The organism is Sphingomonas benefaciens (assembly GCF_052907485.1).
In genome coordinates this window covers 56,484-112,022 of the sequence record NZ_JBREIC010000007.1, presented here as the reverse complement: position 1 = coordinate 112,022, position 55,539 = coordinate 56,484, and the positions used below count along the sequence as shown (strand labels likewise).

Annotated in this window: 55 protein-coding genes and 1 pseudogene (2 of these 56 running past the window's edge); 34 read left to right on the top strand and 22 right to left on the bottom strand. The window is 63.6% G+C overall.

Going from position 1 to position 55,539, the window contains the following annotated elements; translation table 11 throughout:
- The 7 genes from ACU5AX_RS18660 to ACU5AX_RS18630 all read right to left on the bottom strand — a co-directional run.
- A protein-coding gene (locus ACU5AX_RS18660) for a hypothetical protein (RefSeq protein WP_446692055.1) crosses the window boundary here: on the bottom strand, window positions 1-471 show its 5' portion. The gene continues 174 nt to the left of window position 1, outside the view; 471 of the gene's 645 nt are visible here — the first part of the coding sequence; its start codon is at window positions 469-471; its stop codon lies beyond the left edge, outside the window.
- Between the two features lie 219 nt (window positions 472-690).
- The gene (locus ACU5AX_RS18655) at window positions 691-1,296 is read right to left on the bottom strand and encodes a DUF7007 domain-containing protein (protein WP_446692054.1); all 606 of its coding nucleotides are present in this window, start codon (window positions 1,294-1,296) and stop codon (window positions 691-693) included.
- A gap of 126 nt (window positions 1,297-1,422) precedes the next feature.
- Window positions 1,423-1,941, bottom strand: a complete 519-nt coding sequence (locus tag ACU5AX_RS18650) for a thermonuclease family protein (RefSeq protein WP_446692053.1) — start codon at window positions 1,939-1,941, stop codon at window positions 1,423-1,425.
- Window positions 1,932-2,117: a hypothetical protein gene (locus ACU5AX_RS18645; RefSeq protein ID WP_446692052.1), complete on the bottom strand. Its 186-nt coding sequence runs from the start codon at window positions 2,115-2,117 to the stop codon at window positions 1,932-1,934. Before ACU5AX_RS18645 ends, ACU5AX_RS18650 begins: the two co-directional genes overlap by 10 nt.
- An 11-nt stretch (window positions 2,118-2,128) precedes the next feature.
- Window positions 2,129-2,752, bottom strand: coding sequence for a DUF6927 domain-containing protein (locus ACU5AX_RS18640; RefSeq protein WP_446692051.1), 624 nt, complete (start codon window positions 2,750-2,752; stop codon window positions 2,129-2,131).
- 39 nt (window positions 2,753-2,791) lie between these two features.
- Window positions 2,792-3,700: an ArdC family protein gene (locus tag ACU5AX_RS18635; protein ID WP_446692050.1), complete on the bottom strand. Its 909-nt coding sequence runs from the start codon at window positions 3,698-3,700 to the stop codon at window positions 2,792-2,794.
- Between the two features lie 88 nt (window positions 3,701-3,788).
- Window positions 3,789-6,056, bottom strand: coding sequence for a ParB/RepB/Spo0J family partition protein (locus tag ACU5AX_RS18630; RefSeq protein WP_446692049.1), 2,268 nt, complete (start codon window positions 6,054-6,056; stop codon window positions 3,789-3,791).
- A 190-nt stretch (window positions 6,057-6,246) separates the two neighbouring features.
- On the opposite strand from ACU5AX_RS18630, the gene ACU5AX_RS18625 reads away from it, so the two are divergent.
- On the top strand, window positions 6,247-6,744 hold the full coding sequence (locus ACU5AX_RS18625) for a Ros/MucR family transcriptional regulator (RefSeq protein ID WP_446692048.1): 498 nt from the start codon (window positions 6,247-6,249) through the stop codon (window positions 6,742-6,744).
- A gap of 43 nt (window positions 6,745-6,787) precedes the next feature.
- Here ACU5AX_RS18625 and ACU5AX_RS18620 read toward each other — a convergent pair whose 3' ends face one another.
- From ACU5AX_RS18620 to ACU5AX_RS18610, 3 genes are read right to left on the bottom strand one after another with little or no spacing between them, the layout of a single operon-like run.
- Window positions 6,788-11,005 (bottom strand): strawberry notch-like NTP hydrolase domain-containing protein, encoded by a 4,218-nt coding sequence (locus tag ACU5AX_RS18620; protein WP_446692047.1) that lies wholly within the window; start codon window positions 11,003-11,005, stop codon window positions 6,788-6,790.
- A 36-nt stretch (window positions 11,006-11,041) separates the two neighbouring features.
- A complete protein-coding gene (locus ACU5AX_RS18615; RefSeq protein ID WP_446692046.1) occupies window positions 11,042-11,902 on the bottom strand; it encodes a DUF7146 domain-containing protein in 861 nt (286 codons plus the stop codon).
- Window positions 11,899-12,141 carry a hypothetical protein gene (locus ACU5AX_RS18610; protein WP_446692045.1) on the bottom strand — a complete coding sequence of 81 codons (243 nt, stop codon included), beginning with the start codon at window positions 12,139-12,141 and terminating at the stop codon, window positions 11,899-11,901. Before ACU5AX_RS18610 ends, ACU5AX_RS18615 begins: the two co-directional genes overlap by 4 nt.
- Before the next feature lie 241 nt (window positions 12,142-12,382).
- Here ACU5AX_RS18610 and ACU5AX_RS18605 point away from each other — a divergent pair, with 241 nt between their 5' ends.
- Window positions 12,383-12,652 carry a hypothetical protein gene (locus ACU5AX_RS18605; protein ID WP_066773327.1) on the top strand — a complete coding sequence of 90 codons (270 nt, stop codon included), beginning with the start codon at window positions 12,383-12,385 and terminating at the stop codon, window positions 12,650-12,652.
- Between the two features lie 40 nt (window positions 12,653-12,692).
- On the opposite strand, the gene ACU5AX_RS18600 is transcribed toward ACU5AX_RS18605, so the two are convergent.
- Window positions 12,693-13,985 (bottom strand): DUF8535 domain-containing protein, encoded by a 1,293-nt coding sequence (locus ACU5AX_RS18600; protein ID WP_446692044.1) that lies wholly within the window; start codon window positions 13,983-13,985, stop codon window positions 12,693-12,695.
- Between the two features lie 113 nt (window positions 13,986-14,098).
- On the opposite strand from ACU5AX_RS18600, the gene ACU5AX_RS18595 reads away from it, so the two are divergent.
- On the top strand, window positions 14,099-14,986 hold the full coding sequence (locus ACU5AX_RS18595; protein ID WP_446692043.1) for a lytic transglycosylase domain-containing protein: 888 nt from the start codon (window positions 14,099-14,101) through the stop codon (window positions 14,984-14,986).
- A gap of 145 nt (window positions 14,987-15,131) precedes the next feature.
- Here the strand turns inward: ACU5AX_RS18595 and ACU5AX_RS18590 are convergent, their stop codons facing one another.
- From ACU5AX_RS18590 to ACU5AX_RS18575, 4 genes are all read right to left on the bottom strand, one after another.
- Window positions 15,132-16,103 carry a helix-turn-helix domain-containing protein gene (locus ACU5AX_RS18590; protein ID WP_446692042.1) on the bottom strand — a complete coding sequence of 324 codons (972 nt, stop codon included), beginning with the start codon at window positions 16,101-16,103 and terminating at the stop codon, window positions 15,132-15,134.
- Window positions 16,104-16,396: 293 nt separating this feature from the next.
- Window positions 16,397-17,254, bottom strand: coding sequence for a replication initiator protein A (locus ACU5AX_RS18585; RefSeq protein WP_446692041.1), 858 nt, complete (start codon window positions 17,252-17,254; stop codon window positions 16,397-16,399).
- Window positions 17,255-17,832: 578 nt separating this feature from the next.
- Window positions 17,833-18,273 carry a hypothetical protein gene (locus ACU5AX_RS18580; RefSeq protein WP_446692040.1) on the bottom strand — a complete coding sequence of 147 codons (441 nt, stop codon included), beginning with the start codon at window positions 18,271-18,273 and terminating at the stop codon, window positions 17,833-17,835.
- A 179-nt stretch (window positions 18,274-18,452) separates the two neighbouring features.
- A complete protein-coding gene (locus ACU5AX_RS18575; RefSeq protein WP_446692039.1) occupies window positions 18,453-18,914 on the bottom strand; it encodes a hypothetical protein in 462 nt (153 codons plus the stop codon).
- A 419-nt stretch (window positions 18,915-19,333) separates the two neighbouring features.
- Here ACU5AX_RS18575 and ACU5AX_RS18570 point away from each other — a divergent pair, with 419 nt between their 5' ends.
- The 20 genes from ACU5AX_RS18570 to ACU5AX_RS18475 all read left to right on the top strand — a co-directional run bounded on the left by ACU5AX_RS18570 (window position 19,334) and on the right by ACU5AX_RS18475 (window position 38,890).
- Complete coding sequence (locus ACU5AX_RS18570; protein WP_066708110.1) at window positions 19,334-19,654, top strand: TrbC/VirB2 family protein; 321 nt, start codon at window positions 19,334-19,336, stop codon at window positions 19,652-19,654.
- A gap of 59 nt (window positions 19,655-19,713) precedes the next feature.
- The gene (gene traL, locus ACU5AX_RS18565) at window positions 19,714-20,004 is read left to right on the top strand and encodes a type IV conjugative transfer system protein TraL (RefSeq protein WP_066773306.1); all 291 of its coding nucleotides are present in this window, start codon (window positions 19,714-19,716) and stop codon (window positions 20,002-20,004) included.
- 1 nt (window position 20,005) lies between these two features.
- A complete protein-coding gene (locus ACU5AX_RS18560) occupies window positions 20,006-20,578 on the top strand; it encodes a type IV conjugative transfer system protein TraE (RefSeq protein WP_446692038.1) in 573 nt (190 codons plus the stop codon).
- A gap of 41 nt (window positions 20,579-20,619) precedes the next feature.
- A complete protein-coding gene (locus ACU5AX_RS18555; RefSeq protein ID WP_066708184.1) occupies window positions 20,620-21,393 on the top strand; it encodes a type-F conjugative transfer system secretin TraK in 774 nt (257 codons plus the stop codon).
- 3 nt (window positions 21,394-21,396) lie between these two features.
- Window positions 21,397-22,740 (top strand): TraB/VirB10 family protein, encoded by a 1,344-nt coding sequence (locus tag ACU5AX_RS18550; protein ID WP_446692037.1) that lies wholly within the window; start codon window positions 21,397-21,399, stop codon window positions 22,738-22,740.
- On the top strand, window positions 22,727-23,599 hold the full coding sequence (locus ACU5AX_RS18545; RefSeq protein ID WP_446692036.1) for a DsbC family protein: 873 nt from the start codon (window positions 22,727-22,729) through the stop codon (window positions 23,597-23,599). The genes ACU5AX_RS18550 and ACU5AX_RS18545 overlap by 14 nt, the downstream gene beginning before the upstream one ends.
- A gap of 65 nt (window positions 23,600-23,664) precedes the next feature.
- Window positions 23,665-24,609, top strand: coding sequence for a TraV family lipoprotein (locus tag ACU5AX_RS18540; RefSeq protein WP_446692035.1), 945 nt, complete (start codon window positions 23,665-23,667; stop codon window positions 24,607-24,609).
- Window positions 24,606-27,185: a type IV secretion system protein TraC gene (gene traC, locus ACU5AX_RS18535; protein ID WP_066773547.1), complete on the top strand. Its 2,580-nt coding sequence runs from the start codon at window positions 24,606-24,608 to the stop codon at window positions 27,183-27,185. The genes ACU5AX_RS18540 and traC overlap by 4 nt, the downstream gene beginning before the upstream one ends.
- Window positions 27,186-27,190: 5 nt before the next feature.
- Window positions 27,191-27,550: a hypothetical protein gene (locus ACU5AX_RS18530; RefSeq protein WP_446692034.1), complete on the top strand. Its 360-nt coding sequence runs from the start codon at window positions 27,191-27,193 to the stop codon at window positions 27,548-27,550.
- Complete coding sequence (locus ACU5AX_RS18525) at window positions 27,547-28,248, top strand: TrbI F-type domain-containing protein (RefSeq protein WP_446692033.1); 702 nt, start codon at window positions 27,547-27,549, stop codon at window positions 28,246-28,248. The genes ACU5AX_RS18530 and ACU5AX_RS18525 overlap by 4 nt, the downstream gene beginning before the upstream one ends.
- Window positions 28,196-28,780 carry a S26 family signal peptidase gene (locus ACU5AX_RS18520; RefSeq protein WP_446692032.1) on the top strand — a complete coding sequence of 195 codons (585 nt, stop codon included), beginning with the start codon at window positions 28,196-28,198 and terminating at the stop codon, window positions 28,778-28,780. Before ACU5AX_RS18525 ends, ACU5AX_RS18520 begins: the two co-directional genes overlap by 53 nt.
- The gene (gene traW / locus ACU5AX_RS18515) at window positions 28,777-29,415 is read left to right on the top strand and encodes a type-F conjugative transfer system protein TraW (RefSeq protein ID WP_446692031.1); all 639 of its coding nucleotides are present in this window, start codon (window positions 28,777-28,779) and stop codon (window positions 29,413-29,415) included. Before ACU5AX_RS18520 ends, traW begins: the two co-directional genes overlap by 4 nt.
- 32 nt (window positions 29,416-29,447) lie before the next feature.
- The gene (locus ACU5AX_RS18510; RefSeq protein ID WP_446692030.1) at window positions 29,448-29,693 is read left to right on the top strand and encodes a hypothetical protein; all 246 of its coding nucleotides are present in this window, start codon (window positions 29,448-29,450) and stop codon (window positions 29,691-29,693) included.
- A complete protein-coding gene (traU, locus tag ACU5AX_RS18505; RefSeq protein WP_310103679.1) occupies window positions 29,690-30,706 on the top strand; it encodes a conjugal transfer pilus assembly protein TraU in 1,017 nt (338 codons plus the stop codon). The genes ACU5AX_RS18510 and traU overlap by 4 nt, the downstream gene beginning before the upstream one ends.
- 12 nt (window positions 30,707-30,718) lie before the next feature.
- Window positions 30,719-31,462, top strand: coding sequence for a type-F conjugative transfer system pilin assembly protein TrbC (gene trbC, locus ACU5AX_RS18500; protein WP_066773518.1), 744 nt, complete (start codon window positions 30,719-30,721; stop codon window positions 31,460-31,462).
- On the top strand, window positions 31,463-33,256 hold the full coding sequence (locus ACU5AX_RS18495; RefSeq protein WP_446692029.1) for a conjugal transfer protein TraN: 1,794 nt from the start codon (window positions 31,463-31,465) through the stop codon (window positions 33,254-33,256). It begins immediately after the preceding gene.
- Between the two features lie 40 nt (window positions 33,257-33,296).
- Window positions 33,297-33,641, top strand: coding sequence for a hypothetical protein (locus ACU5AX_RS18490; RefSeq protein ID WP_156442304.1), 345 nt, complete (start codon window positions 33,297-33,299; stop codon window positions 33,639-33,641).
- Window positions 33,622-34,536, top strand: coding sequence for a conjugal transfer protein TraF (locus ACU5AX_RS18485; protein ID WP_446692028.1), 915 nt, complete (start codon window positions 33,622-33,624; stop codon window positions 34,534-34,536). Before ACU5AX_RS18490 ends, ACU5AX_RS18485 begins: the two co-directional genes overlap by 20 nt.
- Before the next feature lie 92 nt (window positions 34,537-34,628).
- A complete protein-coding gene (locus ACU5AX_RS18480) occupies window positions 34,629-36,011 on the top strand; it encodes a conjugal transfer protein TraH (protein ID WP_066773556.1) in 1,383 nt (460 codons plus the stop codon).
- 11 nt (window positions 36,012-36,022) lie between these two features.
- Complete coding sequence (locus tag ACU5AX_RS18475; RefSeq protein WP_446692027.1) at window positions 36,023-38,890, top strand: conjugal transfer protein TraG N-terminal domain-containing protein; 2,868 nt, start codon at window positions 36,023-36,025, stop codon at window positions 38,888-38,890.
- Window positions 38,891-38,892: 2 nt separating this feature from the next.
- Here ACU5AX_RS18475 and ACU5AX_RS18470 read toward each other — a convergent pair whose 3' ends face one another.
- Entirely contained in the window at window positions 38,893-39,099 is a 207-nt protein-coding gene (locus ACU5AX_RS18470; protein WP_066708168.1) for a hypothetical protein, read from the bottom strand.
- Between the two features lie 41 nt (window positions 39,100-39,140).
- Here ACU5AX_RS18470 and ACU5AX_RS18465 point away from each other — a divergent pair, with 41 nt between their 5' ends.
- Together ACU5AX_RS18465 and ACU5AX_RS18460 are read left to right on the top strand one after the other, a co-directional pair.
- Window positions 39,141-39,458, top strand: a complete 318-nt coding sequence (locus ACU5AX_RS18465; protein WP_446692026.1) for a hypothetical protein — start codon at window positions 39,141-39,143, stop codon at window positions 39,456-39,458.
- Between the two features lie 491 nt (window positions 39,459-39,949).
- A complete protein-coding gene (locus ACU5AX_RS18460; protein ID WP_446692025.1) occupies window positions 39,950-40,147 on the top strand; it encodes a helix-turn-helix transcriptional regulator in 198 nt (65 codons plus the stop codon).
- On the opposite strand, the gene ACU5AX_RS18455 is transcribed toward ACU5AX_RS18460, so the two are convergent.
- Entirely contained in the window at window positions 40,144-40,407 is a 264-nt protein-coding gene (locus ACU5AX_RS18455) for a hypothetical protein (RefSeq protein WP_446692024.1), read from the bottom strand. The genes ACU5AX_RS18460 and ACU5AX_RS18455 overlap by 4 nt on opposite strands.
- Before the next feature lie 87 nt (window positions 40,408-40,494).
- On the opposite strand from ACU5AX_RS18455, the gene ACU5AX_RS18450 reads away from it, so the two are divergent.
- On the top strand, window positions 40,495-40,701 hold the full coding sequence (locus ACU5AX_RS18450) for a helix-hairpin-helix domain-containing protein (protein ID WP_066773553.1): 207 nt from the start codon (window positions 40,495-40,497) through the stop codon (window positions 40,699-40,701).
- A gap of 531 nt (window positions 40,702-41,232) precedes the next feature.
- Here the strand turns inward: ACU5AX_RS18450 and ACU5AX_RS18445 are convergent.
- From ACU5AX_RS18445 to ACU5AX_RS18435, 3 genes are read right to left on the bottom strand one after another with little or no spacing between them, the layout of a single operon-like run.
- On the bottom strand, window positions 41,233-44,496 hold the full coding sequence (locus ACU5AX_RS18445; protein WP_446692023.1) for an error-prone DNA polymerase: 3,264 nt from the start codon (window positions 44,494-44,496) through the stop codon (window positions 41,233-41,235).
- Window positions 44,493-46,286, bottom strand: a complete 1,794-nt coding sequence (locus ACU5AX_RS18440) for a Y-family DNA polymerase (RefSeq protein WP_446692022.1) — start codon at window positions 46,284-46,286, stop codon at window positions 44,493-44,495. Before ACU5AX_RS18440 ends, ACU5AX_RS18445 begins: the two co-directional genes overlap by 4 nt.
- Window positions 46,201-46,962, bottom strand: a complete 762-nt coding sequence (locus ACU5AX_RS18435; RefSeq protein WP_446692021.1) for an ImuA family protein — start codon at window positions 46,960-46,962, stop codon at window positions 46,201-46,203. The genes ACU5AX_RS18440 and ACU5AX_RS18435 overlap by 86 nt, the downstream gene beginning before the upstream one ends.
- 173 nt (window positions 46,963-47,135) lie before the next feature.
- Here ACU5AX_RS18435 and ACU5AX_RS18430 point away from each other — a divergent pair, with 173 nt between their 5' ends.
- Window positions 47,136-47,474, top strand: a complete 339-nt coding sequence (locus ACU5AX_RS18430; RefSeq protein WP_446692020.1) for a hypothetical protein — start codon at window positions 47,136-47,138, stop codon at window positions 47,472-47,474.
- A 40-nt stretch (window positions 47,475-47,514) separates the two neighbouring features.
- A complete protein-coding gene (locus ACU5AX_RS18425; protein WP_446692019.1) occupies window positions 47,515-47,718 on the top strand; it encodes a hypothetical protein in 204 nt (67 codons plus the stop codon).
- Window positions 47,719-47,977: 259 nt separating this feature from the next.
- Here the strand turns inward: ACU5AX_RS18425 and ACU5AX_RS18420 are convergent, their stop codons facing one another.
- Window positions 47,978-48,154 (bottom strand): hypothetical protein, encoded by a 177-nt coding sequence (locus tag ACU5AX_RS18420; RefSeq protein ID WP_446692018.1) that lies wholly within the window; start codon window positions 48,152-48,154, stop codon window positions 47,978-47,980.
- A gap of 41 nt (window positions 48,155-48,195) precedes the next feature.
- Here ACU5AX_RS18420 and ACU5AX_RS18415 point away from each other — a divergent pair, with 41 nt between their 5' ends.
- The 5 genes from ACU5AX_RS18415 (at window position 48,196) to ACU5AX_RS18395 (ending at window position 53,072) form a co-directional block, all read left to right on the top strand.
- Complete coding sequence (locus ACU5AX_RS18415; protein WP_446692017.1) at window positions 48,196-48,465, top strand: HU family DNA-binding protein; 270 nt, start codon at window positions 48,196-48,198, stop codon at window positions 48,463-48,465.
- A gap of 46 nt (window positions 48,466-48,511) precedes the next feature.
- Window positions 48,512-49,156 (top strand): SOS response-associated peptidase, encoded by a 645-nt coding sequence (locus ACU5AX_RS18410; protein WP_446692016.1) that lies wholly within the window; start codon window positions 48,512-48,514, stop codon window positions 49,154-49,156.
- An 8-nt stretch (window positions 49,157-49,164) separates the two neighbouring features.
- Entirely contained in the window at window positions 49,165-49,914 is a 750-nt protein-coding gene (locus ACU5AX_RS18405) for a hypothetical protein (protein WP_446692015.1), read from the top strand.
- Between the two features lie 39 nt (window positions 49,915-49,953).
- Window positions 49,954-50,961 carry a DUF6166 domain-containing protein gene (locus ACU5AX_RS18400; RefSeq protein ID WP_446692014.1) on the top strand — a complete coding sequence of 336 codons (1,008 nt, stop codon included), beginning with the start codon at window positions 49,954-49,956 and terminating at the stop codon, window positions 50,959-50,961.
- Window positions 50,962-51,746: 785 nt separating this feature from the next.
- Window positions 51,747-53,072 (top strand): MFS transporter, encoded by a 1,326-nt coding sequence (locus ACU5AX_RS18395; protein ID WP_446692013.1) that lies wholly within the window; start codon window positions 51,747-51,749, stop codon window positions 53,070-53,072.
- Between the two features lie 295 nt (window positions 53,073-53,367).
- On the opposite strand, the pseudogene ACU5AX_RS18390 reads toward ACU5AX_RS18395, so the two are convergent.
- Window positions 53,368-54,081, bottom strand: a pseudogene (locus ACU5AX_RS18390) (ROK family protein); the annotation flags it as partial.
- A 103-nt stretch (window positions 54,082-54,184) separates the two neighbouring features.
- Here ACU5AX_RS18390 and ACU5AX_RS18385 point away from each other — a divergent pair.
- Window positions 54,185-55,539, top strand: the start of a protein-coding gene (locus ACU5AX_RS18385; protein ID WP_446692012.1) for a TonB-dependent receptor. The gene runs 1,366 nt beyond the window's last position; the window shows 1,355 of its 2,721 coding nt (coding positions 1-1,355); the start codon lies at window positions 54,185-54,187; its stop codon lies off the right edge, out of view.

Here is a 55,539-nt window from a genome sequence, read left to right as displayed (position 1 = left end):
GAAGCGTCGCCCGACTCGCACCATGACGGCGACCTCGGCCGCGGCGAGCAGGACATAACCGGATTCCGAAATCTCGCCTTGGGTCGAGGCGATAGTGTAGCTCCCCTCAACGAGCGCGAGCGCCGATGCGAGATCCCGCATCGCGGCCGTCGCGTCCTCGTGAAAGCGTTCCTTGGCGGCCTGGTCGTATTCGACGCCCCGGATCGAAAGGGCCAGCAGCGCCGGGTAGCGCTTGAGCGATTGCAGCCGCTTATCGCACGCGTGACGGAGTACCGAGCGCGGCGCCCGATTGGTTGACACGGTCGCCATGTGGCGTGCGAGCAGCACCATCGCGGGATCCGTGTTGGGGTCGACGCCTGCGTTGCGGCAATCATCCAGCGCCTTGGTCATCGCCTGGAGCGTTATGGCGATCGTGGTAAGCGCAGCGGGATCCACCGCCTGTTGGTGGCGATAAGGCACATCGTAGAACATCGACGCCGTCTCCAGTTAAGGTCGAGCGCGAATTTCACGCCCAACCGCTCACTCCCCCCTCTTCTCCCGCGGCTTCGGCTGCTTCCGGATCGTCAGCCCCTCAGGGCTGGGCGCACTGGCAATCGTCAGGACATGCCCCGCTTTGAACCCTCAGCGAGGGTTTGGCCGCTGGAAAGAAGTTGCCGATTTTCGGAAACTTCTTTCCAGCGACAGCGACCACTAGGCGATCACCTCGACGCCAATGGACTTGAAGGTGCTCCCGGTATCGCGAGGCTCGTAGCGGCTCGCGTCGACAAGCCCCTTCACGCTCGGTCCATCGTATTTGGCAAAGCCGAGATGATCGCATCCCGTGATGCGCTGTCCGACAACCCCGACCTTCCCGGCGGGAACCCAGTCGGCCCAATCACCCCACGCGGCTTGGACGCCGATCTCGCCGATCGCGGCCTCAAAGAGCGCAATCTTGCGCAGGACGTGGCTGTCACTCGGTTCGAGCACCTGCCCGGTGAAGCCGGAATAGTGCTTGGGCCGCCAGTGCCGTGCGGTCTGGTGAGCGAGGTCGCGCTCAAGGTCGAATAGCGGATCGCGCAACGCGGCAAACTCGGCCTCGAAGGCAAGGACTACCAGCGACCAGTCCACATCCTCCTCATAGTAGATGCTGTCGAGGCGCAGCGCCTCGGGCATGGCCGCCTGGCGTTCGTCGGACAGAACGAAGCCACCATGCGAGGCGGTGCTGACCCACCAGATACCGGGCAGGCGCTGTTCGGTGGTCTGCGGTGCGTCCCACAGGGTATGAACAGGGGCCGGGGTCGAGGCGAAAGCGGGCATGATCGTCTCCTTGATCGATGCTTTTCCCCGCCCCCTCCTCTCTATGCTCCGGTGGCTCTGCGCTCTTGGCGCATCAGGCTTGTGAGGTCGCACCTGTGCACAGGTGCACAGACGCACATGTGTGGACTAGCGACCGCGCGCCTCGCAAGAGAGCCGCTCGCCGCGTCGCCATTTCGATGGGTCGATGAAATACCCGGCATGTGCCCCGAGCCGCTGGCGCTCAGCCTTGTCATAGGCGGCGACATAGCGCTGCGCCCGCCCCGGGTCGCCTTTGAGGTAACTTGTTGCTGGCACCGCAAGCCCGGCTGCGATCATCGCTTCGCCCAGATCCTGTCCGCTCACCTCGACCGTTCCGATGGGGCGGCCGTAGCTCTGCTTGCCGGTTAACCGGATGGTCGAAGCGCCGGTCTTCAGCAGCTTCGAGGCGTAATCCTGCGCCGCCTTGCCGCAGGGCCAGCACCCCGACGTCGACCTGCATAACTGACGCTTCTCGAAGGCGTCCGCGCCGAAGAGGCGGATGTCGATCGACACCGTGTCACCATCGATGGCGCGGCCGTCTGCCGAGAGGGTGGTGTTCTGGTCTGCGCGCGGCGCCGCGGCGCTGCAGGCTGTCGCGACCAGAGCAGCGGCGAGGATCAGGCGCATTCACGCACCACGATGCTGTTGTCGCGCTCCGTCACGCGCCACGGCTGCAGTGGATCGTGACTGGCGACCACGACCGCATCAATGCCGTGTTCCATCATGCGCCGCGCGACGCGGAGCGCGTTGCCTCGGCTGCATAGCGTGCGCCGCAGCGCGGAGAGAGCGGCTGTGTCGTTCATAATAGCCTCCATCATGCCGTCATCGCAGGTGCCGGCGGTTTCGCGAAGATCGTGGCATGGACCTTTGTCTGAGGAACGACGATCCACGGCAGGTCGCGGAAATTCCGGATGTGATAGTGGCCGAACCCGTTCTCACTCCGAAAGGTGATGCGGCTGCCCCGCTTAACGACGAGGAACTCGCTGCCGACGTGGTTGTCGCTGAAGGTCAGCGGCTGAGGCAGTCGAACCCGCATACCGTCTTCAACGCGGCGCGCTCGCCGGCGAAGTCGCGCCAAGCAGCGTCGTCGCCAGTCTAGCGCGCACTCGTTGTTCGTCGGCGGGAGCAGGCGCAGGATTTTTTCAGGACAATCGTCCGAGCAGGGACCGGCATTCTCACCCATGTCCTTATAGGCGAAGATGTAGCCGTCCTTTGCATTCGGCGTCCATCGGACCTCACAAATCAGCGCGGTGATGGAGGTGGCGACACCGTTTTCGAGGATTTCGACAGCGGCATACCAAACGCGGTTTCCGACGCATGCGCTGTCGATCACGCGCGCACCGCGCGTGCCGCCACCATCGGCGTCGTTGGTGTAGGTGAATTGCGCGTCCAGATAGGCTTTGGGCGTGCTGTGGCGACCCATACGGCCGCGCGTCATTGAGAGCCATCCCATGGCGGGGTCTCCTGTGATAAATGGTCATGCCGCCAGCTTCGCCGGCTGCGTGGCCTCGCTCGAGAAAGCCCGCAGGTATGCAAAGGCTTGCTCCGCCTTGGTGGCGGCGACGAAGATCACGCCTTTGTCCGCTCTCAGCATTCGTAGCCAATCGCCGATGTAATTCGCATGGCTGTCATGGATTTCAGACGGAAGGCCTAGCTCGCTGCAGACCATGGCTCCTGTAAGCTCAGCAACAAGCTCTTCGAGGCAGTATGCCTTGTCGCCAAACTTCTTTCCGAAGGTTCGATCCAAGCGGGACTGATGCCCGGTCCAGTGAGCGTGTTCGTGAGCGAGGATAGAGGCATGAGCGTCGGCGGACTTAAAGCTGCCGGCGGGAGGCATCTGAATGAAGTCGAAGGTTGGGCTGAAAAAGGCCCGATCGCCTCCTCGACGCACACGCGACGGTATAGCCGAGAAGAAGGCGTCGATCCGATCCTGTCTCGCCGACAACAAAGCAGGCGTCGGTGGGACGGGCCGGGCATAGAAGTAGCTCGGTAGGCCCTCAATTTCGTCGGCATTGAAGACGGTGTACGAGCGGAGGAATCGGATCATCTTGTCGGCCGAGAGGCCGAGCAGGTTCGGTTGCGCCTTCTTGCGGAAGGTGGAGCTGTAAACAGAGAACGACGGCTCGGCATCACGGCGGACCTGTCCGCCAAGCTCGTCGGCTTGGCGCGCGGTCATCCAGTAGCGGCTCTTGAAGCCTAGGAAGTCGGCCATCGCCCATAACCAGATCGAGTTGATGCCGAGGTATGGAGTCCCCTCGTGACGGAGCGGGCGCCCACCCTCTCCGGTTACCGACCACGGACGCTGCCAGGGAACGGTGCCGGCCTCGAGCTTGGCGATGATAGTGTCGGTAATTGCGGCCGCGATGTCGCGAGTGCCTGCGGGCATGGCACGGCTCCTCGAATGAACGTGAAAAGAAGCTGCCGACGCCGCGGTGAGGCAGTGCCGGCAGCGAGGTTGCCCAGCGGGTGCGCTGTTACTCAGCCGCGACCAGATGGTCGGTCGTGTCGTCGTTCTGATGATCCGGGTGCGGGACCTCACCCGTGCCACTGCCGTCGCCGGCGTCGGCGGTCTCGTCATCCCCGGTGGGCTGACCGTCACCGTCGTCGATCAGCGCGCCGAGGTCCTCGTCTTCGCCTTCGCCGTTGTCATCGCCGATCAGCCCGGCAAGCTCGTCCTGGCCATCGTCCGCAGCCAGCTCATCCGAAGGCCTATCATTGAACCGCATCGCCGAGGGCACCCAGGCGAGCGCCTTGTCCTTGATCTCGCTTTCGACGATCGCGTCACCGGCAAACAGCTTCTGGCACGACGCCGAGATGTCCGGCTTCTTGCTGCTCGCGTGGCGGCTCGTCAGCGCCGGACCGCCGACCTCGTCGAGAAGCGACAACAGCGCGCCCTTGGGAACACGGTCGAAGAAATTCTCCGACGTGGGGCGCCACCAGCTGGCGACGTCGATCTCGAGGATCGTGGCGAGGCGGTTCTGGAGCGGGATCTGCTGGGTTGCGCCGTAGCCTTCCTTGGCCTCGAACGACGTTGCGACGATCCATGCCATCCAGGCCGCCTTCGTCTCGTCGGCCAACACCCGGAACGCCTCGAAGCGAGCGACCTTGTCGGTCGCCTCGGTCCAGGTCGCATCCAGACTGTCGTGGACCTCGGCGAGATAGTCCCGCGCACGCGAGTTGGGCACATTATTCGCCAATACCGGATCCTGCGGCAGCGCCGCCCGGATGGTCGTGCCGTTGCCGGTGCCGCGGTGACTGCGCGCTTCGATCATGGCGAAGATCATGTAATCGAGCGCGAGACCGGGGTTCGCCTGCAATGCCGCGCCGAGCACGTCGCGACGTTGGATCGCGAGTTGATCGATCAGGACTTGGCTCATCTGCTTACCGCCGGGGGCCGCACGGTCCGGCTCGACGGTCGCGGTGGTGCCGCCCCGGAAGCTCGACCGTCCAGTACCCTCCTCGATCCGGAAGGTCGGCGTCGGGATACCGCGCAGCGTGACGTCGCCATCGTCGTCGCCGGTCTCGTCGCCGCGCTCGCCATCAGCCTCGCCAGCGACGTCGTCGATCGTATCGGGCTCGACCATCGTAACCGTCAGCGGCGTCTCGCTGTAGAAGGTGTCGTCGAGCACCATCTCGCCCGCGTGCGACAGCGTCAGGAACGTGCCGACGCGCGACGCGAGTTCGGGAGGCATCATCACCGGCCGATTTTCGAGGCCATGCAGTTCCGCAGCGAGCGCGTCGTACTGCTCCTCGATCGCCAGCGCCGCCTCGTCGGTCAGCGTGCCGCTTTCGAGCTGCTCCTGCAGCGGTTCCAGCAAGGCCTCGATCTCGACCGCACGAAGACCCTGCTCCTCGGTCATCGGCTCGGTCGGCAGGGTCACCGGATAGAGGCCGCGGGCGGCATCATAGGTGCTGTTCGATGCGACGGGTCGAATCCACGCCAGGCCGCGCTCGTCGCCGATGCGCTTCGCTTCGGCTTCCATCTTCTCGGCAGCGAGCTTCTGGACGATCTCGGGGTTCGACCAGCGGTCGTCACCCTCGCTGAACAGCTCGCGCTCGATGATACCGCCGGCCGCTTCATAGGCGTCCGCGCCGACAAGCAATGCGACCGGATCGCTGCTGCGCATGTCGTCGTTGGCGATCATGCGACGGATCATGTCGGCATTGTAGTAGCTGCTGTGGCCGTAGGTATTCCAGACCTTCAGCTGGCGGTCATGGCTGGCAGTCGAGCCGTATGCCTTGGCCATCTCGAGGCTGATCTTCTCGTCAGCGAGTGCATCGAAGATCGGCTCTGCGAGATCCGCAAGCCGCAGACGCCCCTCCACGAAGCGGCGGGTCACGCCGAACCGACGGGCGATACCATCGATGTCGCCGCCCTGAGACTGGATGATTTGGAAGCCGCGGCACTCGTCCGCCGGGTTCATCGCATCACGCTGGAAATTCTCGACCAGCGAAACTTCGGAGAGCTCGCTCTCGGGGCCCGTCATCAGCTTGACCGGCACGTCATAGTCGTCGGCGTTGATCTCGCCGCGTTCGACCAGGAGCATCATTCCGCGGTAGCGGCTTTCGCCGGCGACGATGCCGAAGTGACCGCGCGGCTTCTTCAGCGGCGTCACGATGAGGTTCTGGAGGATGCCGCGTGCGGAGATGCTCGCGGCGAAGCTCTCGGCCTTGTCGGCACGACGCTTACGGACATTGAAGTCGGAGGGGACGAGCTTCGACAGCTTGACGGACTGGATCATGGGAAATCACCCTTATTGCTGAGCATCCGACATTCTCGCCGGACACCAGCTCCCTCCCCCCTTCTCTCCTTGGCTCCGGCTGCTTCGGAACGTGACATGTTCCCGGCCCGTTCAGTGTTGCCGCGCGGGCGCTCCGGGCTATGAAGGTGACGTCGCGCCCGCGACCTTCCCCTGACTATCGGGATCCAAGATGAGCGAAGATACGAACCCCGTCGAACTGGCGACCGAGCTGACGATCGCGTGGCTATCGAACCCGAATACACGGACCTCGGCCGACGACGTTCCGGCTTTCCTGAAGGCGATGCATGAAGCGGTCGCGACGCTCGGCGCCGGCCCGAATGAGGCGATCGCCGAGCCTGCTGCCGCTGAATACACGCCGGCTGTATCGGTGCGGAAGTCGCTGGCGAGCAAGGACCATATCGTCAGCATGATTGATGGAAAGCCGTACAAGACGCTGCGCCGTCATCTTGCGGGTCACGGCCTGACCCCGGACGATTATCGTCAGCGCTACGGGCTGAAGGCCGATTATCCGATGGTCGCGGAAGCCTACAGCGAAGCGCGCCGGGATATGGCCAAGAAGATTGGCCTCGGACGCAAACCAGGCCAGAAGCCGGGTGCTGCAGCGGTCGAGGCACCGGTCAGCAAGCCGCGTCGGACCAAGAAGGCTGCGGAAGCCGCCGAAGCCTGATTGGCGGGCCGGTCCGTCCGATAGTGGCAGGACCGGCCAGCTTTCATGCCACCTTGAGGAGTTTCTCGAGGATCGTGCTGGCTTCTCCGACCGGCACAAACACGCGCGTGCGATAGGCGATGATCTCCGTGAAGCATCCCAGCGCCTTGAGGTAGGCGAGTTGCTGAGCGGGAGCGCGCTCGATCTCGATCCGCTGCGCGCCGTTTACGAAAGAGCGGCGGATCGTCATCTCGAACGGCCGAACCACATCGACGCTGCGGCCCGACAGGACCGAATGTGCGATTGCCTCGACAGGAAGATCCTCACTCTTCGCGATCCCCAGCTTGGTGTAGAGCTGGACGACGTGCTGGTCGAACACGAGGCGGCCCAGCCACGAGTTGCCTTGCCCATCGACGATCCGGTTTACCGCGAGATGATCGGACGGGAGCGCCGACCAGATCGGGAGGAGCAGGCCGGTCGCGAGACGGATCGTCTCGACCTCGGTCTGCCCTGCCAGCTCGGCGACCTCTTCGGTCCACTTGGTCTCGAACGTCGCGCGATCGATCACGTCCCAGGCGGACTCGAGCAAATCGGACTTGCCGATATATTCACGCCGGCATGGGCGCTGCAGTTCGAGCCGAGGGATCGGCTGCCCCTGTTCGTCCATCCACGGGCGAGCGTGTAGCTGCAACGCGACCTTGCCCGACCGCGCGTTCATGACGAAGGCCGCATCGTCAGCCCACTGCGCCGTCGTGAGGATCCGCTCCAACGAAATCGGTGTCTTCTTGCGCGCAATCTCGATGGTGAGGAGGTGGGACGTCGCGCCCGAAAGCGGGTCGGTGCGCAGCAGCGTGTCGTCGACCACGGTAGCGGTATCCGCGGTGATGGTCTCGACGCCAACGTCGAGCGTGCCCGCTTCCCGGGCTGCAGCGACACGCGTTTCGACGAGAGAGAGAAACTCGTCGAAGATCACGTTCTGCAATCCGATCGGCAGTGCCAGAAGGCGATTGAGCCAGCGCTGGATAGGCGGCAGCTCTTCCTTCAGGCACCCGTCGCTGTCGTAGAGCTCAAGCCCGGTGCGCGCGCAGAAATCGTCGAGGGTCGTGCTGGTCAGCTTACCCTTGTCGAGGAGGTGAAACCACGTAACGAGCGCGTCCTTGGCGTATTCGCTCTCGAGGTTGTCTGCCGGGTCGAACAGGTTCTGCCCGCCGGTCTGGCGCTGCCCACGTGTCAACGCGCCGAGGCTATCGAGCCGTCGTGCGATCGTCGAGGTGAAGCGGAGCTCGCCCTTGCAGTCCGTCGTGACCGGTCGAAATAGCGGTGTCGAGGCTTGATGGGTGCGGTGCGTGCGGCCGAGCCCCTGGATCGCTCGATCAGCGCGCCAGCCCGGTTCCAGCAGGAAGTGGACGCGCTGCTCCTGGTTCTTGGCGTCGAGGCTGGCGTGATAGGATCGTCCCGTCCCGCCAGCGTCGGAAAAGACCAGCACGCGCTTGGTGCCGGTCATGAAGGCCGCAGCCTCGACCTGGCTCGACCGAGCTGATCGGGTTTCTACCTTCTGGCGGCCATCGGAGGTGCAAACGAGCCGCTTGGAGCGCCCCGTCACCTCCGCGACGTGGTCGGTGCCGAAGTGCTCGATCAGAGCGTCGAGCGCGGACTTGATCGGCGGAAGCCCACAGATGTGTTCGAGCATGGCCTCACGGGCGGCGATGGCGTCCGGATTGTAGACCGGGTTGCCGGCCTCGTCGGCCATCGGTCGCGACCGTGCGGTGCCGGTATCGTCGGTATAGGTTTCCATCTGACGCGTCGGGAACGCGCGCTGCAGATAGTCGGCGATATACTCCGTCGGCGACAGGTCGATCGTCGGATCGGCCCGCTCCTCGGCCGACATCTGGTTGAGCCGACGATCAAGGATCGCTTCGGCGGTGGTCACCAGCTGAAGCACGACCGATTGCCCAGCCTTGAGGTGCTGTTCCACCGCGGCGATCACCGTCGGGAGCTTCATCGCGAGAAGGACCTGACCGAAGAACCGCTGCTTGCAGGATTCGAGGCGCGACCGGGCGGCCGCTTTTGCCCCGCTGTTCAGCGTCCCGCCTTCGAGGCCATCGACGACGTTGGTGAACTCGAGCGCCGCCTCCATGTTCTGGTGGATCACGCTCCAAGCCTGCGCATAGGTGTCGTAGATCTCGATTTGCAGCTGCGTCAGCTCGTGCTTCAGGACGTCGTACTCGACGCCCGCGAAGCTGAGTGCCCTGGCGGTGTAGAGTCCAAGCGCCTTCAGGTCGCGGGCGACCAGCTCCATGGCAGCGATGCCGCCTTTCCGGATCTCGGCGATGAACGTCTCGCGACCGGCGAATGCCGTCTCCGGCCCCCACAAGCCGAGCCGAACCGCATAGGCGAGGTTGTTCACATCGGACGCGCCCGTCGCGGACGCGTACAGAACGCGGGCGTCCGGGAGATGGTTCTGCAGAAGGACGCCGCAGATCCCCTGCTGTGATCCATCCTTCTTGCCGAGCGCACCCTCGCCGCCCGCTACGCCGCCCATCTCGTGCGCCTCGTCAAACGCGATGACGCCGTCGAAATCAGGCCCCGCCCAGTCTAGGATCTGCTGCAGGCGGCTGCTCTCGGTCCGCATCGAGCGCAGCGTGGGATAGGTGACGAACAGCACGCCCTCTTCGAGGCGGATCGCCTCGTCGATCTTCCAGTTGGAGACCGGCTGCACATCGCCCGCCATGCCGCCCAGCGCAGACCAGTCGCGCCGCGCATCCTCAAGGAGCGGCTCGTTCTTGGTCACCCAGATGTGGCGTCTGCGGCCCTGCAGCCAGCTATCGAGAATGCACGCGGCCACCTGACGGCCCTTACCCGCCCCCGTTCCATCGCCGAGGAAAAAGCCTTTCCGGTAGCTGCGGCCGTCCTCGTCCAGGGTGAGGCCAACGCCCTCCTTGTCGGGTTTGAAAGTGCCCGGAAGCATCTGCGACCATGCGTGTCCCGCATAGATCACCGTCTCGAGTTGCGACGAGGACAGCATTCGCTCCGAGACGGTTCGCTCGGGCAGGTGGGGGATATGGGCGGGAACCGGAGCGGGGATCGAGCCCATCGCGACCGATTCCACCAGCGCCGTTGGGTGCTCGCCGGCTGCGTCGAAGACGATGCGGCTCGGGCGATACGGAAGATACACTCCGACCTGGTCCGCCAGCGGTGCCGGAGCTGTCAGGGTCGTATAGCCTACCGGAAGAACGGCGTTGCGGACTGGCTTGTGATAGGTCCGTGCCACGACCGGTTTTGCGGTGCGTGCGGCTCCGAAGAGACTTACTGCGGCAGCGGGAGCCTTCGCGCTCCGTGCTTCCGGCACCAGCTCGGCTCGGGCAGGAACCTCAACCACGTCGAGGAAGTCGAGGACGGAGCGACGCTGGATGACTGTGTGCGACGTGCCGCCTGCCACCTTGTCGATGACGTAGAGCCGCACCGCGATGTCGGTGCCATGCTTGCGGTAGCAGCTTTCGAGCCGCAGCGACGTGCGGACGGTGCAGCCGGTGAGTACCGCTTCATAGGCCGCTTTCAGTTGCGCGCTCGGCGCAAACCAATCGGGCATAATCGCGACGATCCGGCCGCCCATCGAAACGCGGCGGATCGCCGCCTGCAAATGGCGTAGCGCCGCGAGATTGTCCGCCCCGCGGCCGACGCTGCGCGAGAATGGCGGGTTCATCAGAACGACGGTGGGCCGTTCCAACGACGCGTGAAGACTGACGAGCGATGCCCCATCGTGACCAGTGATGATGGCTTTCGGGAAGATGCTGGCGAGGCGGTCTCGACGACGCGGGTCGATCTCGTTGAGCTGCAGGCCGGCATGGTGCGGCACTTGGACCGCAAGCAGTCCATTGCCTGCGCTCGGCTCCAGCACGATGTCGTCCGGTCCGATCGCGGCCATGACCGCTGCGAGCGCGCCGATATCGATCGGCGTCGAAAACTGCTGGAGCTCGATCTGCTCCTCGCTGCGCACTGTCTGCGTCGGGAGCCGATCCATCAACGCTGCCGCGTGCGGCACCCCGGCCATCTCAGCCAGCGGATAGGGCTGCTTGGCGACGTGCAGCGCCAACGCGTGTTCCAGCATCTCGAAGCTGTCGCGCTGGGTCCAACAGCCCTCGGCGTCGGTGCCTCCGAATGCGGCCGTCATGGCGTTGTTGAGCGCGCGCCGCGTGATCGGCTCGCCAGAAGCCAGCGCCAAGGCGATCGTGAGTGCGGCCGGACGGTCGGTGACAGGCGGCAGGTCGAGGAGGTCGGACATGGAAGGCTCCCTTGGTCATGCTGCCATTCCGGCAGCTCACCGCCTCCCTCCCCCTCCTCTCTCCTTTGCCTCGAGGACCTCTGCCCAATCCTTGTAGGGCGCTGGCGGAAAGTCCGGCACGACGGTCACGGCGTCCGACGCATATTGCTCGATGCTGCGTGCCACGGCGCGTCGCCCGGCGAGATCGCGATCCGCAGCCAGGATCAGCCGGGTGACCGACGATGGAATGGCCAGAAGGTCGAGCCGTCGGGACCCGAACGAAGACCAACAGGGCAGGCCACGCAGGCGCGACCATGCTTGGGCACTCTCAAAACCCTCCGCGAGCCCAATCGTCGAGGCCAGACCACCGCCACGCCACGCACCATTTCCAAGTGTCCCGAGTGTCTGCTTCTCGGTGTAGGCGTTCGTTGTCGGGTCGATGAAAATTCTCTGGAAAGCGACCAGGCGGTCGGCTTCGCGAACCGCGACGAGCAGTGCTGGCTTGAACACGGTGAGCGGCTTCGGGCCGAGGGGGCAGCGCGGGTGGAAGCGAATGTCGGTCGGCAGCGGTAGCAGGAAGCGCGACGCGAGATAGCGCTCCGCGCAGGTTCCTGGCACGGCACGAGCCTCATTCCACAATCGCTCGATATTGCCGGTGCCGCCTGCCCGGGTCACCTTGGGCGGCTCGTAACGCTGATGAAGCGGTATGCGGTCGAGCTCGCGCAGGATGTCGGCAGGGTCGCAACCCGCGAAGCAGGTCACAAGGATGCCTCGATCGCCTTGTCGGAGTGAGAGGCTTGGCGTCTTGTCCGTATGCGCTGGGCAGCGGCACGTCGCGACGTTCCGGTGCCAGGTGCCCCCGAGCGCGCCTACGAGGTCGACCAGCTTCTGCGACGGACGATTGGCGATCAGGGTCATGCCGGATCCCCCTCGCGCCGCATCGTCTTCGTCAGGCGCGCGATCACATATTCAGCGTCCCGCTTGGCGAAATAGCTGTCGATCGCGTCGTCGTCGTGGAGGGGAACGACGTCGGCGTTCGGTTCGGACCGGCTTCGCACATAGGTCGCCAGGGCGGCCCGCGCCGACTGTTCGCTGGGATGTACGTCGGTTTGATCGCGACCGTCGTCGTCGCGGATGAAGAGCAGGAAGCGTTCCATGGCGAGCGGACCTCGTACTTGGCCGCCTGTACCGGCGAACCATTACCGAAAGGGAATGTCGGGCCATCCGAGCAGCCCATCCTTTCTCCCCCCCTCCGCTCTTCCTCTACCCCTGTTAAATCAGGGCTGATTTCGTATCCGTCCCGTTTACCCAGCGCTAAGCTCAGCCAAGTAGGATGCTCTAGGAACTAGAATCGATCTGTGCTTGTTTGTCGACGCACGGCCTTAAAAAGAGGTGTGGATGTCTCAGTTTTCGCCAGTCGAGATCGCGAACTGGGTCGCCATCTATCTGGCGGCAGGTATCTGCTGCGGAATCGCCATGGTCATGTCGGTTTCGGTGACGCTTCACGAAATGTGGCAGGCCAAGGTTTGGCAAGACGCCCGGACGATCCGCGGCGCAGCCTTGCTGCTTCCGAAGACATGGTGGAGATGGCAGAAGCTTTATCTACTCTCCACTCCTGTCACGCTCGGCATAGTCTGTTACTTCGCCGCCACGATGAACTGGGGTTGAGCTTCGAAATCTGCGATTATTTAACGGTCAGACAGGGCGTTTAGAGCTTCATCGCATTTGCGATCTGGATACCTGCGGAATCGTCGTCGATATCGCTTGGATGTAATGTCAGCAGATCGCCCAGGTGGCGCATGCGCGGGTGGGTCACCGCCTTTGCGGCGAGATAATCGTCGTTATCGAACCCCATCGCTTCCACCACGAGCGTGCGCAACTCGCCGGTCTCGCGCGATCTGCCCTCAAGGATGAAGTCCGGGCGACATGGGCCATCTGGTGTCATGGTATCGAAGAGCGGCTTCCCGATCGCCAGGTCGATCGATTGCGATCGGAGAAGCCGTTGTGCTTCCAAGATCCGCTTGAGGGTTTTCCGCTCGAAATCCGACTCCACCGGAACGAACAGCCGGCCATTGTAGATCGGCTGTGCGTACCCCCGCAGCGGGGCATATCCATGGGCCTCCGGGTATTCGCCGGCGACAACCAGCACGAGGAACGGGCCGCTGATCCTGTTGCCGCGCACCGATGGTGACTGAACCCGGTTGGCAATTTCCACGGGTGGACCGTCGGGCACGTAGATCTTGTGCCCTTGGATCGCCGTCGCATAGAGCAGGATGAAGCCCTGCGGCGCGTGTGCCTTTGGCCAGTTTTCCGCAAGGCGTCGCAGCGTCGCATACACGACCTTGGCCTCGAGCGGCCGGGCGTGCGTCCAGATGGCGCGGCCCAGCTCGATGCCGGGTGCGATCTCGATCTTACCCGCAGCGCCGAGGATGGCGGCGAAGGCTTCCCTGATCGACCATTCCGGGCCTGCGCCGATCGGCGGGACGCTGTTCGATCCGGCCGTGTCCATCAGCCGCCATAGGAGGCGAGCCAGCCGCGGCGTCGACGCGTTTCGGGTACGATCGTCGTTGCTGTCTTCTTCCGGCCGTTGTGAGAGCTTTTCCGGCGCGGGCCTGAGCACCTCGAAAAAGCCAGCGGGCGGGTCGGTAGGTGTGTTGTGGGATCGGACCTCGGTGATCCGGTTGGTCACCTGGTCGCGGAAGAACGGGCAGTCTGGGCGATGCTCGGGACGTTTCTCGCTGGTCAAGCGTCGCAAATAGTAGGTTTCCGCCTCGGACAGGAACGCGGGGGTGAGGATCGGTGGGGCCGCCTCCGCTCCAAGGCAATTGCAGGCGATCCAGCGGTGACCGATGCGCGCGTTCTGAACCAGCGTGATCCCGGCCTGCTCGTCATGGAACGTGCCCTGGCCCACGTACCAGCGTACCAACGCCTCGCGCAGCGGCTGCGGAAGCTTGATGCGATTTGGGCCTTTTCCGTCAGTATCTCGATGGATCAACCACATGCTCGAAGAGCCTTTGGGCGCCGTTTCTTGACCAGTTTCGCCCTCAGCCCTGGTCTTGACAAGGGCAAATCTCTTGATCTCCACTCTTCTAAACAGGGGGTCGAGGAGGTTTTGTGCGGAAATTTTACGCCGGTGTGGCGATCGCAAGCGTGGCGCTGGCCACATCTGCCACGGCCGCGCCCGGTAAGCGCGGCAGTGTCCGGCGGGTCGAGCTGATCTCGATGACGACGGCGTCTGCGCCTTCTATGGCGGAGGGGGAAGGCGGATCTGCTGAAGAACTGCCGGCCCCTGACCTACCGCCTGAGTTCAAGGTGCACGATCTGAGCCGCCGCTACGTTGAGTTTCGGATGAAGCAGGAGCTCGCATCGATTGTCCCCGAGGTCAGCGTCTCCGACAGCCTGCCCCAGGGTGTAGCGGCGACGTCGTCCATCAGCGTGCCAGATTGGATGAGACCGGGCGTCGGATCGTTTACGACGCCAGCCTTCGTTCCCGGCTGCGCCCCGCTCGCATATCGGCCGTCAGGATTTCTGTCGCGTGAGGCCGAAAATCGGCGGGCGCTCTACTATGGCATGATGAGCTCGATCGCCTGCGAACACGGCATTCCCACGGGGCTCTTTGACGCAATGATAATCCGCGAAAGCCGCTACAATCCGACAGCGCTATCGCCGAAAAACGCCTTCGGCTTCGCGCAGTTGATGCCCGGCACTGCGATGGGGCTCGGCGTGAACCGGTTCGATCCCTACCAGAACATGCGGGGCGGTGCCCGATACCTCCGCCAGCAGCTCGATAAGTTCGGCCGCGTGCAGCTCGCGCTCGCTGCCTATAACGCCGGTCCGGGTCGGGTGCGGGGAGGCTTTGTCCCCCGGATCACCGAAACGCAGGCCTATGTGACCGACATCATCGCAAATTGGTCAAGATTGACCGCACCGCCTGGTTCACAAACGCTCCGCTCGACCTTGCCACAACCTACGTATCGCTCGGTCGCACTCGCGCAATTCTAACCTCTCAGCGCTCGCGCCCTCCCGATAATCGACGCCAGAAAACGCATGCTCCTCTCGGGAGCAATGCGCCGGCGTAGCCGGCGCTCCAACAGTGCGTCTTTCGGGTGTGGTTGAGATGTGCGTGGTGCTTTCGCCAGCGGCGCCGTCAGGCGTGAACGCCTTGGCCGGCTAGGCCAAGTCTTTCTGAGCTAATGATATATGAATCTAGGAGCGGTTGCGGATCAGTTTGGCACTCGCTCTCTTTGGCATCGAGCGCGGCGCCGAGGCGCGCGAGAACCTTGCCTAGTGGGCCGTCGACCGTGGCCAACGCGTATTCCCGACGCGACAGAGAGCTAAGCATTGCAGCCGTTTGCTCGATCCGCTCGGCCTCCTGTTGGACGACGTCCGCAGGCAGAGGAGCCGGGCGCAGCCAGCGTGGAAGGTGAGCCTCGATCCAGGCAGGCATAAGCATGCGGTACGCGTTGCTGGTTTGCTTATAGCGTGGTCCAACGCCGTCGATCTCGACGCGTTTGAAGCGACGCTGGGCAAGAACGAAGCCGAGTTCGGTCAAAAGCGCGAGTGCTCGGATGACGGTGCGGCGTCCGATACCGACGGTCTCGGCCAGATAGTCGTGGGTGGGATACACACGGCCAGCTTGCACTCGCGCGATCCTGAGCAATGCCTCAAGGACCGCCAGCGTGTTACGGCTGAAGCGCAGGATAGCGGCTTCCCGCGGTGTCGGCTCTCGTTCTTCGTGCGCGATCTTTGCGCGCAGGTTGGCCCGTCCGGCGCTGAGCGCCGCAGCGCGCTTGAAGATCCGGTCGGTTTCACCCTTGCCGGGACGCGAAAAGAAGGCGTCTTCGAACGTACCAGCCTCGATGCTGTCGCGACGCACGGGCGCGCCAGTGCGGTGGGTTGCGCCAGATCGCGACGGCTTTCGCTTGAAGCGGGCACCGCCGAGCGCGGTCAGAGCCGCCTCTGCCATTGTTATTACAGCCAATTTCCTGCCCTCATATTGGGCCGGGACCGGGGCATAACTCGTCCGTGGCGCGAAGCGCGCAACCCTTGAACCGAAGCTCAGAAACCAGTATATCTTGAGCGTACAACGGCTCTTTCGATGCTTGCCGGCATCGGACATAGCGGTCTCAGGGTGCCCGGCCTCGTGCCGGGCATTCGTTTATGTGGTCACAGCCATTCCCAATTTTTCTAGGCCGCAGACTGCGACCCAGGCGGCCGCATAGTGGCGCACGACAGCCATTCGCGAAACACGTGTGATTCGTGCTTTCGACAACATTAGCCGACTAATGTTCGTGCTTTTGAAAACACGTGAGCGGCCGTGTCCCGCGCCACGGGACAACAATTCGTGCTTTTGGAAACACGAGAGGTCGGTAGCGCCGCGTTTGGATTCGGCTTTCGTCGAATCGGAAACGTCTATGACGAGAGGCGCTTCGCCGTGCTCTCTGGAATGATTTTGACGAGGTATTCGCGGACTGTGCGCCCCGCTGCCGTCACCGTTCCGAGACCTTGATCCTCTATTTCAAATCGAAAGCCAGGGATCGGGTCCTCTTTGATAGTTTTCGTAAGTGCGAATTTGAATTGGCGCGAGGATCCCTGATAGCCCATCTGCAGCCGTAGATCCTCAAGCGGAATGGTCGTCTGGCCGTCAACGCACAGCGATCGCGCGACCTCATAGAGTCGACGTTCGACCGGACCGAGCTGGAAGTAGGTAGATGCGTATTCGAGAACCTGGCGGTCGACCATGATAGCCCGATACAGCCAGTCACAGAGGCGAATCTTGACCGCCTTCAGGCGCTTCACGCCACCTTCGCCCTTGCTGTATTGCAGCTTGGCCTCTTGTAGCCACGAGAAAAAGCCCTCCTCGCCTTCCCCGCCTGCTTCGATGTTGGTCTTGATCTGTGTGCCTTGAAGTCGCTCAAGAGCCTCAGACAATCTTGTGTAGGACCTAGCCGACTTGTTGACGCCGGTGACACTGAAAAGGTCGTTCGCGCTGAAGCTGAACTCCTGTCCAATGGCCTTCCCTGCCTCTACCTTGGAGACCATTAGGCTGGCGATATAGAGCAGGATTTCCTTGTCGTAGATCGTGGCCACCCCTTTTGGTCCCGGCCCGATTTCGATCGAGATGTCGCCCTTTTTATAGGTAAGCGGTTGCATCCAGGCCTTCTTCGCCAACGCGAAGAACGGCCATGCCATGAGTGACCGCTCTCCGCGGACTGGGCCGTGGAGAGGACTGTCGAGCAGAAAAAGCTCGCCCTGTTCTTGCTCCGCCATTGTCAACTTACCTTCATGTGTCTCGGCATTCGCCGAGGAGAGCGGATCGGGTTCAGCAGCGATCCCGAGTGACCTCGACGCTCTCGTGTTTTTGATAATTCGCTTCCGGCGCTCTCGCGTTTTTGAAAGCACGAAAATCCGGCCGCTGGCGTTTCCGAAAGCACGAAATTTGACCCTAAAACCGGCTTTCGCGGCCCTGTTTCTGCCGATTTCGGACAGTCCCGGCCCACCCGGCCGTCCTTCTTCGTGCTTTTGAAAACGCGAGAGGCTGTGTCGGTGTAGCGGTCGGTAAGGGGGGTCTGGATTACGAAAGCGTAAGCCATGTCTCGCCGTAGCACCGTGTCGGCTTCGGCTCAAACGGCTTCATCGCCGCCTGCTGCTGCGCACGGTCCTCTAGCCCGCGTTCAACCTCCCCCCCTCCTTTCGATCCCCCGGGCCCTCAGAGGCTCTAGCAGCCCTCAGGGACGCGAGATCGCAGGCGCGGCGGGTAACTCTGCCCCGAGCGGCGTGGCGGTGCTCACGGCGAAAAAAAAGGCACCAGAAGCGGTGCCCTATCCATCATTCCAGTCGAGGTGCGGTTAGAGCCCGTCGGCCTCTCTCTTTCGCAGCCGGAGCCCCTTGCGCTCAGCCAGGTCCGCATACCCTCGCTCGAAAGTCTCACATACCAGCTGCTGGATCTGCTGGCCGTGCTCACCCTTCACGTCGCTTAGATCCAAGCCGCCGATGGCGGACACAGCGTTGGCCAATCTGGGCGCCAACCCGCCGAACATCGTCGCGAGAAATGACGTCAGCCCTGCGGCGTCCTCGCGATCGTCACCAGACATGCAGCCGAGCAGTTCGGTCCCGAAAAAGGCTTCCGACTGCGTGATGCCGAGCGCCGCGCAGATCGCCTGAGCCTCGTCCACCCGCATCGGCCGCCGCTTTGCCGTGTCAGAATGCAGGATCGAGTGAAGCCTCGTCCGTTTCATCTCCGGCGTAGCAGCCTCGAGCACGCGGAACGTGACTCGCAATTCCTTCATCCTCGCGAGGAGGAAGTCGGCAAGTTCTGGCTTGGCGCTGCTACTGCTTTCGCCAGAATTGTAAGGATTAGACGCTCCCACCTCAGGGCACTCCCCACCCGCTAGCTTCGTCTCAGGTACGCCCGAAAATGACGGAATGGCAACCCTGCCGTTAACGTTAATTTCATGTTCCCGAGGTGCTACCTGATTGGAATTACATTCGTTTCGGTTCTTTTAGCCGCAGCGCGAAAGGCCTGAGCGTCCTCGACGTCCAGCCCCAGCTTGTTAATCACCTCCGTCGTATTCTCCTCGACGATGAAGTCGAAAAGGACCAGTGAAACGGCGGACGCAAAACTCACCGAAGAGCCGACAACCTCTTGCAGGTCTGGGATCGAGCCGTCGATTGCCTCGGCGCTGCTTTCAAGGATCGTCAGGGACAGGCCGACATCACCATCGGTTGGGATGATCCGCAGATGCTCCTTTAGAGAGCTTGATCGGTAGGTATCCTTGATTTGAGCGGCCGATGAAGATCGATCGTTGACCACGTCGTTGATCGAAAGAAGCCTCTTCTTCTTGTTCGAGAAAAGCCGGATGCTTTCGGTTACGAGCCGAAAGAACGTTTCCGAGATCTTTAGATCGAAGGCGCGTTCACCCGCCGTCATCTTAGAAGAAGTCCTCACCTTGATAGCACACCCTGAAAAATACCGTCTCCGCGGCGTTTTAGCACCATCGAGTCCGCGTTGTGTAACACAATCAAAGAGCGGAGTCGCATCGTGGGATTACGGCCTTCGCGCCCCTGTCCTCGCACACGGACGCCTGTCCGCCAATACGGACAGCTGTCCGCCAATACGGACAGGCGGTCGTAAACGCGGACAGATGTTCGTGGGGGCGGACAAGTCGTCCCGGAGCACGGGACAAGAGCCTGATTGGTGAGCTGGTAAAGCTCATTCCGTCGCAATCGCAGAAAAAACTTACGGCAACCTTACCGGTTCCTAAATCCGCCGATTGCGCGAATTTTTTTCCCGGTCGAGCCTTTGGTTGGGCGCGCTGAAATGCGCTCAATCAAAGGAGATCTTTCGTCATGAAGACCATGCTCAAGATGGGCCGTCGCGTCGAGACGGCCGCACTGGCCACCCTCGGCGTCGCAGCCGCTGCGGCCGTGATGGCCTCGCCCGCCTTCGCCGGTGCCGACGGCACGTTCGATACCGCGCTGAATGCCTTCACCGGCTTCCTCGAGGGTTCGGGCGGCAAGATCATCACCGTCCTGTCGCTGGCCGGTGGTGTCGTCGGTCTGGCCTCGGGCCGCTTCTCGCTCGGCCAGGTCGCGATCCCGGTCGGCGTGGGCGTCGGCGCCGGCACCGGCGTTCCGATCGTCACCTCGACTGTCACCGCCACGATCTAACCGCCCGGCGCCGGCGGTAATAGCAGCACCGCCGGCGCCGCCACTTCTGAAGGTGGCGTATGTCAGCCGATAAGTACGTGATCCCATCGCACCTAGACGACCCTGAGCTTATCGGCTTTTGGACGTTGGACGAGTTCCTAGCGATGGTCATCCCCTTCACCTGGGGGATTCTGTCCCAACACATCGTCATCGGGATTGGGTTTGCCGTCCTGGGCTGGTGGGCTCTTCGCAAAGCCAAGGCGGGACGGGCGACTTCGTGGTTGATCCACTTGGCGTACTGGCATCTCCCTGGCGGCTTTCCGTCGCTCAGGGCCACGCCACCTTCCTATCTCCGACTGATGGTGGGCTGACATGGATTTCTCCTACCAGCACGCGCAGAGCCAGCGTGTCCTTCGCCAGCGCAATCTCCTCGGCATCGCCGCCATTGTGCTCGCAGGCGCCGTTGCACTCCTCCTTCTCATGTCCGCGACGCGCAGCCGCGAGATAGTCCTGCAGCCGGTCCTCGGATCGCCGGTGACGGTCTCCAGCTCCGGCGTATCGCGCGAGTATCTCGAGCTCGTTACCCGCGACACGGCGGTGCTGACGCTCAATCGGTCGCCCGGCAGCCTCGACTATTGGATGAAGTCGGTTCTCGCGATCGTCTCCCCGAAAGCGCAGGGCACGATCAAGGCGGACCTGCTCAAGATCGTCAACGAACAGCGCAATTCGAGCATGAGCCAGTTCTTCACGCTCGAGGGCATGGAGATCGACGCCAAGCATCTGCAGTCGACCGTGACCGGCAAGCTCAGCACGGTGGTCGGCCAGAAGATCGTCTCGAGCGAGCCCCGCACCTTCATCTACGACTGGGAATATTCGGGCATGAGCCTGAAGCTGGTCGGCTTCAGCATGGCGCAGCCGAAGGGCCGCCTGGGAGGGTCGCTGTGACCGCCACAATCTATGCTTTCGGCAGCGCTGCACTCGGCACGATGCTCGCCTCGCGCACAATGTGCTGGCTCAGCCGGATCGCCGGCGCGGCACTCATCGCGCTCGCCGTCTTCTTCTTCGCCGCTCCCGCGTTCGCGGCGAGCGATCAGACGTTGATGGTAGCGGACGGTGCGCAGGTGTCGTGCACCGCATCGGCCAAGGATCTGACGCGCATCAGCCTCGTCGGCGACGAGTTTGCCGGTGTCTCGAAGATCAACACGGGCAACCCCTCGGACGACTTCTCGGTCGTCAACGAGCCAGTGCGCGGTGACATCTACCTGTCGGTGCCCGAGGGCTTCAACCGCCAGACGCTGTCGTTCTTCGGCACGTCCAAGCGCGGCTACGTCTACAAGTTTGCCTGCCGCATTGCGGGCGACCAGGCGGTGCAGGTGTTCCTCTCGAACCCCGCGATCGCAAAAGCCGACGCGGCCGAGGCGGCGCCGACCAAGGTCGCTGCCGCGTCGACCCCTGAGGACGCGGCGGTGTCGCTGGTCCAGGCGATGTACGCGAACAAGTCGGTCGATGGCTACGAGCTGCGCCAGCGCTCCTTGAAGCCGGTCTACGTCGGCGACCTCAAGGTCCAGATGATCTCGGAATATCGCGGCGAGGCACTGACGGGTCGCGTTCTGCGGATCGAGAACAAGGGCACGCAGGAAAAGGTCCTGACCGAGGCACAGGTCGCACCCGCCAGCGCCCTCGCCGTGTCGATCGCCGAGCCCAAGCTCGCACCGGGTCGGGTCACGACCGCCTACCTCGTCTCGCGGAACGGAAACTAAGCCATGGCCATCAAGGACATCTTCTCGCGGTCGCGTAAGCCGCTCGACGGCCCGGAGGCCGCTCCAGAGACGGACGGCGTATCGCCGATCGCCTCCGAGCTCGACGGCAACAACGAGACCAAGAAGAAGCAGCGCATGCTTCTGGCGAGCGTCGGCGCGGTCGGCCTCGTTGCCTCGTCGTTCTGGATCTTCGGCGGGTCGGACAACGCCCGCAAGATCGATCCCGACAAGCCCGAGCAGGTGAAGGTGTCGGTCGGCGACATGGCGAACAGAACCCTCTCCGAGCAGGAGTGGATGGCGCTGTCAGAAAATCGCTTCCAGTCGGCCGAGAACCAGCTGAAGAGCGTTGACGGCACCAACGCCCGTGTGGCGCAGCTTTCGCAGCAGATCGACGCGTTGAAGGCGCAGAACCAGTCGATGTCCTCCGACGGCCAGCGTGTCGTCTCGGCCTATCAGGCGGAGAACGAGCAGCTGCGCAGGCAGGTGAACGAGCGCGCGGCCGCCCCGCCGCCTGTCCCGGCCGGTCCGCAGGCGATGTACGGCCCGGGCAGTGCTGCGGTGTACGGTCGCGGCGCCGGCGCGCCCCCTTCCGGCCCAGACCTCTCCGCACCGCGCCTGAGCGAGGTGAAGATGGTGTCGTTCAGTTCGACCGATCGCGGCACCGCTTCCAAGATCGCGAAGGGTAGCACGGTCTATACCGACAGCCCCAACTACCTGCCGGCCAACAGCTTCGCGACCGCCAAGGTCATCGTCGGCGTGGACGCCGCGGCGGGCGTGAATAGCCAGACTGATCCGCTGCCCGTCGTGTTGCGCATCACCGGGCCTGCGCGTTCGGTGCTGCAGAACGGCAAGCTCCTCACCACCAAGATCCAGGGCTGCCTTATCAACGGCGCCGCACGTGGCGAGCTGTCGAGCGAGAAGGTCTACATCAAGCTGCAGAAGATGACCTGCCCGCAGCCGGGCGGCCGCTATGCCGAGTCCGAGGTGAAGGGCTTCATCGCATTCGGCGGCAAGACCGGCGTGCGCGGTCGTGTCGTCAGCCGCGAGGGATCGCTGGTGAGCCAAGCCTTCATCGCCGGCCTCGTCGGCGGGATCGGCCGCGGGTTCGCGGCCAACACCAACATCGCGCTGCAGCCGGGCAACGTCGTGCTCGCCAACGGCAAGCGTCAGCAGCTCGGGCTCGGCGACATCGCGCAGGGCGGCGTCGGCAACGGCATCGGCGAGGCGGGCGACATGGTCTCCAAGTACCTGATCGAGCGCGCCGAGCAGTACCAGCCCGTCATCGAGATGCCGACCGGCGTCGACGTCGAGATCGTCTTCCTGGAGGGTGTGTATGTCCGCAATTGATTACATCGCCTTCTGGCGTCTTCGTCCCCGCTTCATCGCCACCATCGCGGGCTGCGCGGCCGTCGTCGGCATCGGTGCCGCAGGCGCTGCGGCCGACCTCGGCATCATGTCGCCGTCGAACCAGAAGGTCGCCGCGCTCCTCAAGGCGCGGCTACCGCGGACCGACGTGTCCAAGGTCGACTGTGGCGTCGTCGACGGCCTCTGTGAGGTGACAGCCGGCAGCAATCTCTTCTATGTCGATCGCTCAGGCCGCTACCTCATGATCGGCCGGGTCTACGACATGGAGACGCGGCAGGACCTGACCGCCACCCGGCTTCTCGAGATTAATCCCGACACGCTCATCGGCGGGGCGGCTAAGGCCAACAACGCCGCCAGTAGCGACGAAGCACCTCTAACGCGTGGTGCCGGTTCCCAGCCCGCCGCACCTGCAGCGCCGCAGCACCTCTCGCTTACGAGCCTGCCGTCGACCGGCGCGATCGTCTGGGGCAAGCCTTCGGGCAAGACGGTTACCGTGTTCAGCGATTTCCGCTGCGGCTATTGCCGCGCGCTCTCCAACACGCTCCGCACGATGAACGTCCGCGTGATCGAGCGCCCCATCTCGGTCCTGGGCAGCCGCGACCTCGCCAATCAAGTCTATTGCGCCAAGAACCGCGAGGAGGCCCTGCATCAGGCCTACGCCGGTGAGCCGCTGCGCAATGCGGGCACCTGCGACACGTCGGGCCTCGACGCCAACGAGAAGTTCGCGCGCGCGCATGGTCTCTCCGGCACGCCCGTCATCGTCCGCGCCGACGGTGCGATGATCGAGGGCTACCGGCCCAAGGAGGCGCTCGCCGCCTTCATCGCGGGAGGACGGTCGTGACCCCTACCAAAATCGGAGCGCTTGGTTTCATCCTCGCCGGCACTGGCCTTGCCAGCTGCACGACGATGGGTGGCAACATCAAGGGCAACTTTTCGTGCGTCGCCCCAGACGGCATCTGCGCCCCGAGCTCGACGATCGATGATCGCGCATTGGCGATGATCGCCGGTGAGGACGGCGATCGTATGATTACGCCCGCTGGTCCCTACAGCGTTCCGCCGAGCGAGGGCCGCGGCCCGCAGAGTATGGCAGCGCGCTCGGTCGCGGGCGGCTTCCAGACAGCATCAGTTGCACCGGCACGTAGCCAGGAGCGCGTGCTGCGCATCGTGTTTCCGGCGCAGATCGACGCGGCCGGGCGCCTGCGCGAACAGACGGCCATTCATGCCGTGGTCGAGCGCGGCGGGTGGCAGCAGGAAATGGCAGCGAACGCGATTGCGACCACGCCCTCCGAGGTGGCATCGGCGACGGGCGGCGACACCCTACTTGCGGCTGTCGATCGCGCCGATCCTCCTGTCACCGCATCAGCCGATCCCGCCTTCGATCTCGATATGCCGAGCGCAGCTGCGGTTGCCGCGGCACGCGTACAGGCTGACCCGGTCGGTGACATCAAGGACCAGGTCGCCCGCCAGCTCGCGCGCAATCCGCGACGCTTGCCCGTGGCCACCAGGCCGTCTTTCCGTCCCGCCCCGGTCGCGGTTGCTGCTCCCAAGGCTCCCGTATCCTCGCCTCAGGCGCGAACGGCGACAACGCAGACTGTCAGCCCCACCAAAACATCCACCCCGTCCCCATCCGCATCTGCCCGCCCCGTAGCGACGACGCCAACGGCGACGTCGGCGGTCACGGTGCCGCTTCATGCGACCCAAGCGGGTCGGACGGCGATCGCATCGGTCGCGGCAAACCCGGCAATCCGTGCGGGGCTTGGTCGCGTCGAGCCTGACGCGCGCGAAGCCGCCAAGGCCAACGGCGTCGTACCGGTGCTGCGCGCTCCCTCATTCCCCGGAGTGGATCAATGAGCTTCCTAAGCGGCCTGCTGGCGATGATCCTTGGCGATAATGCCAAGCCCGAGGGCGGACGGCCCGACACAGCGGTGCCGCGCTTCGTTCACTGGCTGCCGTATCGCAGCTTCGACCCGAAGACGAAGATCTTCTACAATAGCGCGACCCGCGGGTTCGTCCTCGAGTGCACGCCGATGCTCGGCGCGACCGAGCAGAGCCATGAAATGCTCGCGCAATTCCTCTCTGAGGGCATTCCGACGCCGGGCGCGCTGCAGGTCCATGGCTGGATGAGCCCGCGCATCAGCGAGTTGCTCTCCAAGTGGTATCTGCCGCGCTATTCGGCGGCCGGCGTCTATGAGCGCATGGCCAAGCACCGTACCGAGTATCTGCTCGGTGGCGTGTGGAACTCGCTGTCGTCCGCAGCGCCCTTCCACATGCGCAATCACCGGCTCGCCATCTCCTATTCGACGCCGGAATCGAGCCGCGTGTCCAACGAGGAAATCGTCTCCGTGATGGAGGGCCTCGCGTCCGCGCTGGAGTCGATCGGCGTCCATTCGCGCGCGATGGATCCCAAGGCGCTCATCACCTGGATCGATGACCTGACCTCACCGACGACGGCACCGGGTGACGACACGATCACCTACAATCCGTTCGATCCCATCGCCGATCAGGCGGTGCGTCACGACCTCGAGATGAAGATCGAACCCGATCGTATCCTGCTGCGGACCGAACGATTCCGCCCGACCGGCAAGACGGTCGATAATGCACCCGAGATCGGCGAGATCTATCCCGACACGTTCGACGTGCGCTCCTTCTCGGTGCGCAACCTGCCGCAGCGCTGGGCGCCGTGGGACATGGCCAAGCTCATCGGCGACATGTTCGCCGACAAGCTGCGCATGCCCTGCCCGGTCTCGACCAACCTGTGTCTCGACTTTCCGGATGCGGAGGCCGAGGGGCAGCGTGCCGGTCGCAAGTTCATGCGGACCACGAGCCTCGCGGACTCCAAGTCGGCGCGCATGCTGCCGCAGCTGAAGGATCAGTCGGCCGAGTGGAAGTTCGTCAAGGACGAGCTGCGCCAGGGCCGCAAGCTCGTGCAGGCCTTCTTCTCGGTTACCTCGTTCAGCCCGAAGGGCAAGGGTGACTCGAACGAGCGAACGCTGAAGTCGGTGTACCGCGCCGCAGGCTGGGACCTGCTCGACGATCGCTATCTGCAGATCCAGGGCCTGCTCGCTGCCATGCCGATGACTATGGCGAACGGGCTGTCGTTCGACCTCAAGAACATGAAGCGCATGCGGACGGTGCTGACCACCACCGCAGCGAGCCTCATGCCTCTGCAGGGCGAGTATCTGGGCGGCCTCCAACCGCACCTCATGCTGGTTGGCCGCCGTGGACAGCCGTTCTTCTGGTCGCCGTTCGAGAACACCGCCGGCAATCACAATGTCGCGGTGTGCGGCAAGTCGGGCTCGGGCAAGTCCGTCGCTCTGCAGGAGCTGTGCGCCTCGATGGTTGGTGCCGGCGCGAAGGTCGTCGTTATCGACGACGGTCGCTCGTTCGAGCACTCGGCCAAGCTGCAGGGCGGCGCCTTCGTCGAGTTCACCATGGCGTCCGGCTTCTGCATCAACCCGTTCGCGATGATCGACCCTGAGCTTGCCGGGCAGGACGAGGACTATCTCATGGACTGCTTTGCGATGCTGAAAAGCATCGTGAACCAGATGGCGCGGCACATCGACAAGCTCAACGACACCGAACGTGGCCTGATCGACGGTGCCATCAACAAGGTCTGGGCGGCGAAGGGACGTAGCGGTTGCATCGATGACGTGATCGCTGCCCTCGAGGAGACGGGTAATCCGGTTGCGACCGACCTCGGGATCGCCATGCGGCCGTTCTCGAGCGCGGGCACCTATGGCCGCTTTTTCACCGGTGACGTGTCGTTCCAGCTGAAGGCGAACCTGACCGTCTTCGAGCTGTCGGACCTGTCGTCGCGCGAGGAGCTGCGCTCGGTCGCGCTCACCGCGATCATGTTCATGGCGAGCCAGGCGATGCGCCGCGAGGATCGCTCCGTGCCCAAGGCGCTGCTCCTCGACGAGGCTTGGCAGATGCTGAAGGGCGGCTCCATGGCCGACTTCATCGAGGCCTATGCGCGTACCTGCCGCAAGTACGGTGCCTCGCTCGTCACCGCCACCCAGAGCATCAACGACTATTACAAGTCGGATGGCTCCAAGGCGGCGCTCGAGAACAGCGACTGGTTCGTCGTGCTGCAGCAGAAGGCTGAGACGATCGCTGATTTCAAGAAGCACGATCGCTTCGAGATGGACGATTACACGGATGCTCTGATGCGCTCGCTGAAGCGCAACGGCGTCGAATATTCCGACGTGCTCATCAAGGGGCCGGAGTCGATGGCGGTCGGTCGCCTCGTGCTCGACCCCTACTCCGCGACCGTCTTCTCGTCCTCACCGCGCACGTTCGCGGCGATCCACGATCTGCTCGATCACGGTCTGACGATGGAAGAGGCGATCGAGCGCGTCGCCTATCCCGAAAACCCTGAAAAGTGGAGCGACGCCGGCGACGACGCGCTTCCGATCGCCGCGGAGTGACCGTCATGGCAACGCACGCAAACCCCCTTCTGCCGCTCGCCGCGCCCAAGAGGACCGGACGGGTCGACTATGGCTTCCTGCTCTACTTCGGGCTGCACATGGCGGGCTTTCTCGCCACCACGTTGCTCATGACGTGGGGGCTCTTCGTGCTCTTCTTCCTCGTCCTGGGCGGCCTGTCGCTCGATGGGATGATGCACCACCTCCAGAACATGACCAGTCGCTATCTGGCGGCCGGTTCCGACCGCGTCGACCAGTTCAAGATAACGGTGGGTATCGCGCACCTGATCCTGTCGAGCGCCCTCATCTTCTTCCGCCGGCACGCCATCCTGCCGCGCGACCCTGCCGTCCGGGAGCGTCAAGCATGACCGAAGCATCGAGCACCGACCGCAACGGCGATGGCCTTGGGCTATCGCCCGATCTCGAGCCCCCACCGGTCCGTGAAACGGCGCGCGCGGCGACGCGCCGGGCCGTCTTCGCGGGCTACACGATGCCGCAGCTCCTTGTCGGCGCGGCGCTCCTGCTGGCCCTGATCTGGGCCATGTGGATCAGCAAGGCCGTGATGGCCGAGAAGCCGCAGCATATCGTCAAGGCGGACCTGTCGCGCATCGTCGGCGAATACGTGCAGGCGCAGGCCCGCAGTGCCACGCCACCCGAGCAGGTGCAGGCGCAGATGCGGACCTTCATGGCGGCGTTGGACACTGAGCTTCAGCGTCGTGGGGCCGCAGGGCAGGTCGTCCTCGTCGGCGAGGCGGTCCTGTCGAAGAGCGTCCCCGACATCACGGCCGACGTCGCCAAGGCTGTCTACTCGACCGGTGTTCGCGTGCCGCAGCCCGCCTCGCCTGCGCAGATGGGTGCCATGATGCGAGGGCAGGCCCCGGCTGCCCCGGTAGCTGCTCCGGCAGTTGCTGCCCCTGAGGTTCCGCAGATCCCGACCGCTGCCCCTGCGCCCTCGCCCTTTGGCGCGGTCGGAATGGACACGGCTCAAGCCGCCCCTGCACCGACCCCCGACCTTGGCGCTGCTGGCGCCAGTGTCTCGACCTTCGGTGGTCCCAGTGGCCAGTAAGGCCGCCAGCGCACCGGCGCCGACTGAGCGCTTCCGGCCGAGGAAACGGCTTTGGGCGGCGCTGGGCCTTTTCATCGCGGGTGGCGCGTCGCTGAACGCACTCGCGGAATGGCGCGATACGCACGCCCTGCTCATCAATTCGTCGGAGTCGCTGCCGAATTGGGCCTTCGTGATCCACAAGACTGCGACGCCGGCGCGCGGTGAATACGTCTTCTTCGTGCCTCCGGCCGCGCCGCTCGTCGTGCGCCACTTCGGTGCGAAGAAGCAGATGTTCGGCAAGATCGTCTATGGCATGCCTGGCGATCTGGTTGAGCACCATGGAGCCGACGTCATCGTCGCCGGCAAGCTTGTCGCGCACATGAAGCCGCTGACGAAGTTCGGTGAGCGGCTTGTGCCTGGACCAACCGGCATCATCCCGCGTGGCTGCTATTTCGTCGGTAGCCCGCACAAGGATGGCTTCGACAGCCGGTATGCGGCGATCGGCTTCGCGTGCGCGAACAAGATCGTCGGCGTCGGAACGCCGATCCTGTGAAGCGCGCGCTGGAGTCCGTCGCGATCGTCGCCCTACTCTCGGTTTCGCTGAGCTCAGCGACCCGCGCCAGCGACCATGGCGTCGTCGGGCAGACGTTCCCGATCGTAGAGCCGGATCTGCTCGCCACGATCGAGGCGAAGCTCCAGCGGCTGCAGGCGAACGGCGATATCGATCGCATGAATGCCGCCTTCGCTCGCAGGGCTGAGGCCCGCGTGCGGCGTCCGAAGCCCGTCGCCGGCATCACGCCCGCTACCGAGGCGCGGACCTGGGCCTATGATCCGACGATCACGATCGAGCGCGACGTTCAGGATCAGAAGGGCAACTACATCGCCCGGCGTGGTCAGACCGTGAACCCGCTCGATTTCACCGCCGTCACCCAGGCGCTGGTGTTCGTCGACGGTGACAACAAGGCCGAGATGGCGTGGGCAACCGCCCAATACAGCGACCTCAAGGCCAAGATCATCCTCGTCAGTGGCTCTCCCCTCGAGGAGATGACGGCGCGGCAACGCCGCTTCTATTTCGATCAGGAAGGTCGCCTGACGGGCAAGCTCGGCATCCGTCATACCCCCGCCGTCGCCGTGCAGGAAGGCCGCGTCATGAAGCTCTCCGAAATCAAGCTGAAGGGAAACAGCTGATGCCTCTGTGGCTAGACCTCCTGAAGACACCAATGGCAGCGCCGGAAACCGACGAGCTGCGCGGTATGCGCCGGACCTTCCAGATCCTGTGCGTGGCGTCGGCCGTTGGCGTCCTCGCCATCTCGCCTCTTGTGAAGCTCTTTGGTCGTCCCGCGTCGTTCGTGGTGGCCGCGGTCCTCGCGACGACGGCCCTTCACACGGCGCTCTACGTTTTCCGGAAGAACCGCGCGGACAACGCCTACCTCGACGCCGCCACTTCGTCGGAGGAGGCCGCGTGAAAGGCCTGCGCCTCCTCACCCTCGCGCTCTTCGCCTTCGCCCTGTCGGCGGTGTTGAGCCCGCGCGCGGAGGCGCAGTCGAAATGCACCGGCAAGTTCGTCAACCCGATCACCGATGTGTGCTGGTCGTGTCTGTTTCCGCTGTCTGTGGGTGGCCTGAAGATCTGGCCGAGCAATCGACCCGATACGGACAACCCCAGCTTGCCCGTCTGCGCCTGCGGATCGCCCGTCCCCCGTATCGGCATTTCGGCCGGCTTCTGGGAGCCGGTGCGTCTCGCCGACGTGTCGACCAAGCCGTGGTGTTTCGTGAACCTCGGCGGGACCAAGATCTCGCCCGGCTTCGACATCGGACAGGGCAATTTGTCAGGTCCGTCTCAGAAGGGTGGTAACGGGCAGAACACGTCGAAGTGGCACGTCCACTGGTACGTCTATCCGCTGCTCTACTGGATGGAGATCCTCGCGGACTTCGCCTGTTTCGAGCAATCGTCGTTCGATATCGCCTACATGACCGAAGTCGATCCGCTCTGGCAGGATGACTCGCTCACCGCGCTTATCAACCCCGAGGCAGTGCTCTTCTCCTCACCGATCGCACAGGCCGCGTGCGCGGGCGACTGCATCGCGGCGACCGCCAAGCTGCCGCTCGATGCGACCTTCTGGTGCGCGGGCTGTCAGGGGCCGATGTACCCCGTCAACGGCAACATCGCCGCCTCGATCGGCCACGTTCAGGCGTCGCGCCTGGCGCTTGCCCGCTTCGCCTTCAAGATCCACCGCGAAGGCCTCGCGTGGGGAACGATGGGCTCCAAGGGCCTCTGCAACAAGTACCCGATGCCGGTGCTGCGCAAGCAGCAATACCGCGTCCAGATGACCAACCCGATCCCGACCGTCAGCGGCAAGTATGCCTGCTCGCCGCTCGGTGCCTCGACCATGCCCCCGCAGGCTGGCCGGGCCTTCCCCGTGAAGGGCGAGGACATGGGCTACCTCGTCTGGCGCAAGCGCAACTGCTGTGTGCTGTGAGGAACCACTGACATGCGTCGCTTCACCATCGTCCTCGCTCTCGTCGCCACGATCGGCGGGATTCAGGCAATCGCTCAGACCGTCGACGGTCTGGATCTCGACGCCATCAAGCGTCGCTCGGCGGCCATGCAGGGCGATGCCGAGACGTTCGCCGACCACGTCCGCAATCGTGGCGACGCCTTCCGCGAAGAAGCCGTGGCGGTCCAGACCAAGGCCACCGGAAACCTCGTCGAGCTGGCGAAAGCCGACCTGCCCGTGAACGGCGACGGAGCTTTCGATTTCGATGAGATTATCAAGGGCGCCAGCCAGAACGTCTCGTCGACGGGGCGCGGCGACGCGCCCCAGTTCATCGCATTCGCCAGCTTGTCGATGCCGGTGCCGGCGCTTCGCCAGCTGATCGCCGACACAGCGAAGGCCGGAGGGGTGGTCGTCTTTCGCGGCTTTCCCGGCAATTCGATGAAGGCGTTCAGCGAGGCCTTGAGCAAGGTTGTGACCGAGAAGGACCAGCTCTCGAACGTCGGCATCGATCCCCGCCTCTTCCGCGCGTTCGACGTCCAGGCCGTGCCGACCTACGTGGCCGTGTCATCCGACTTCGACCTGTGCTCCGGCCTCAACTGTCGCACCGCGGTGCCCGCGCACGATCGCATCACCGGTAACGTCTCGGTCCGCTATGTGCTCGATACCTTCGTGTCGGCGCGCGGACCGGGTGCCGGTGTTGCCTCGGTCGCGCTGCGCAACATGGCGAAGGCCAGCTAAATGAAGCGGGTCGCCGCCTCCCTATTTCTCGCAATCCTCGTGGGTGGCGCCAGCGGCGTCATCGCGCAGACGACGATCGAAGAGGCGCGTCAGCAGGGCAATGCCATGGGCAAGGCGATGCGCGCCGATGATAGCCTCGGCCCGAATGAGCTGAAGCTGCAAGAGCTTCCCGGCTATGGCGGCACCGATCTGCCAGAGAAGGGCTATTTCGACGATCCCGACAAGCTGGCGATGGATGGGAAGGTCGCCGCGCCGACGAGCGACGCGTATGGCACCGTTACCGACAAGGGCGGCACGCGGCCGAGCTTCAGCAATGCCGAAATCATCGCTGCGACCTCGCGGGGCACCGCGATCGAGAAGGATCCCGAGACCTATCTCGGCGGGCAGGACATTGGCGGAAGCCAAGGCACCTGCACCGCGCTTCCCCCGTCGGTGGGCTCGAAGGGCTATTACGAAGCGACGTGCAACAAGGGCTCGAAGGTCACGCAGGCCAACGAGATCTGCCGCGGCAATATGGTCCCGCACGTCGTCAACACCGCCCGCTATTTCTACTATGGCGTTCTCGATAAGAACGAGGGCTACGGCTTTGCCCGCAATAGCGTCATGCAGGCTCGGACCGCGGCCGGCGTCTGCCGTACCGAACCGGTGTCGAAGCACATCTGCGACGCGCAGATCGACCTCGGCGCAGGCGGCACCAACGTCGAGGACTATCGCAAATTCTGTAAGGGCAAGCTGAGCGGCACAGCGCAGCTCTATTCCTGTTCGAGCGAGCTTCCCGCCAGTGACACGGGTAGCCACCAGAATTTTCGCACCGGCACGGTCTACCTGAAGAAGGAAGGCGAAGTCAGCGTGTCCGTCACCCGCAACGAGGGCACCTGCCCGTCGCTTGCCGCAGACACCAGCTGCACGCCGCAGGCGGCCGAGGTGTGCACCGAGGGCCCTGAAACACGCACGATTGAAGGCGTGCCAGTGACGCAGAGCTGCTGGGCCTGGTCGCGCACCTTCACCTGCCAGCGGCTCGAACCGGCGAGCGACTGCGGCTCGCTGGACGACAACAAGCAGTGCAAATTCCTGCGCGACGAATGTCTCGACGATCCCCAGTCGGGGGCCTGCAAGGTATCGCAGCGCGTCTATAGCTGCCCGCTGCCGGATGACCCGGCGTCGACCGACAAGCAGTATGTCTGCGGCAACGACGTCTACTGCCTCAACGGCAACTGCGAGCAGATCGAGCGCGAAGCCTCGACCGAGTTCAAGGACGCGCTCGTCGCGCTTCACTCGATCGGCGACGCCGGCAAGCAATTCGATCCGAACAACCTGACGGTCTTTTCCGGCGAGCGCGGGACCTGCAACAAGAAGATCTTTGGCGCGTCCAATTGCTGTTCGGGCAAGGGAGTGCCGTTGCTGACGCCCTGGCTGTGCAGCTCGGCCGAGAAGCAACTCGACGAGAAGGACGACAAGGGGCTGTGCCACAAGGTCGGGTCCTATTGTTCGGACAAGGTTCTCGGCATCTGCGTCACGTCGAAGGACGCCTATTGCTGCTTCGGCAGCAAGCTATCCCGCATCCTGCAGGAGCAGGGCCGCCAGCAGATCAATAAGCCGTGGGGCAAGCCCAAGGACGAGACCTGCAAGGGCTTCACCATCGAGGAGTTTCAGCGCCTCGACCTGTCGAAAATGGATTTTTCGGAGGTCTATGCCGAGTTCATGGACGCCGCAAAATTGCCCGACGAGGTCAGTGTCATGACCGACATCCAGCAGAAAATTCAGGGGTATTATGACCTTCACGGGGGCAAATGATGTGGAAGGTCCGGGGGGACCATGCGCCGTCGATATGTCGGTGCTCGACCTCGCCATCTTCCTGCGGATCCACCGCTCCGGGCGCGGCACGTCAGCCGGCGAGGTCGCACAGACGGTCGGGCACTGGTTCGACTGTCAAATCGACCCGCGAGAGATCGAGCGATCGTTTCCTCGCATGGTCGACGCCGGTTGGCTCGTGCGCCGCGACAGCGGGATGCGCGCCACGATCAAGGGCCGCAAGCACGGCCGCAGTCACCTCCGTGGGATCGTCCGCATGCTCGATCAGGGCACCAAGATGCTCGACGTCGCGCGGATGATGCACGTCCTTCAACTCGCAATGATTGAGCTCGACGGGGAGCACGACGATGATGACGATCAGGGATAACCGCCGCGGCCGCGTCGCCGCCACGCTTCTCATGCTCCTCGCAGCTGCCGCGCCGGTCGCGGCGCCGGCGGGGGCGCAGTCGCTCGATCTCCAATCAGCGGCGATGGCCGATGTCGGCGACGACGCGGAGAGCGAGGACCAGGTGCAGCCTGACGTCCTCGAGGCAAGCGTCGATACGCCTGTTCAGGGTGACGATTTCTACTGCGGCCAGCGCCGCCTCGGGCAGTGGTTCTATTGCGAGCGTCCGAAGACCCCCACCAAGTCGCCGCAAGCTGCCCAGCAGGCTCAAGCCTCGGCGACGGACCGGATGAAGGCGATCTCCAAGCAGCTCAACGAGCTGAAGAACCGCGCCATCCTCGAGCCGACCGAGGCCAACGTCATTGCCTATGTGCGCTATCAGCGCGAGCAGTTGGATCGGGCCTCCACCTTCTCCGACACCTGGCAGCGCGCGCTCTGGCAGAACCCCGACATCGACTACACGCTGCAGCGACCGGTCTCCACCGTCGGCAAGCGTGCCTGGACCGATAACCGCAGCGCTACGCGCGATCAGGCGCTGTCTCGTATCGGCCAGCGGTACGGCATGTTCTACTTCTTCGCGCAGAGCTGCGCCGCGTGCGAGGTCTTCTCTCCGATCCTCCGCTCGGTCGCCGACAGTCATCGTATGACCGTGATGGCCGTCTCCACCGATGGCGGTCCGAGCCGAACCTTCCCCAATTACGTGGTCGACAGCGGCCAGCGCGAGCGCATGGGCGTGCCGCTGGCCACGCCTGCGCTCGTTCTCTTCGACACCGTGACCCGCAAGACCGTGCCCATCGGCTTCGGCGTCATGTCGGCCGACGAGGTCATGGAGCGGATCTTCATGCTCACCAACACCAAGCCGGGTCAGGATTTCTGATGACCGCTACCACCTGCAAACCCCGCCCCTCCCCCTTCCGCGTCTTCCTGCGGCGGTCCGCCGCGGTCGTCGCGTGCCTCGGGGCCGCGAGCATGATCCCGGTCGACATCGCGCGTGCCGACGTCGCCGGGCAGATGAATAGCTTCTTCCAGGACGCGGGCGGCGCCGCCAATGTCACTGGCCCCAGCGCATATCAGGGCCAGAGCGCCGGATATTATTCGATGGGCAATGTCTGGACCCGCTTCCCGCAAAAGAGCGTGCAGCCGCTCAATCTCCAGATGCCGAGCGTGCGCGCCGGGTGTGGCGGCATCGACATCTTCACCGGCTCCTTCTCGTTCATCAACGGCGCCGAGATGGTGGCTATGCTGAAGGCGACCGCGAACAACGCGCTCGGCTTCGCGTTCCAGCTCGCGATCGACAGCGTCTCGCCCGAAATCGGCAAGGTCATGGACGGCATGGCCAACAAAGCGCAGCAGATGAACCAGATGAACATCTCGTCGTGCGAGGCAGCGCAGGGCTTGGTGGGGGGCCTATGGCCGAAGATGGCCGGAGCGCGGTCCAACGTCTGCGCGGCGATCGGCAACAGCCAAGGCATCTTCTCCGACTGGGCGCGGTCCCGTCAGGAGTGCGGACCGGGAAATAAGCAGGAGTCGACGATCGACGCCAACACCGATCCCAAGGTGGCGGAGAATGCGGCCGGCACGCCGCGCAACTACACCTGGGACGCAATCCAGAAGTCGAATAAGTTCGGCACCTTCGATCAGGCGTTCTCGGAATACCTGATGACCCTCGTCGGCACGATCATCGTCAACCCGAAGGGTGGCGATGACGGCGGCCCGGCTGTGGTCTTTCATGGGCCTGCCGAGGAGGCGGTCGTCACCGCCCTTCTCGATGGTACGGGCACGGGCGGGCAACCGGTCAAGTTTCTGAAGTGCGACGAGCAGCTGAAGTGCCTCAAGGTCACCGAACAGAATCTTCAGATCGCGACCGGACTTCGCACGAAGATCAAGGGTATGATCGACTCGATCAACTCGAAGATCCGCACCGACAGCGCGCTCGACGTTGGGGAGCAGCAGCTCCTCAACATGACGACGATCCCGCTCTACAAAATGCTCGCGGTCCAAGCGATGGCACACCAGAGCTTTAATCCCGGTGAGACGAACGCTCTCGCCGAGATCGTCGCTGTGAACATGCTCTCGGCGATGATCGACAACATGCTCGATCGGATCAGCCAGTCATCGGTCCAGGTCCAGTCGGGTGACGTCGACGTCAGCAAGGCATGGCGCGAGCAGCTGGCGTCGGCACGTGACCGCTACTCGCAGCGCGACTTCAAGCTGAACGACAAGCTCAATCAGACGATCTTCCTCATCAACAAATCCGTGATGCTGGAATCGACCCTGCAGAACAGCATGTCGCCGGCGATGGCCGCTTCGCTCAATTTCTCGCGCGGGCTGAGCGCGCAGGGCCTCAACTAAGGACGAACGGCATGGTCGAGGTCTTCACGATCGGCGGTGGCGAATACATCGTCAACACGTTCAACGCCGTCGCAGCGTGGACGGGAGGGGGCGGCTACCGTTCGCTCCTTCGCGTCGTCATGGTCCTCGGCCTGATCTATTCGCTTCTGTGCGTCGCCTTCACGATGAACGTCCGCGTCTGGATGAACTGGTTCATCGGTTCGACGCTCATCTACATGTGCTTGATGGTCCCTACCGTGTCGGTGAAGGTGACCGACCGCATCAACCCGTCGCTGGCCCCTGCCACCGTTGCCAACGTGCCCCTCGGGCTGGGCGTGATCGCGAGCTTCACCAGTCAGGTCGGTGACTGGCTCACCCGCACGGCCGAGACGGTCTTCACGATGCCAAGCCAGCTGAACTACTCAACCAACGGCATGGTCTATGGCGCGCGCCTTTTCGACGCGACGCGCAATTTTGAGATCCGCGACGCCGAGTTTGCGACCAACCTGTCGGCGCATTTCAAAAACTGCGTGTTCGGCGACATCATGCTCGGCCAGAAGTCGATGACCGACCTAGCCAACGCGAAGGATCTATGGACTGCGATGGGGCCGGGCTCTGTGGCTCGGTCGCAGCCTTGGGTCAGCCGCAACGGTGCGTCGGTGACAAGCGACATCATCACGTGCAACAACGCCTACAACCTGCTCTCAGAGCAATGGACGCCGATGATCGCGGCGCACACGCCGATCTGGTCGAAGCAGGCCTTCCCCAAACTCTCGACCGCCGTCGCCTCGGCTAAGCTTCGTGCTGATGTTCCGATCGTCAATCAGGCCTTCACCGCCTCGAGCGCCAACTACGAAGCCGTGATGCGGCAGAACACGGCGATCAACGCGTTCATGCAGGCTCGCGACGGGATGGCCGGTGGTCCGGGCGCGGCGTCGATCGATACCTTCGCCACGACGCGGGCGGACATTCAGGCGCGCAACACGTACAACTCGATCGCCCAACAGGCGATGAGCTGGGTTCCGATCCTCAACATCGTGCTCACGGTCGTGTTCTACGCGATGTTCCCGGTAATTTTCCCGCTCTTCCTGATGCCTCAAACGGGGGTCGGGGCGCTCAAGGGCTATCTGACCGGGTTCTTCTACCTCGCGTCTTGGGGGCCGCTGTACGTCATCCTCCACATGATCTGCATGACGCGCGCCACCAGTGCCGCCCAGGGCGCAGCGGAAGGAGGTATGTCGCTAGGCACGTTCGCGGGCATCGGCGCCGTCAATGCCGAGACGGCCACGATCGCCGGCTTCATGCTGATGAGTGTGCCCTTCCTCGCGGCGGGTCTCGCCAAGGGCGCGATGAGTATCTCGGGTCAGGCGACATCGGTCCTCAACCCGGCTCAGAACGCAGCGGAAGCGGCTGCGGCCGAGCAGACGACCGGCAACTATTCCTATGGCAACACCAGTTTTGCCAATTCGACGTCGAACATGCGGCAGGCCAACCAGTGGTCTGACGCCATGTCGTACACCAGCGGTGCCGGCGCTTACTCATACCGGCACGATAACGGTGCGACGTCGACGAGCCATGGCAACGGCTTCGTCGTTACCGACACAACCGGTGCGATGTCCCGGCTATCGGTCACTCCGACCCTTTCGACTGGGTATGTCTCAGAAATGCGACAGGCCGCGAGCATGCTGGAGCGTGAGGCCCAGAGCGAGGAGGCCGCAGCCGCTCGGATTCTCAGCACCACCCATACCGACCGAAGCGCACAAGGCACCTCGACTGACGTCACGAAGGCCACAGAGAACGGATCGGGTGTCCAGACGAATGTAGGCAGCGATCGCTTCGTTCGGACTGGCGGCTCGACCTTCGATACGTTGGAGAACCGCGGGGCTATCAACAACTCCTCCCGTGTCACGAACACCAACGGCCGCGGAGCTGAGGTCATTGATTCTGTCTCGGGTGGTCTGAGCGTCGGGCTTGGCGGCGGTGGGGCAGCGCGTCCCGGCAGGCCGAACCCCGCAGATGCCGTCGGTCCGAACGGGCCGCAGCAATTGCCGGAGAAGCCCAGTCTCGGACAAAAGCTGGCCGGTGCTCTGCCCCAAATCAAGGGGAGCAAAACTTGGACGGGCCAGCAAACCGATTCGCTGCGTCAAAACCAAGACCAGACCCGTTCCGTTGAAGATGGCTCGTCGATTGGCGATGGAACTCGCAACGAGCAGTCTTATGGCGAAAACCTGAACCAGAGCACCGGCAATTATACGAGATCCGGCACATCCGTTCGTGCTGCTACCTCACAGACGTCGAGCGTCAGCACCGAGGACGCACGGTCGCTGGCGTATTCGCATGAGCTGCGCGCCCGCCAGCTTCACGAAAAGGCCCAGCAGCTATCCAATGATGCAAGCTATGCTGAGACGCACGGCATGCAGATGAGTGAGAATATGAGCCAGGAGTTGGCTCAGTGGTACGCGAAAGAGCAGGCCGAAAAGCCCGCGTTGAATGCCCCCGGCCTTCACGAGACGGCGGTTAGCGATCAGCAGCGGGTCACTCGCGATCAGATGGTTTCCCGGTTCCTTGAGCAAAAGCGGCAGGACATTTATAACGGCGTGGCTCCGCGCTTGCACGAGCCGGACCTCGTCGACGTTCCGAAGGTCCCCGTCTCAAGCGCTGCAGACGTTGAGGCTCGCTATCATCCGACTGGCCTCCGCGCAGTTCCAACGGTTGGCGGTTCTGGCGATGGGTCTGCGACCGTTGCGCAGATCGATACTCAAACGGCTGCGATCAAGGCAGATCAGGATGCCAAGAGGGTGATCCGAGCAGGCGCCGTTGAGGCTGGCTCAGCCGTGAGGGGTGAGGTCGATGAAGCTATGCGTAAGGGCTTCTTCACCGACCCGGAGCTTAGGAAGTGAACCTACAGGAAATACGCGCAATAGAGCAGCCCGCCGGCGAGCAGGCCGTAGGCGAGGAGATACCCGATGGTGCCTCCTTGGGTCCAACGGCCGCTCGCGTCCGCGAACGGCTGCAAAGTCGGCGCGTCGTCGGCATCATCAACCACGACGAGGGGGCCACCCGGCCTATCCCGTGTCGCGTTGTATAGCGACAGATCAAATTCTGGCATGACGCTAACCTCCGCACGGAGGTTGGCATTGGAGCGAGGCAATGGCAAGCATTTCTGCGCACCGCACCGATAACCACGAACCTCTCGATCTACGCAGCAATCTGCTTTTTGGGTTCTCGTGGTTGCTGGTGATGGCGGTCGGGCTGATGCCCCTTGCGGAGGCCGTTCTGCATCGATCGCTTTCGATCACGATGCCGACCACGATTGCCTTCTTCATCGCGGTCGGGAGCGGCGTCATGCTGCGCCGGCACTACACCTGGGTGGGCGTCGTGCTCCACATCTACGGGCAGATCGCCATCTGGCTTTCCCTGTTCGTCATGTCGCTCGCTATCGTACTGGCCCTGTTGGGTCACAAATGATCCCGTTCTGCCTGATCCTCGGTGACAGCACCGCAGTTGGCACCGCCGCAGCGTTGGCGATGTCGGGCATTCAGTGCGAGATGCGCGCTCGTGTTGGCGCATCTTCCGGTGACGCGCTGCGGTTCTCCCCTGAGACGTTGTCCGCCAGCTTCGTTGTCATAGCTCTCGGTTCGAACGATCCGCGCAACCCTAATCTTCTTCGAAATCTGGACGTCATCCGGCGTAGAACCGCTGCGTCCCGGGTCGTTTGGATCGCGCCGTATAATCCGGCTGCCTCAGCGATCGTCAGGACTGTTGCCGTGACCTTCGGCGATACGGTGGTGCACCTGGACGCCTTTCGTACACAAGACGGCATCCACCCTGTCAGTTATAGCTCAGTCGCTCGGATGGTGAGTGCGCCACGACCAACACAACGCTCGCCAGGTGCCCGGTCAACCTCACCAAGCGCTCAGCGGCTCGTCCGCCGAGCCGTCGTTGTCACGTTCTAAGCCGTGGCAGGTCTTTGCAACAGGCTGAAGGTCCTCCGCAAAGAGCGTGGTTGGAGCCAAGCACAGCTCGCTGAAAGGCTTCAGATCTCACGGCAAGCGGTCAACGCGATCGAAACGGGGAAGCACGATCCGTCGTTGTCTAGCGCGTTCCAGATTGCACGCCTTTTCAGAAGACCGATTGCCGAAATATTCGGCGACTAGGTCAGGGTTTTCGGTGATGGGACGTAGGGATGTGCCTGGCGCACAACCTCTGCGGCTTTCGCGATGGCTTCGATCTCCTTCTTAGTGCCGCTCGGATCAATCCTCCAATTTGACTGGGGATCGAATACGATGGGCAAAGCCGTCACCTCGCCTATCAGCTTTGCCCAGTGCGCTTCGGGCTTGCCAGTGACGCCAGCGAGCAAATGGGCGAGCAGCGCCCGAATGTCGTCCGTGTCTTCCGGAGCGTCATGGTTGGCCATTGGTCACCCTTTTCTCGCCGTTGCCGCGGCAGTCTGAACCGGGAGGGGCTCCTATCGGTTTGCTACCGGCAAACGAAAAGGATGACCATGAGCGACGCATCTCTCGTCAACGTAAACACTGCGACGGCCGAGCAGCTGGATGCCGTTCCGGAGCTCAAAGGCCATGGTTTCGAGATTGTTCGCTACCGTGAGGAGCGCGGCAAATTCACCGATCTTCGTCAACTTGATGAGGTGCCCGGCATGGCCGGAAAGGCGGACGGCGGGAGGTCTGCACTGACCGTTGGCGACGCCTGATGCCTTAGCGGCGCAGGATCGGCACCGAGGATACCGAGGCATGGCCGCGGCGGCCGCATCCTCGGCATCGCAGCCGAATGACCTTCGATGCGACATCGCCGTCGCCGTGAAAGCGTTCGAGGATCTGACTTGCTGGCATATTCATGCTCCGGCCGCAGGCGCATGCGATCCGCATGTCGGCGCGATCGGTCGCCCATTCGCCGAGCGTTTTGTACGGTGCCTCGATCGTCGGCCGTTTGCTCACAGCGGTGACACGTCCTCATACCGTCCCGCCTTGCGTAGCTGGCGGACGATCCCGTTAAACGCGGCTGTCACCCCTTGGGCTCTGCCAATTTCGTTCGTCTGGGATGCGGCATCCCAATAGAGCTCGAGGGGCCAACGTTCAGGGCAGTGGGGCAGAAGACAGCGTAGCGCGAGACGGACTTCCATGCCGTCGACGGTCGTCTCCGAACACCTGGCCACGCCGGCACGCAGGATGTGCACCGACAGCGCGATCACCACGCGCTGGTGCCGAGGAAGCGTCGACACGGATCAGTGGAAGTCGTGCGATTTGAAGCGCACGACCTCCTCAGGATCCTTACCGTCCGCGTGAGGCGGCCAGTATTGGTTGCGCGGCTCGGGCTGCCATCCCTTGTCCCCGCGATCCGGTGAGCCTGGATGCTGGCCGGCATCGCCGCGCCCGGTGCGGTGCGGGAAGGACATATCTCCGACACGGTGCAGCAGGTCGCCATGGTCGACGATCCGGTCGCAGATGACGTGGATCACCTCGCCTTCCTTCTGCACACGCCCCTTTAGACCCACCATGGAGGCCGACATCACGGTGCGGCGCTGCGCCTCAAAACGGTCGGGCCAAAGTATGCCATTGGCGATGCCGGTTTCGTCCTCGATCGTGATGAACAGGACGCCCTTCGCGCTTCCGGGCTTCTGGCGCACGAGGATGATGCCGGCGACCTCGACGTGTCGGCCGTCGCGGACGCTCGCGAGATCCGCGCAGCGTGTCACGCCGCGACGTGTCAGCTCGTCACGCACGAACGTAAGCGGGTGAGCGCGGAGCGACAACTGCAGATTGCGATAATCCTCGATCACCTCACGGCCATCGGTCAGCGCCCGCAGCTGCACCTCTGGCTCAATGCCTTCGGCGCTCAGCGTCTCGGCCGCGCGGTCCGCTGCGGCAAAGAGCGGCAGCGGAGCCTCGCCGAGCCCCCTCACCTTCCATAGACCCTGCCGGCGATCAGCGCCGAAGCTGTGGAAGGCATCGCCGTCCGCCAGCTTCTCGATCGCGGCGCGCTGCGCGCCGGATCGGCGCCAGACGTCCTCGACGCAGTCATAAGCGGTGGTGCTGCGCGCGGAGACGATCTTCGCCCCGTCAGCGTTCGAGAGGCCGCGGATCACCCGCAGGCCAAGCCGCACCGCCAGGTAGCGCCCGCCTGTTCGCTCGAGTGTGCAATCCCAGCGACTGGCGTTGACGCAAGGCGGCCGCACCTCGACGCCATGCTCGCGCGCGTCGCGGACGATCTGTGCGGGCGCGTAGAAGCCCATCGGTTGCGCGTTCATCAGCGCGGCGCAGAACACGTCCGGATGATGGTGTTTCATCCAGCTGCTCGCATAAGAGATCTTGGCGAAGCTGGCGGCGTGGCTCTCCGGAAAGCCGTAGGAGCCGAAGCCCTCAAGCTGGCGGAAGGTGCGCTCGGCGAAGTCGCGCGGATAGCCGCGTGCGACCATGCCCTCGATCAGCTTCTCGCTAAAATGGCTGACCCCGCCAGTGAATTTGAAGGTGGCCATGGCGCGGCGCAGTTGGTCCGCCTCGGCCGGGGTGAAGCCCGCGCCGACAATCGCGACCTTCATGGCTTGCTCCTGAAACAGGGGAACGCCGAGGGTCTTTTCCAATACCGCGCGCAGCTCCGGGCGCGGGTACTCCGGCCGTTCCAGCCCCTCACGCCGGCGAAGGTACGGGTGGACCATGTCACCCTGGATCGGCCCCGGCCGCACGATCGCGACCTGGATCACGAGGTCATAAAAGCGGCGTGGCTTCATGCGCGGCAGCATGCTCATCTGCGCGCGGCTCTCGATCTGGAAGGTGCCGAGCGTGTCAGCCTTCTGGATCATGGCGTAGACGGCCGGGTCATCGTCCTGCAGGTCGGCCAATCCAACCCGAATGCCCTTGTCCTGTTCGAGTAGGTTGAAGGCCCGGTTCATGCAGCCGAGCATGCCCAAGCCGAGGACGTCGACCTTCATGAACTTGAGGCTGTCGATGTCGTCCTTGTCCCACTCGATGATCTGGCGATCCTCCATCGCAGCGGGCTCGATCGGCACCAGGTCATCGAGGCGGTCATGCGTCAGCACGAAGCCGCCTGGGTGCTGCGACATGTGACGTGGCACGCCAATCAGCTTGCGCGCGAGGTCGAGCGTCAGGCGTAGGCGACGGTCCGCGATGTCGAGGTTGAGCTCGTCGACCTGCTTCTCGCCGACGCCCTCGGCCGACCAGCCCCACACGAGGCCGGCGAGCGAGGACGTCAAATCCTCCGGTAGCCCGAGCGCTTTGCCAACGTCACGCACCGCGCCGCGCGCGCGGTAACGGGTCACGACCGCAGTCAGCGCAGCCCGGTCACGCCCATAGGTCTCGTAGATCCACTGGATGATCTCCTCGCGGCGCTCATGCTCGAAATCGACGTCGATGTCGGGCGGTTCGCGACGTTCGCCCGACACGAAGCGCTCGAATAGCAGCTCGTGCTTGATGGGGTCGATGGAGGTGACGCCGAGCACGAAGCATACGCAACTGTTCGCGGCCGAGCCGCGGCCCTGGCAGAGAATCCCGCGCCGGCGCGCCTCCCGCACGATCGCATAGACGGTGAGGAAGTACGGCGCGTAGCCAAGCTCGCCGATCAGCCGCATCTCATGCGCAATCTGGTTGGTGTACGCCTCCGGCACTTGGCCATCGAACATCCGCTCGACCGCTTCGGTCGCCAGCTTCTCCAAGGCTTCCTGCGCTGACAGACCCTCGATCAGGCGTTCGTGCGGGTATTGATAGGCCAGCTCGCCAAGGTCGAAGGTACAGATGCGCGCGATATCGACGCTTGCCTGTAGCGCGTCCGGATAGGCGCGGAATCGCCGGACCATCTCGTCGGGCGACTTGAGCGCCCGGTCCGCGTTCACCTCGCGGCGGTAGCCGAGCTCGTCGACGGTGCATTTCTCGCGCACCGCAGTCACGACGTCCTGAAGCAGCCGTGCCTCGGGCGCGTGATAGAGCACATCGCCGGTCACAACGGCACGGACCCCTGCCCCGCCTGCCTGTCGCGCCAGCGCATCGATGCGGACGGCGTCCCCCGGCCGACGCCGCTGGAACAGGGCCATGTAGCCGCGACGCCCGTAGATAGCCTTCAGGTCCTTCAGTGCGGCGACGTTCTCCTCGTCCGCCTCGTGCGGCAGCAGGATGGCGACGACGCCCTCGGACCACGGCTCGAGGTCGTGCCAGTGGAGGAGGCACCCGCCCTTGCCCGCCCGCTTCTTGCCGACGGTGAGCAGCCGCGTGATCCTCGACCAGGCGGGCCGGTCGGTCGGATAGAGCAGCAGGCGCCGGCCGCAGGACAGATCGACGCGCGTGCCCGCGATCGAGCGGACGCCTGTGGCTTTCTGCGCCTCCCATGCCCGCACGACACCCCCAACGGTGCCGATGTCGCTGACGCCGATCGCCGGGTAGCCGAGCAGCGCCGCGGCCGCGAACAGCTCCTCCGGCGACGAAGCGCCGCGCAGGAGCGAGAAGTGGGTGAGCACCTGTAGCTCGACATAGTGGGTCATCCGAAGACCCCGTGCATCCACCAGGACAGGTCGCCCGTCTCGTCCTCGAAACCGTCACCGCGGCGGAAGACCCAGTAGCGGCCGCCCGCATCGTCCTCGACACGGTAATAGTCCCGCACCGCCCACACCTCGGCATCGCGGCGCCACCACTCGCCGTGCACGCGCTCGGGGCCGTCGCCGGCAACGACCTTGTAGGTCTTGCCCCGCCACTCGAACCGACGCGGTGGCTGGTCCGGCATCAGCGCCATCACGCGCGCCAGCGGTTCCGGCCGGGCAAAGAGGCGGATCGGGCGCTTCCATGCCGGCCATGATCCTGGCATCTCCACCGGGTCGGAGCGGGTGACGGCCCGCTCCGGCACATGGCTTTCGACGGGCGCAAGCCGGTAGACGGCATAGCCTCCAATCCTGCCGGCGATGACGTCGACGAGGCGCGCCGGGTCCCGCACCAGCTCCTCGCCGGCGAGGACCGCGCCAAGGTCGACCGCATCCAGCGGTTCGGTATGCGGCGCGACCAGCCAGAATTGCTCGAGACCCATGCCAGGGTCGATCCGCTCGATCCTGAGCTTCAGGAGCCTGAGAAGGTGCGATACCTCGCGCGTCGGCCGCGAAGTGCCGACACCCACGACCTGTTCCGAGCCGTCGACGCGCAGGGCCGTGAGGCGGAGTGCCCGTGCGCCCAAGCCTCGCGCCTGCAGGACCTGCGCTAGATCGTTCAGCAGGTCCCCCATAACCTGTTCGATCGCCTCGGCCGTGCCGATCGGCTCGAGGAGGCGCCGCTCGACGACAGGAACCTCGGCATCTTCGCGCGGGGTGATTGGCTCGGCGACCGCGCCAAGCGCCTGGTCCAGACGCGTGATCGCCGGCAGACCGAGCCGACGCGCCAGTGGTCCGCGCGCGACGGGCAGCAGATCCGCTACTGTCTCGAAGCCGAAGCGTTTGGCAGCGCTGATGGCGCTCGGGGCCAGGCGCAAGGCGACGATCGGCAGCGGCGAGATCGCACTGGCGGTTGCACCCGGCTCGACGCGGGTCAGCTCACTGCGGCCGAAGCGAGCGAGGGCATGGGCCGCCCCTGCCGTATCAGCGACGGCCACGCGTGCGGTGAAGCCGGCACGATGGCAGAAGGCGATCAGCCGCCTACAGAACCGCTCCTCGCCACCATGCAGATGCGCGCAGCCCGCAAGGTCGATCCAGAGCCCGTCAGCGGGCGTGACAGCAGCAATCGGCGACCAGCGCCGAACCGCGAACAGCGCAAGGCGATCGAGGAGTGCAGCGTCAGCCTCCGGCTCGGCCGGACGGAAGTCGAGATTCGATACGAGCGCGCGCGCATGGGTCGCAGCCATGCCGGGATGAATGCCAAGCGCCCGCGCGCCTTCGCACGCAGCAACCACCTCCTCGCGCCGGCCAGCCTTGCCAATGAGCGCCAAGGGTGGAAGGCCATCGGTTTTAATATCCAATGGCGATGCTTTCCGCCCCGGATGCCCTGCGATTACGGTCTTATAAGGGTGGCTTGCTGCCTCCGATCGCCGGCCGAGCTCGCGCATGGGCGGCTGCGCGTGCGTTGGCAGCGCCGCAATCTGCGTCTCGACGTCGGCGCGGGAAGGCAGGCCCTCGCGTGCCCACCGCGCGCCTGGCCGCCAACCGCCGCCCCGCGGCACCGAACAGGCGCCGGGGTCGTCATCTACCGGCAGCTCGAGGACCGGCCGTTCAGGCTGCCGCGAAGCGGACCGTTCCAACCGTCTCAGCCGCTCGATGGCCAAGTCCGGCAGGAACAGCGAGACGACCCGTCTCATCGCTGCCCTCCACAATCAGGGAGAACCCCTCACCCCCACGCTGGCGAGCGCACTCAACTGCCCATCTCGCCCTTCCTACACCCGCGACCTCAAGCCGCTCGGACGGCGCGGTGCCGATCCTCCAGCGGGTCCAGGCCGCAGATGGTTCGGCAAGCGGATCCTCGCCCAGACCGCGTCGACGACGTAGAAGTAGGACGGGCATGTCAGCCTCGGCCGCGACCAGCTGCAGACGTCGGGTCGCGACCATGGAAACCTTGCTCGCCTCCGCGACGATCGCAGACGGTGTGCCGTCACGCACCGCATCCTCGATCACCGCCAGGAGGGCCGCATCATCACGCGGTTGGGCATGGATCACGGCTGCGGCCGGTAGTCCGATCTGCTCCAGCGCCGGTGCATACAGGTCGGCGCGGCAGCTCGCCCACAGTACCGGCCCGCCTGTCGCAGCAGCTTCACGTGCGGCGATGCTCGCGAGGAAGAGGGTCGTTGCCGCGTCGTCGACCATCGTACCGCTCTGCGCCGTCGCTTCGTGCAACGCGCCAGCTCGGAGGCCCCCTGCCCCAAGTCGCCCGTCGATCGCGTCGACGCCAAACGGCATGACGCGGAAGTCGGTCGCGGGTGTGGCGATCGTCCGCACATGCGCTATGGTTGGTGCGACGGAAGAAAGGGCGGCGGGCATAAGGGCTAGACTCTACTTGTTCCCTTTATGTTCCGTTAACGCGGGCTGTTGGTCAAGTGGGTTTGCGTTTCTACCCCGTGCCATAAGGCGCCAGCGTCAAGCCGAACGGCCGATCTCACTCTTCCGCAAAAGCTTTGTAGACCAGGCCGATGCGGACGCTTTATAGCGAGCTCATGAGCCTCGGCCGCCTTGTTCGCGCTCTTGCGCTATCGTTCCTGGCGGTGATGCTTGTCCTGCGGGTCGGGCCGGTTTGCGAGGCCGTTGCAGTCGCTGCGGCGCCGATCGCCGCAGCTGATATGCAGATGATGGCTGGCTGCGATCAGCCCGTGAAGAAGCCGATCAAGGGCGCTTCCTCACAGGCGTGCATTGGCGGTTGCATTGCTGTCGATCCGCATCCGTCTCTCGCCGCCACAATCGCGCCGGCTGTCGCCGGTTCGCCGATCATGGCCGCTTATCCGCATCTTGAAGGTCACCGCGGTGGCCCTGCTCCCCCGCCCCCGCGAGCGGTGTGATCGACCAACATCCAACGATCACATTTCAAGGAATGCTCACATGAAGACCATCAAGTTTGTTGCCGCCGCTATCGCTCTCTCGCTCGTTCCCGCCACGGCCTTCGCTGCGGCCGATTGCTGCGCCGGCAAGGAGTGCTGCAAAGACGGTAAGGACTGCTGCAAAGACGGCAAAAGCGACTGCTGCAAGGACATGAAGGGCGGCGATCATGCCGGCCATGACATGTCGGGTATGTCGATGAAGTGATTGCGGACGGGGCGCTGGGAAGCGCCCCGTTTGTTTTTCTCCGTCGCCGCCTGGTTCATCCCGATAGCGGCAGGGTTGTTCTACCTGACACGAACAAATGGATCAGATGCAGGACTTCTACGGGTGGTGGAACGAGCGCACAAAGGCTGAGCGCAGAGGCTATCTCGTGACATGCTGGATACTGACCTTTTTGAGCGGCATCGAGGTCGGTAGAGCCCTCTTCCAAGACACCCACTAGCGCGCCGCGGCAGGTCGCCTCTCAGAGATCGATGTTGCGGTTCTTCATAGCTTCAGCCGCCAGATCACCGATCGGCCCTACCCCGCCAACGGTCTCGTAAATCACCGTGACGTCGTGGTCCTCGAGCTTGTCGAGCATCAGCGCGACGGCCCGCGCGCCCGCCTCATCCAGCACGGTCTTTGTGTCGTCGCTCGCCATGGGTAAGGATCCTGCCCGTTTTCTAAGGAGCATGAGATAGCATGAACATCAGCGAGCTGGCCAAGGGTGTGGCAACGTCGACGGGATCGAGCGAAGCCGACGCCAAGAAGGCGATCACGGCGGTCTTCGATCAGATCGCGGCCGCTGCGGCGAAGGGTGACGAGGTATCCATCCCTGGGTTCGGCAAGTTCGCCGTCAAGGATCGACCGGAGCGTCAGGGTCGCAACCCGGCGACCGGCGAGGCCATGACGATCGCGGCGTCGAAGAAGGTGTCGTTCACTGCCGCGAAGGGTCTGAAGGACAAGCTCTGACCAATATGCGCCGGCGATTGATCGCCGGCGCCGATAGGAGGTGCGGATGTGTAATAGATACAGGCTGACGGCGAAGCAGGCCGAGGTGGCCGCGACTTTCGGCATCCGCCCTCCCTTTGAGGTCGATGAGACGTTTCCGGCAGGCGATATCTTTCCCACTGGAAAGAAGACGCCGTTCTACGGCGCCGTCGTCCTGCAGGATGGCGACGATCGGCGGATCGAGCGCATGGAATGGGGAGTGCCCACCCAGATTCCGAGCAAACGCGATCCCGCGACGAAGCTGACAAAGTACGTGACCAATGTCCGGAACCTTACCTCAAGCTTCTGGCGGTCGATGCTAACCACGCCGGCGCGGCGCTGCCTCGTGCCGGTGACATCATTCTCCGAGTACGGGTTAGCTCCTGGCGAAGATGGCAAGAAGCCGTTGCACTGGTTCGACGTGCCTAGTCGGCCGATCTTTGCCTTTGCCGGCATCTGGCGACCCACTGAGCGCGGCAATGCCTATGGTTTTTTAACTACTGAACCCAACTCAATCGTCGCTCCGATCCATCCGAAGGCTATGCCTGTAATCTTGCATGATGATGATTACGATCGTTGGCTCACTGCCGCCTGGGAAGATCTGATCGACGTAGTTGCACCATATCCGTCCCAGCTGATGACCTTGAACAGCCCTGTCAATTTCGAAAGATAGCCGGATCTATGACCAAAGCGGTAGAAATAGATCGACCAAAGGTTAGTGAGGCTCGGCGCTCGGATGTCCAAGCTGACGAACCACCTATTCGCCCCCGCATAGGTCTGTCATTGACTGCCCTTGCAGCAGGTTTGATTAACCTCGTCGGTGGCGGTGCCGTCCTGAAGGCATGGATATTCAATGCGGGCCAGACCTACTATGATGCTCTTTTCAGAGCGTTTTGGCTTCCGGAAGGCGTAATAGGTCTTTCAGACTCCGTTGTTACCGCAGCGGGATATCGCGTTCTAAGAGACAACACCGAATTATGGGTCTTAATAATAATTTACGGCATCCCTTTGGTGATAACTATTGCCTTTGCCGCACTCGCGTTTGAGTGGGCGCTGGAAAGGACCCTAGGTCGCAAGTTGCCGTTGGTGTATAAGCGGATCAAGAAAGCCGGTGACGTTTTTGGGCGCATCTATCTAATAATTTCGCTGGTTCTGGTAATTCCTTGGCTAGTTGGTATGCTTTGGGCTGGCGTCTATCGCTATCCAAAAGTGGCCAGTGATGCCGGAAAAGCGAAACATGCTGAAATAAAAGCCCTCATTAAGAATAACTGTTCAGCGTGCCCCAGATGGGGAAACGGTGTTAAAGGCGTTGCGATCGTAGCAAACGGGCAAACTGCACTGATAGCCACAGAACGAGGTGTTATGTCGATCGACGTTAAGAGCCTTAATCAACGGCTTGATGATACCCCCGATAGCGGCAAGCAGCGTTAAGCTACGACAGTTCGTACATAGAGCGAAGAGGTAGGTGGGTTGACCAAACGCGATCGTCAAAGTGTCATTCAGGCTAACGGAGCTGCTGGTGAAAGCCTCGCCGAAGGCGTCCTCGGCAGCTCTTTTGCTATTGCCCGTTACAACATCGATAGGGACGGTATCGACCTCCTGCTCGAGCCTTTTGCAAAAGATCCGCATGACCTTAGACGGCGCGAGGTATCCGGTCCCAACTTCGCTATCGTTCAATCAAAGTATTTTCAGCCTGGGCGAAGCGTGGCCCTCGAGCTCGGTCAGGCCATAGATGATGACAAGCCGAGACCTCATTATTTTGTAATGCTTCACACCCGTGATCAGGATGAAGAGCCAGTTCGATATTTTCTGTCCTCCCGCGACGTCATGGACCTTCCCGACAGCTCGAATCAAGGCTTCAAAATATTCTCAATAACAAAAGATGACGATAAAAGTCAGTTTAGGATTTCAGTTAGGGAGACAGTTCGCCGGATCGAGGCCGGTATGGCAAAAATCAATGAGCTTCATTACAGTAGGTTCACACAAAAAGCTTGGAATGAGCTTCGGAGGTTTTTCACTTACCGTACGGCTAATAAGCCAAGAGACATTGAGGCGGAGTACCACCTCATAAACGTCAATCTAACAAAACAGAAGAATGTTGTGGGGTTTGCCGAGGCTAAGGCTGTGTTTGCCCGCTCCTCCTCGGATCCCATCGCTCGTGCGATAGACGCGCGCTGGGACCTAATTGACACACCCTCAACATGGGCTTGGGGCTATGCCGGCAGTGGCCCACGCTTGCTGGCTATAAGCGTGCTGGCACACTACTTCGGTCGAAGTCTCACCCAACCTACTTACCTCGAAGCTGAGGCATTGACCTTATCTCTCATCTCAAACCTCGATGAGGGTCAAAATCACATCATCACCGGCAGCGCCATTGAGAAAGCCCTCGCTTCATTGACAATAGATCAGTCTGAAGACCTATCTGCCTCACCTACGCCTTCCGTTGAAGGCGGCGATACCCCAGCTTCCGTTGGATAGCTTTTCCAAAGCCTAACTCTTGGCCTTTAACGCACATCACGTCGTGCTGTCTCTATGGGTTCACACCGCCTGAGCCATAACTGGTGCGTTTAGGGTATACCCTCCGCGTTCGTAATTAGGCCGGTCCGATTTGCGCTCAAAAGGAACGTCTAAATTCCGGCCCGATTAACCCCCTAGTCCGCTTGGAGTCCTAGCCACGGAAGACCATACGGCACCCTATCAAACGGCACCGAAGAGGCTCCAATGAAGGTTGGCGAGCTGCATTTCGTCTCCGCCTTATGAGGGCCCGGCGAGGCGGGGTTAGCGCACTGCGGTCCGCAGCTGGCGACCGCCTCACAAACGATGGTGTTTCCGGAATAGCGATACGTTCTCGAATACCGTGTTTTACCGGAAAACGAGAATTCGGACTGAGGCGATTTTGGCAGTTTGTCGGAAGGCGAGGGCGGCATATCAGGCGAAGTCTCAATCGCATCGGTCACAAAGCGACCTGATCGATTTAAGCGGCTCGTGCAGACCGGTGGTAAGATCGCGGCGGGGGAAAGTCCGGTCGACGCGCTTTGCCGCGAGTTGCGCGAGGATTCGGCGTTTCCGTTGATCGTCCCGTATGGCGTCCAGCGCTAGGATCGATTGGTTTCGAACACGCATCTGCGATTACTCGAGGGCCGTGGATAGCGCTTCTATGAGGCGCGATCTGGGACGATTGGACGTCATGCCAAAGTCATGTCGCCTGTCTATCAAGGAGAATGGCCAATCTTGGAAGGCGATACGGCATAAGGGCGCTGGACATGAAATGTCGTAGCTATCTGGTCGCGCATTTCTGCAAAAGCGTTCTGTGGCATGCCAGCGGTCTGCTCTTCGCCTTCTTTCTGACTGAGACGTGTGCGTTGCCACCGCGGTCGATGGGCACGGTCATCGCCGGATCGCTCTTCGTCAATGCGGCGTCCGACGTCACGATCGGCTGGAGGATCGGTGCCCACATGCAGACGCCGGCGATCGTGATGCGCCGGCAGGGCGCCGCGGCTGGCCCGGTTGGCCTGTTCTTCCTGCTGTTCTGCGCCACGCCATTCCTGCCCGTATCGATCCGGCTGGGCGCAGCGCTCGTCACGCTGGTCGGGTTCCGCATCGCCTTCTCGCGGATGGATGTGCCGCAGAACGCGCTAGTGCCATTGCTGGCGCCGGACCCGGCATCGCGAATGCGTTTGCTAGCCGCGCGCAACGTCTGCGGGGGATCCGCCAGCCTGCTGGTCGCCGCTATCGCCGCGCCGCTGTTGCTGGCGCAAAAGGGCAGCGCGCTACCGCATGCCGCATGGGCGGCGATCGTCGCCTGGGCAGCCGTGGTCAGCGCCCGCCATCTTGCAACAGCGCGCGGCATCGCGGCCCCCGCGACGCCTGAAGCGCCCTATCCCGGCCGGCGCGCCGCCTTGCCCGGCGCGTTTGTCCTCTCCATCGCCTGCGCGGCGACGGCCGGCAGTACGATGTTCCGCGCCATGGAGCCCTATGCCGCCGCCTATGGCGGGGCGGGCATCGGCATCATGATCTGGGCGTCGCTGGGCGCGATCCTGTGCCAGCCCTTTTGGGCGGTCGCCGGCCACCGGCTATCCCCCCATATGCCACCATTGCTGGCTGGCGGATGCGCGCTCGTGGCCGCGTTCGCCATCGCCGGCCCGCTGCGCGCTGGCGGGGTCGGCGTCGCAGTCGCTGGCCTCGGCTTCGGTATCGCAAGTGGCGGATTGTGGCTGATGGTCTGGGACGCGGCGATCCGCGGTAACGATCAGTCGGCCAATCTCCAGCGCATCGTGTCGCTTACCGCCGTGTCGAAGACTACGCAGGGCCTTGCGATGCTGTGGCTGGGTCACGCGCTCCATGGCGCGCCCTATCGCACTGTCCTCGCGACGCCCGGGATGTTGCGATCACTGACGATGGTCGCCGCACTGCTGCTGATCACGCTGGGCGGCCTGCTGCTGGCGCTGGGTGAACGACGCCTCAGTCGAACATCGCGCGATGCAGAACCAATGACGCCGCCCCTAACGGCGCGGACAGTTCAGGATCAAGCGCAGCCACGATCAGCTGGGTCGATGGTGCCCGCACCCCGCGCCGCGACGGCAGGCTGAGCTCTGGCCAGACCATGTCGTCGACGATGCGCTGCGCCAGGGGGCGTGGCAGCCGTCCGCCCAGCACGATCGCTTCGCAATCGAGCGTGTAGCGCAGCATCTGGAACAACCACGCGAACGAGGATTGGTGCGCCGCCAGCCAGGCATCGGCACCCGGCCACGCCGGGTCGAACCGCGTCACGATGTCGGATATGCTGTCGCAGGCGACGCCATGCCGGGCGAGCGTGTCGTGTAGATCCGCCAGATTGGGGGTTGCCCGACCAGCGAAGTGGAACATGCCGGCGATCTCACCCGCATTGCCATGGCGTCCGCGCGTCAGCTGTCCGTCATCGACCAGCCCGGCGCCGAAGCCTGCCGCGACGTTGACGTAGCAGAAGCTTGCATGATCGACGCCCGCTCCCAAAAGCCGCTCGCCAATGGCTGCGGCGCTGGCGATGTTCTCGACCATCGCCGGCATGCCAAGCCGTCTTCCCGCCGCGTCGGCAAGGTCGATCAGCGCCCAATCGTCCAGCTCTGCGCTTGAGTTGATGATCCCCGGGGCGGTGAAAAATCCGGCGATGGCGATGCCGATCCCGACGATCCTGTCGCGCATCGGCTGTTCGGCCGTGAACGCCGCGACCGCATCGAGGATCGCGGCTCGCCTCATGCCGGGGACGCTGAGGTCGCGCCGCGCACGCACCGTACCGGCGAGGTCGAGCAGCACCACGTCGGCGCGATCGGTCATCACCGACAGGCCGAGGCTGAACGCCGCATCGGCGACGATGTACATCGTCGCGCTCGGCTGGCCGCGCCCCTGAGCAACGGTTTCGCCGCTACGCAGCAAGCCCGCCGCTTCGAGTTCCTCGGTCGCCCGGAACACCGCAGTGCCCGACAGTCCCGTATCGCGGATAAGGTCCGATCGCGACATGCTTCCCTTTCGCCGCACCAGGGCGAGCACCCGACGCGCGCGCGGGGTCAATCGATAGTCGTTCGTCTCCACCTTCAGGGCATCTCCGTTTGCCGTCCGCATCAAGACTTAGAAGCACCGTCTTTGAAGTGTCAAATTAATAACATACAGCGCGATATATATTAAGGCGTATAGGGGGATTGAAGTGAAATTTTCGAGTCGAGCGATGCTGCTGGCAGCAGCGATGGGTGTGATCGGGGGCATGGCCATGCCGGGCCGTGCGCTGGCGCAACAGGCTGCGGCGGCACCCGAAAAGGAGAGCACGGACGATCAGGGGGACATCGTCGTCACAGGCTTCCGTGCCTCGCAGCGCTCGGCGACCAAGGCCAAGAAGGATGCGGCCGTCATCCTCGATGCAGTGTCGCAGGACGATGTGGGCCGTCTGCCCGATCTCAACATCGTCGAGGCGAGCCGCCGGATTACCGGCATCTCCGTCGTCGGCGGTGCCGATCCGACCAAAAACCGCGACATCTATCAGCGCGCGACGATCCGCGGCCTCGATCCGCGCTACAATCTGGTCACGATCGACGGCATTCCGCTCGCCTCGCCCGACTGGATCTTTCGTGGCGCGCGCCTCGACATGCTGCCTGCATCGCTGGTCGCGCGGATCGAGGCGATCAAGAGCGTCAGCGCGCAATACGACCCGCACGCGCTCGGTGGTCAGATCAACATCGTCTCCAAAAGCGCATTCGACCAGAACGGCAAGCGATTCTTCGTCGTCAACGCCAATGGCGGCTATAACGATACCGCCGGCAAGCTGGTGCGCGGCGGAGGCGCAGCGATCCGCACCGACGCCACCGCCTCGACGCTGTTCGGCCCAAACGAGCAGTTCGGCGTCGTCGCGTCGGTCGAGTACCAGCGCCTGCCATCGACCGCACGGGCGGAATTGCCGGGTGACACCGCCGGCGCGGGATGGAGCTACTTCACTGCGGCCGGTGTCCGTACCGCCTTTCCCGGCCTGTCGACCGGCGCGATCGCGCCGGTGCGCAACCAGGATTATTTCTTCGAAAACCTGCGCACCCGCCTGTCGGGCAACCTGAAGCTGGAATGGCGCCCGGACGAAGCGACGCAGCTGTCGCTGTTCGGTGGCTATTACCACGATACCGACACCGAAACCCGTTACGAGGCGCTGACGCTCGCGACCGGTGCGCCGACCGCGGTCACGCCGACCAGTGGCCGGTTCGCGCAGGGCGATACCCAGCAGGGGCTGACCTATCAGCCGGTGACGCGCAACACCTGGCTGATCGATGCCAAGGGCCGACACGACTTCGGCGATGGACTGATCCTCGACACGACGCTCGCGCGGTCGAAGGCGACGTACCGCGAAAACCGTCAGATGATAAAATACGACGCCAATCCCCGCGCCGGTGTCGCATCCAACGGCTATTCGGCCGCTTTCGGCTATGCCTATCAGCTCGTCGATGGCCGGCCCCGCCTGACGCTCAACGATCTCGTCACCGCGGCCAGCCCGGATGCCTATCACGCGCTGTATTTCCGCGACATCAACCGCGATCTCGATTC

Bases quoted from the DNA above. Each gene is read 5' to 3' on its own strand.
- ACU5AX_RS18655 (WP_446692054.1), bottom strand. From the start codon at position 1,296: ATGCCCGCTTTCGCCTCGACCCCGGCCCCTGTTCATACCCTGTGGGAC.
- ACU5AX_RS18650 (WP_446692053.1), bottom strand. From the start codon at position 1,941: ATGCGCCTGATCCTCGCCGCTGCTCTGGTCGCGACAGCCTGCAGCGCC.
- ACU5AX_RS18645 (WP_446692052.1), bottom strand. From the start codon at position 2,117: ATGAACGACACAGCCGCTCTCTCCGCGCTGCGGCGCACGCTATGCAGC.
- ACU5AX_RS18640 (WP_446692051.1), bottom strand. From the start codon at position 2,752: ATGACGCGCGGCCGTATGGGTCGCCACAGCACGCCCAAAGCCTATCTG.
- ACU5AX_RS18635 (WP_446692050.1), bottom strand. From the start codon at position 3,700: ATGCCCGCAGGCACTCGCGACATCGCGGCCGCAATTACCGACACTATC.
- ACU5AX_RS18630 (WP_446692049.1), bottom strand. From the start codon at position 6,056: ATGATCCAGTCCGTCAAGCTGTCGAAGCTCGTCCCCTCCGACTTCAAT.
- ACU5AX_RS18625 (WP_446692048.1), top strand. From the start codon at position 6,247: ATGAGCGAAGATACGAACCCCGTCGAACTGGCGACCGAGCTGACGATC.
- ACU5AX_RS18620 (WP_446692047.1), bottom strand. From the start codon at position 11,005: ATGTCCGACCTCCTCGACCTGCCGCCTGTCACCGACCGTCCGGCCGCA.
- ACU5AX_RS18615 (WP_446692046.1), bottom strand. From the start codon at position 11,902: ATGACCCTGATCGCCAATCGTCCGTCGCAGAAGCTGGTCGACCTCGTA.
- ACU5AX_RS18610 (WP_446692045.1), bottom strand. From the start codon at position 12,141: ATGGAACGCTTCCTGCTCTTCATCCGCGACGACGACGGTCGCGATCAA.
- ACU5AX_RS18605 (WP_066773327.1), top strand. From the start codon at position 12,383: ATGTCTCAGTTTTCGCCAGTCGAGATCGCGAACTGGGTCGCCATCTAT.
- ACU5AX_RS18600 (WP_446692044.1), bottom strand. From the start codon at position 13,985: ATGTGGTTGATCCATCGAGATACTGACGGAAAAGGCCCAAATCGCATC.
- ACU5AX_RS18590 (WP_446692042.1), bottom strand. From the start codon at position 16,103: ATGTCCGATGCCGGCAAGCATCGAAAGAGCCGTTGTACGCTCAAGATA.
- ACU5AX_RS18585 (WP_446692041.1), bottom strand. From the start codon at position 17,254: ATGGCGGAGCAAGAACAGGGCGAGCTTTTTCTGCTCGACAGTCCTCTC.
- ACU5AX_RS18580 (WP_446692040.1), bottom strand. From the start codon at position 18,273: ATGAAGGAATTGCGAGTCACGTTCCGCGTGCTCGAGGCTGCTACGCCG.
- ACU5AX_RS18575 (WP_446692039.1), bottom strand. From the start codon at position 18,914: ATGACGGCGGGTGAACGCGCCTTCGATCTAAAGATCTCGGAAACGTTC.
- ACU5AX_RS18570 (WP_066708110.1), top strand. From the start codon at position 19,334: ATGAAGACCATGCTCAAGATGGGCCGTCGCGTCGAGACGGCCGCACTG.
- traL (WP_066773306.1), top strand. From the start codon at position 19,714: ATGTCAGCCGATAAGTACGTGATCCCATCGCACCTAGACGACCCTGAG.
- ACU5AX_RS18560 (WP_446692038.1), top strand. From the start codon at position 20,006: ATGGATTTCTCCTACCAGCACGCGCAGAGCCAGCGTGTCCTTCGCCAG.
- ACU5AX_RS18555 (WP_066708184.1), top strand. From the start codon at position 20,620: ATGCTCGCCTCGCGCACAATGTGCTGGCTCAGCCGGATCGCCGGCGCG.
- ACU5AX_RS18550 (WP_446692037.1), top strand. From the start codon at position 21,397: ATGGCCATCAAGGACATCTTCTCGCGGTCGCGTAAGCCGCTCGACGGC.
- ACU5AX_RS18545 (WP_446692036.1), top strand. From the start codon at position 22,727: ATGTCCGCAATTGATTACATCGCCTTCTGGCGTCTTCGTCCCCGCTTC.
- ACU5AX_RS18540 (WP_446692035.1), top strand. From the start codon at position 23,665: ATGGGTGGCAACATCAAGGGCAACTTTTCGTGCGTCGCCCCAGACGGC.
- traC (WP_066773547.1), top strand. From the start codon at position 24,606: ATGAGCTTCCTAAGCGGCCTGCTGGCGATGATCCTTGGCGATAATGCC.
- ACU5AX_RS18530 (WP_446692034.1), top strand. From the start codon at position 27,191: ATGGCAACGCACGCAAACCCCCTTCTGCCGCTCGCCGCGCCCAAGAGG.
- ACU5AX_RS18525 (WP_446692033.1), top strand. From the start codon at position 27,547: ATGACCGAAGCATCGAGCACCGACCGCAACGGCGATGGCCTTGGGCTA.
- ACU5AX_RS18510 (WP_446692030.1), top strand. From the start codon at position 29,448: ATGGCAGCGCCGGAAACCGACGAGCTGCGCGGTATGCGCCGGACCTTC.
- trbC (WP_066773518.1), top strand. From the start codon at position 30,719: ATGCGTCGCTTCACCATCGTCCTCGCTCTCGTCGCCACGATCGGCGGG.
- ACU5AX_RS18495 (WP_446692029.1), top strand. From the start codon at position 31,463: ATGAAGCGGGTCGCCGCCTCCCTATTTCTCGCAATCCTCGTGGGTGGC.
- ACU5AX_RS18485 (WP_446692028.1), top strand. From the start codon at position 33,622: ATGATGACGATCAGGGATAACCGCCGCGGCCGCGTCGCCGCCACGCTT.
- ACU5AX_RS18480 (WP_066773556.1), top strand. From the start codon at position 34,629: ATGATCCCGGTCGACATCGCGCGTGCCGACGTCGCCGGGCAGATGAAT.
- ACU5AX_RS18475 (WP_446692027.1), top strand. From the start codon at position 36,023: ATGGTCGAGGTCTTCACGATCGGCGGTGGCGAATACATCGTCAACACG.
- ACU5AX_RS18470 (WP_066708168.1), bottom strand. From the start codon at position 39,099: ATGCCAGAATTTGATCTGTCGCTATACAACGCGACACGGGATAGGCCG.
- ACU5AX_RS18465 (WP_446692026.1), top strand. From the start codon at position 39,141: ATGGCAAGCATTTCTGCGCACCGCACCGATAACCACGAACCTCTCGAT.
- ACU5AX_RS18455 (WP_446692024.1), bottom strand. From the start codon at position 40,407: ATGGCCAACCATGACGCTCCGGAAGACACGGACGACATTCGGGCGCTG.
- ACU5AX_RS18450 (WP_066773553.1), top strand. From the start codon at position 40,495: ATGAGCGACGCATCTCTCGTCAACGTAAACACTGCGACGGCCGAGCAG.
- ACU5AX_RS18445 (WP_446692023.1), bottom strand. From the start codon at position 44,496: ATGACCCACTATGTCGAGCTACAGGTGCTCACCCACTTCTCGCTCCTG.
- ACU5AX_RS18440 (WP_446692022.1), bottom strand. From the start codon at position 46,286: ATGAGACGGGTCGTCTCGCTGTTCCTGCCGGACTTGGCCATCGAGCGG.
- ACU5AX_RS18435 (WP_446692021.1), bottom strand. From the start codon at position 46,962: ATGCCCGCCGCCCTTTCTTCCGTCGCACCAACCATAGCGCATGTGCGG.
- ACU5AX_RS18430 (WP_446692020.1), top strand. From the start codon at position 47,136: ATGAGCCTCGGCCGCCTTGTTCGCGCTCTTGCGCTATCGTTCCTGGCG.
- ACU5AX_RS18425 (WP_446692019.1), top strand. From the start codon at position 47,515: ATGAAGACCATCAAGTTTGTTGCCGCCGCTATCGCTCTCTCGCTCGTT.
- ACU5AX_RS18420 (WP_446692018.1), bottom strand. From the start codon at position 48,154: ATGGCGAGCGACGACACAAAGACCGTGCTGGATGAGGCGGGCGCGCGG.
- ACU5AX_RS18415 (WP_446692017.1), top strand. From the start codon at position 48,196: ATGAACATCAGCGAGCTGGCCAAGGGTGTGGCAACGTCGACGGGATCG.
- ACU5AX_RS18410 (WP_446692016.1), top strand. From the start codon at position 48,512: ATGTGTAATAGATACAGGCTGACGGCGAAGCAGGCCGAGGTGGCCGCG.
- ACU5AX_RS18405 (WP_446692015.1), top strand. From the start codon at position 49,165: ATGACCAAAGCGGTAGAAATAGATCGACCAAAGGTTAGTGAGGCTCGG.
- ACU5AX_RS18395 (WP_446692013.1), top strand. From the start codon at position 51,747: ATGAAATGTCGTAGCTATCTGGTCGCGCATTTCTGCAAAAGCGTTCTG.